The sequence below is a fragment of the Myxococcus eversor genome (assembly GCF_010894455.1).
GTDB classification, from domain to species: Bacteria; Myxococcota; Myxococcia; order Myxococcales; family Myxococcaceae; genus Myxococcus; species Myxococcus eversor.
The window spans coordinates 57136-114806 of sequence record NZ_JAAIXY010000020.1; the positions used below are offsets into that span (position 1 = coordinate 57136).

40 protein-coding genes and 1 pseudogene (1 of these 41 running past the window's edge) are annotated in these 57671 nt (G+C 69.4%); 28 read left to right on the forward strand and 13 right to left on the reverse strand.

Annotation, left to right across the window (positions count from 1 at the left end):
- A pseudogene (locus G4D83_RS33600) lies at window positions 1-282 on the forward strand (aspartate aminotransferase family protein); the annotation flags it as partial.
- Between the two features lie 93 nt (window positions 283-375).
- On the opposite strand, the gene G4D83_RS33605 reads toward G4D83_RS33600, so the two are convergent.
- The gene (locus G4D83_RS33605) at window positions 376-3123 is read right to left on the reverse strand and encodes an NACHT domain-containing protein (RefSeq protein ID WP_163868966.1); all 2748 of its coding nucleotides are present in this window, start codon (window positions 3121-3123) and stop codon (window positions 376-378) included.
- Between the two features lie 73 nt (window positions 3124-3196).
- Here G4D83_RS33605 and G4D83_RS33610 point away from each other — a divergent pair, with 73 nt between their 5' ends.
- The 7 genes from G4D83_RS33610 to G4D83_RS33640 all read left to right on the forward strand — a co-directional run bounded on the left by G4D83_RS33610 (window position 3197) and on the right by G4D83_RS33640 (window position 9127).
- Window positions 3197-3769, forward strand: coding sequence for a pyridoxal-dependent decarboxylase (locus tag G4D83_RS33610; protein WP_338041956.1), 573 nt, complete (start codon window positions 3197-3199; stop codon window positions 3767-3769).
- Between the two features lie 168 nt (window positions 3770-3937).
- Window positions 3938-5539: a serine hydrolase domain-containing protein gene (locus tag G4D83_RS33615; protein ID WP_240356891.1), complete on the forward strand. Its 1602-nt coding sequence runs from the start codon at window positions 3938-3940 to the stop codon at window positions 5537-5539.
- Between the two features lie 57 nt (window positions 5540-5596).
- Complete coding sequence (locus G4D83_RS33620) at window positions 5597-6880, forward strand: TIGR04013 family B12-binding domain/radical SAM domain-containing protein (protein WP_163869080.1); 1284 nt, start codon at window positions 5597-5599, stop codon at window positions 6878-6880.
- A 32-nt stretch (window positions 6881-6912) separates the two neighbouring features.
- Window positions 6913-7632: a SitA6 family polymorphic toxin lipoprotein gene (gene sitA6 / locus G4D83_RS33625; protein WP_163868968.1), complete on the forward strand. Its 720-nt coding sequence runs from the start codon at window positions 6913-6915 to the stop codon at window positions 7630-7632.
- Window positions 7632-8372 (forward strand): SitI6 family double-CXXCG motif immunity protein, encoded by a 741-nt coding sequence (sitI6, locus tag G4D83_RS33630; RefSeq protein WP_163868969.1) that lies wholly within the window; start codon window positions 7632-7634, stop codon window positions 8370-8372. Before sitA6 ends, sitI6 begins: the two co-directional genes overlap by 1 nt.
- Window positions 8373-8438: 66 nt before the next feature.
- Window positions 8439-8777 (forward strand): hypothetical protein, encoded by a 339-nt coding sequence (locus G4D83_RS33635; protein WP_163868970.1) that lies wholly within the window; start codon window positions 8439-8441, stop codon window positions 8775-8777.
- A 101-nt stretch (window positions 8778-8878) separates the two neighbouring features.
- The gene (locus G4D83_RS33640; RefSeq protein ID WP_163868971.1) at window positions 8879-9127 is read left to right on the forward strand and encodes a hypothetical protein; all 249 of its coding nucleotides are present in this window, start codon (window positions 8879-8881) and stop codon (window positions 9125-9127) included.
- On the opposite strand, the gene G4D83_RS33645 is transcribed toward G4D83_RS33640, so the two are convergent.
- From G4D83_RS33645 to aceB, 3 genes are all read right to left on the reverse strand, one after another.
- Window positions 9124-9555, reverse strand: coding sequence for a hypothetical protein (locus G4D83_RS33645; protein WP_163868972.1), 432 nt, complete (start codon window positions 9553-9555; stop codon window positions 9124-9126). The two genes, G4D83_RS33640 and G4D83_RS33645, sit on opposite strands and share 4 nt — an antisense overlap.
- 200 nt (window positions 9556-9755) lie before the next feature.
- A complete protein-coding gene (gene aceA / locus G4D83_RS33650) occupies window positions 9756-11042 on the reverse strand; it encodes an isocitrate lyase (protein WP_163868973.1) in 1287 nt (428 codons plus the stop codon).
- Between the two features lie 47 nt (window positions 11043-11089).
- Complete coding sequence (gene aceB / locus G4D83_RS33655) at window positions 11090-12715, reverse strand: malate synthase A (protein WP_163868974.1); 1626 nt, start codon at window positions 12713-12715, stop codon at window positions 11090-11092.
- 274 nt (window positions 12716-12989) lie between these two features.
- On the opposite strand from aceB, the gene G4D83_RS33660 reads away from it, so the two are divergent.
- The 6 genes from G4D83_RS33660 (at window position 12990) to G4D83_RS33685 (ending at window position 17984) form a co-directional block, all read left to right on the forward strand.
- Complete coding sequence (locus G4D83_RS33660; RefSeq protein WP_240356893.1) at window positions 12990-13343, forward strand: PspC domain-containing protein; 354 nt, start codon at window positions 12990-12992, stop codon at window positions 13341-13343.
- Between the two features lie 239 nt (window positions 13344-13582).
- On the forward strand, window positions 13583-14767 hold the full coding sequence (locus G4D83_RS33665; protein ID WP_163868976.1) for a cytochrome P450: 1185 nt from the start codon (window positions 13583-13585) through the stop codon (window positions 14765-14767).
- Window positions 14764-15108: an antibiotic biosynthesis monooxygenase family protein gene (locus tag G4D83_RS33670; RefSeq protein WP_163868977.1), complete on the forward strand. Its 345-nt coding sequence runs from the start codon at window positions 14764-14766 to the stop codon at window positions 15106-15108. The genes G4D83_RS33665 and G4D83_RS33670 overlap by 4 nt, the downstream gene beginning before the upstream one ends.
- A gap of 105 nt (window positions 15109-15213) precedes the next feature.
- The gene (fumC, locus tag G4D83_RS33675; protein WP_163868978.1) at window positions 15214-16608 is read left to right on the forward strand and encodes a class II fumarate hydratase; all 1395 of its coding nucleotides are present in this window, start codon (window positions 15214-15216) and stop codon (window positions 16606-16608) included.
- A 142-nt stretch (window positions 16609-16750) separates the two neighbouring features.
- Window positions 16751-17365, forward strand: coding sequence for an ATP-dependent Clp endopeptidase proteolytic subunit ClpP (clpP, locus tag G4D83_RS33680; RefSeq protein ID WP_163868979.1), 615 nt, complete (start codon window positions 16751-16753; stop codon window positions 17363-17365).
- 193 nt (window positions 17366-17558) lie between these two features.
- Window positions 17559-17984, forward strand: a complete 426-nt coding sequence (locus tag G4D83_RS33685; RefSeq protein WP_163868980.1) for a hypothetical protein — start codon at window positions 17559-17561, stop codon at window positions 17982-17984.
- Window positions 17985-18002: 18 nt separating this feature from the next.
- Here the strand turns inward: G4D83_RS33685 and G4D83_RS33690 are convergent, their stop codons facing one another.
- Together G4D83_RS33690 and G4D83_RS33695 are read right to left on the reverse strand one after the other, a co-directional pair.
- Window positions 18003-19967: a bifunctional metallophosphatase/5'-nucleotidase gene (locus tag G4D83_RS33690; protein ID WP_163868981.1), complete on the reverse strand. Its 1965-nt coding sequence runs from the start codon at window positions 19965-19967 to the stop codon at window positions 18003-18005.
- A 125-nt stretch (window positions 19968-20092) separates the two neighbouring features.
- A complete protein-coding gene (locus G4D83_RS33695) occupies window positions 20093-20551 on the reverse strand; it encodes a DUF3293 domain-containing protein (RefSeq protein WP_163868982.1) in 459 nt (152 codons plus the stop codon).
- 168 nt (window positions 20552-20719) lie between these two features.
- Between G4D83_RS33695 and G4D83_RS33700 the strand changes: the two genes are divergently transcribed.
- Both G4D83_RS33700 and G4D83_RS33705 read left to right on the forward strand, forming a co-directional pair.
- Window positions 20720-21484 (forward strand): hypothetical protein, encoded by a 765-nt coding sequence (locus G4D83_RS33700; RefSeq protein ID WP_163868983.1) that lies wholly within the window; start codon window positions 20720-20722, stop codon window positions 21482-21484.
- Window positions 21485-21567: 83 nt separating this feature from the next.
- On the forward strand, window positions 21568-22194 hold the full coding sequence (locus G4D83_RS33705) for a hypothetical protein (RefSeq protein WP_163868984.1): 627 nt from the start codon (window positions 21568-21570) through the stop codon (window positions 22192-22194).
- Between the two features lie 7 nt (window positions 22195-22201).
- Here G4D83_RS33705 and G4D83_RS33710 read toward each other — a convergent pair whose 3' ends face one another.
- Both G4D83_RS33710 and G4D83_RS33715 read right to left on the reverse strand, forming a co-directional pair.
- Entirely contained in the window at window positions 22202-22717 is a 516-nt protein-coding gene (locus G4D83_RS33710) for an ester cyclase (protein WP_163868985.1), read from the reverse strand.
- A 68-nt stretch (window positions 22718-22785) separates the two neighbouring features.
- Window positions 22786-25125, reverse strand: a complete 2340-nt coding sequence (locus G4D83_RS33715) for an acyl-CoA dehydrogenase family protein (RefSeq protein ID WP_163868986.1) — start codon at window positions 25123-25125, stop codon at window positions 22786-22788.
- 142 nt (window positions 25126-25267) lie between these two features.
- On the opposite strand from G4D83_RS33715, the gene G4D83_RS33720 reads away from it, so the two are divergent.
- Window positions 25268-26548 carry a phospholipase D-like domain-containing protein gene (locus G4D83_RS33720; protein ID WP_163868987.1) on the forward strand — a complete coding sequence of 427 codons (1281 nt, stop codon included), beginning with the start codon at window positions 25268-25270 and terminating at the stop codon, window positions 26546-26548.
- Window positions 26549-26551: 3 nt separating this feature from the next.
- Here G4D83_RS33720 and G4D83_RS33725 read toward each other — a convergent pair whose 3' ends face one another.
- Both G4D83_RS33725 and G4D83_RS33730 read right to left on the reverse strand, forming a co-directional pair.
- Window positions 26552-27322, reverse strand: a complete 771-nt coding sequence (locus G4D83_RS33725) for an endonuclease III domain-containing protein (RefSeq protein WP_163868988.1) — start codon at window positions 27320-27322, stop codon at window positions 26552-26554.
- Between the two features lie 92 nt (window positions 27323-27414).
- Window positions 27415-27921 (reverse strand): GNAT family N-acetyltransferase, encoded by a 507-nt coding sequence (locus G4D83_RS33730; RefSeq protein ID WP_163868989.1) that lies wholly within the window; start codon window positions 27919-27921, stop codon window positions 27415-27417.
- Window positions 27922-28124: 203 nt separating this feature from the next.
- On the opposite strand from G4D83_RS33730, the gene G4D83_RS33735 reads away from it, so the two are divergent.
- The 3 genes from G4D83_RS33735 (at window position 28125) to G4D83_RS33745 (ending at window position 35354) form a co-directional block, all read left to right on the forward strand.
- Window positions 28125-33845 carry a hypothetical protein gene (locus G4D83_RS33735; protein WP_240356895.1) on the forward strand — a complete coding sequence of 1907 codons (5721 nt, stop codon included), beginning with the start codon at window positions 28125-28127 and terminating at the stop codon, window positions 33843-33845.
- A 73-nt stretch (window positions 33846-33918) separates the two neighbouring features.
- Window positions 33919-34875: an NlpC/P60 family protein gene (locus G4D83_RS33740; RefSeq protein WP_163868990.1), complete on the forward strand. Its 957-nt coding sequence runs from the start codon at window positions 33919-33921 to the stop codon at window positions 34873-34875.
- Between the two features lie 68 nt (window positions 34876-34943).
- Entirely contained in the window at window positions 34944-35354 is a 411-nt protein-coding gene (locus G4D83_RS33745) for a hypothetical protein (RefSeq protein WP_240356896.1), read from the forward strand.
- Window positions 35355-35394: 40 nt separating this feature from the next.
- Here the strand turns inward: G4D83_RS33745 and G4D83_RS33750 are convergent, their stop codons facing one another.
- Complete coding sequence (locus tag G4D83_RS33750; RefSeq protein ID WP_240356898.1) at window positions 35395-37932, reverse strand: protein kinase domain-containing protein; 2538 nt, start codon at window positions 37930-37932, stop codon at window positions 35395-35397.
- A 221-nt stretch (window positions 37933-38153) separates the two neighbouring features.
- On the opposite strand from G4D83_RS33750, the gene G4D83_RS33755 reads away from it, so the two are divergent.
- The 7 genes from G4D83_RS33755 (at window position 38154) to G4D83_RS33785 (ending at window position 53791) form a co-directional block, all read left to right on the forward strand.
- Window positions 38154-47702, forward strand: coding sequence for a tetratricopeptide repeat protein (locus G4D83_RS33755; protein ID WP_163868993.1), 9549 nt, complete (start codon window positions 38154-38156; stop codon window positions 47700-47702).
- Between the two features lie 20 nt (window positions 47703-47722).
- Window positions 47723-48322, forward strand: coding sequence for a hypothetical protein (locus G4D83_RS33760; protein WP_163868994.1), 600 nt, complete (start codon window positions 47723-47725; stop codon window positions 48320-48322).
- Window positions 48322-49014, forward strand: coding sequence for a 7-cyano-7-deazaguanine synthase QueC (gene queC / locus G4D83_RS33765; RefSeq protein WP_163868995.1), 693 nt, complete (start codon window positions 48322-48324; stop codon window positions 49012-49014). Before G4D83_RS33760 ends, queC begins: the two co-directional genes overlap by 1 nt.
- A gap of 2 nt (window positions 49015-49016) precedes the next feature.
- Window positions 49017-49709: a M15 family metallopeptidase gene (locus G4D83_RS33770; protein WP_163868996.1), complete on the forward strand. Its 693-nt coding sequence runs from the start codon at window positions 49017-49019 to the stop codon at window positions 49707-49709.
- A 121-nt stretch (window positions 49710-49830) separates the two neighbouring features.
- Window positions 49831-51258: a YfbK domain-containing protein gene (locus G4D83_RS33775; protein WP_163868997.1), complete on the forward strand. Its 1428-nt coding sequence runs from the start codon at window positions 49831-49833 to the stop codon at window positions 51256-51258.
- Window positions 51259-51266: 8 nt separating this feature from the next.
- Window positions 51267-53090, forward strand: coding sequence for a sensor histidine kinase (locus G4D83_RS33780; protein ID WP_163868998.1), 1824 nt, complete (start codon window positions 51267-51269; stop codon window positions 53088-53090).
- Entirely contained in the window at window positions 53087-53791 is a 705-nt protein-coding gene (locus tag G4D83_RS33785) for a response regulator transcription factor (RefSeq protein ID WP_163868999.1), read from the forward strand. The genes G4D83_RS33780 and G4D83_RS33785 overlap by 4 nt, the downstream gene beginning before the upstream one ends.
- 7 nt (window positions 53792-53798) lie before the next feature.
- Here the strand turns inward: G4D83_RS33785 and G4D83_RS33790 are convergent, their stop codons facing one another.
- Complete coding sequence (locus G4D83_RS33790; RefSeq protein ID WP_163869000.1) at window positions 53799-54719, reverse strand: hypothetical protein; 921 nt, start codon at window positions 54717-54719, stop codon at window positions 53799-53801.
- Window positions 54716-56578 (reverse strand): protein-arginine deiminase family protein, encoded by a 1863-nt coding sequence (locus G4D83_RS33795; protein WP_240356900.1) that lies wholly within the window; start codon window positions 56576-56578, stop codon window positions 54716-54718. Before G4D83_RS33795 ends, G4D83_RS33790 begins: the two co-directional genes overlap by 4 nt.
- Window positions 56579-56822: 244 nt before the next feature.
- Between G4D83_RS33795 and G4D83_RS33800 the strand changes: the two genes are divergently transcribed.
- Window positions 56823-57671, forward strand: the 5' portion of a protein-coding gene (locus tag G4D83_RS33800) for a DUF1800 domain-containing protein (RefSeq protein WP_163869001.1). Its footprint extends 789 nt past the window's final position; the window shows 849 of its 1638 coding nt (coding positions 1-849); it begins with the start codon at window positions 56823-56825; the stop codon falls past the right edge of the window.

The following is a 57671-nucleotide window of genomic DNA, read 5'->3' on the forward strand; positions in this document are numbered from 1 at the left end:
GCGCGCTTCGAGGTGGCCGTGCCTCGTTCCTTGTCGCTGGTGTGCTTCCGCTTGAAGCCTCTTTCTGGAGAGACACCCCAGGCCACCGACGCGCGCAATCGGGAGCTGCTGGAGCGGGTGAATGCCTCGGGCCAGATGTTCCTCTCGCACACCGTGTTGCCGGCGGTGGAGGGGGCACCTGCTCGCTACGTGCTGCGGATGGCCATCGGGGCTTCGACGACGGAGGAGCGGCACGTTCGCGCCGCGTGGGAACTCCTCGCCTCTTCCGCTAAAACGCACTGAGGGGGCGCCCTCGCGAGTAGTTGCTTTTGCCGGGAGTCTCGCCCACATCTGTTGAAAGTCTGTGAGCGAGACAAAGTACGAGTGTCGCATAAACTAGAACTGCAGAATCCCTTCCAGCTTCTCTATTCGCGGTTTCCAGTAGTCGGCGACTTCTGAGAAGAGACGACCGTAGAGGCCATCCGGGTGATACATTATGCTGTCATCTGGGATGATGAAGATGTCGCCACGTAGTTCGACGATTCCTTGTTCAATGAGAAAGGTTTCGACTGCGGAAGTCTTGGCTGAAGGGACAGCGGTGCGTCCGAATAATTTATGCTTGTAGACGCCGAACTCGCCGCGTCGATCCTTCCTGACGAGTCGCATTAGTTGGTTGGCTAGTCGCTTGGCCGCGCTTTCTGATGAGTTTTGTTCTTCTTCGAAGTCCGTAATGATGATGTTGTCATGGACTATGGAGACGTTGGAGTATCTCTGGGCGAGAATCTGAAGAGCGTCCCAGGTTTCCTTGTGAATCTTGACATCCTTGAGGATGATTTTTGTCTGCACTCCAGTGGGGTACATCGCTTCTGCGAGGGCTTGTGCGCCGCGCTCGTCGTCCGATACGAGGTAGAGGTGTCCCCCATGAAACTCGACTGTTCCGCTGAGCGCGAGTGAGCGAACAGAGATATGCAGGAAATCGCAATTGCGACAAAGCGTGTTCTTGAGCTGGAGGTTGCCAAAGGTGCACAGGGAGAGGCTTAGGTCGGATAGATATCTGTTGAGGCTTTGCCCATCAAGCAGGATTAGGTCGTCGTCTTTGCCATTGTCAAAGCATAGATTTCTGAGATTCACCGGGAGTTCGCGAATGTCGCGATAGAGCCTGACGAAGACTAATGCATATGTCAGCAGGTAGCTGAACTCTTCGCCACCGATTTTGGTTGGCTGGGAGAAAAGACGCTCAAGGGCGGAGCTGAGATGTGAGATGCTTTGGTTGTCCCAGCATAGAAAGAAGAGTGCATTTGTTGCTCGCTCTTCAACCTCGGTGACGATTAGTTCTGTGACGAGGGTGACGACGATGTCTGCTAGTGCTGAGTGGGTTGTGTCCTTTTGATTTAGCTTGGAGGCGAGTTCGGAGAACCTAATGGTGAGGTACTCTTTGATGAAGTAGTCGTTGTAGGCAGGGTGTTGATAGGCAAAGTGTGAGCCGTTGAATCCGGTCTGCGTGCCTTGGGTTAGTGGGTGGTGGTTTAGGAAATTAGCTATGCACTGGAGAGCTTCGTTCTCAATCTGGTCTTTTACGCCTGGATCGAGTTCCGGATCGGCCTGTGGAATGCCGAATGATGCCTGGAGTGCGTAGTGCGTTTGGCGTTCAATGAGGATTCCCTTTATGGATTCCTCTTGCGGTGGACGTGTGTAGTATCGTTTCTCCTGGAGAATGAGTCGTGCAATCTCGGAGAAGAAGCGGCGTTGATTCTCGGGGGTAAATGGGGACTTGTGCCAGTTGTTTTTCAGGCGCCCGTACAGTTCAGTACCCCAATTGCTTTTTTCCTGGTATTCACGTTGATTTATTAGGTCAATGACTTGGTCGAAAAGGCGGGATGACTGTATGTTGGCAAAGTCTTCTGGACTTTGAACTGGCAAGGTGGTGTCGGTCCCCTTAGGCGTGATTCCGGTTATGTAGTTGCTGAATGCATGGAGGAATAGAGAGTGTCCAACGAGGTAGTCGCCGCCTGATACTCCGCCAGCTACCTGCTCCAGTGCATTGCACCAGTTGTCGACTTGTTCTGTTGACAGGACGTGTCCGACGCTGATGCCTATGAATCGGCGGCGCTGGTCTCTGTTGAAGGGCTTGAGAGTGATTTTCCGAGCAAGGCCGTCGAGTTCGTCGTTAAAGATTTTGTCCGTGGTGAGGTAGTAGTCCCTCGATGTGAGAATGATCTTTGAAGCGCGTTGCTTTTCGGGTGGCGCATAGGACGCTCGGAGTTTCTTTAGGAAGCGGACCGCGTCGCTTCGATTTGAGAACTTTAGGTGCTCATCGAAGGCGTCGAGAAAAACGGTGAGTAATCCGGATGCTATGAGCTCTTCTACGGCTGCTGCTGTTGTTCTGCTTTTGAAGAGGGGGAATGAATTGATGTGTGCTGCGAGATCGATGTCGGCTCCTGCTGGAATCCCTCGCATGGGGACATACACGGGTATGGTCGAGTGCTGGTAGTCTAGGAATCCTTGCCAGAGCTTCGCGCCGGCGAGTTTTAGCAGGGTCGACTTACCTATGCCTCCGATTCCAAAAATGGTCAAAAAGGGTGGCGCCTCGACTGCGATTGACCAGTCTGCAATTGCCTGGGTGGCGCTTGGCGGGGCGAGGTGGGAAGTTGGCGGCGCCGTTTCTGTGAATTCCGGATCTATGAAGTTGGATGGTTTTATGGTCGTTAATTCGCCTATTGGGCTGGGTAGTGGTTGAGACTTTATGTGTTGGGGGATTTGCGAGAGACGTAAGTTAAGGATTTGCTCAGAGAGCAGGTCGTTGAGGTGGAGGGCTTGCCAGTCTGGGTTGGTCTCGTCGTCGAGTGTGATTGTGTTGACGGGGCCGGGTGAGGTTTTGATGATGATTGTTTTGTGAATGTGGCTATCGAGGACTGAACCAGGAATTTCGGTGTTTGCGGCGCGGGCAAGGGCGCGCGATGTTCTGCGATTGATTTTGCTGAGTTCTTCGGTGATTCGACTGGTGAGGTTTTCTGTGTTTGTTAGGATGATGAGGTAGCGCCGCCGATCGATTCCGAAAGTGTCGCCGTATAGCCAGTCTTCTCCGTGTTGGAGGGTTCGATCTATATGGAGTAGCCTCGCGACTGCATCTATGGGGGTGTGCATTGTGTTATTTTGGAGTCTGTGTGTCCTGGCGTCAATGGAGCGCCCTGGGGTTGAGTGAACCCAGGGGTGATGTGTGTGCTGGCGGTGTGTTGAATTAGGGAGGCTGCGTAGCGGGTGTGTGGCCCTCGACAAGCGGGATAGGGAGGCGCTGCTGGATGCGCTCAGCGTGACGCCGGAGTACCTGCGCAACGCCGCGAGCGCGAGCGGCGCCGTCGTCGACTACCGAGACTGGCAGGTGCCGCTGGGACGCCGCTTCCGCGCGCTGAAGCTGTGGTTCGTGCTGCGCCACTATGGCGCGCGAGGACTGCGGGCCCACATCCGTGAGCACGTGCGGCTGGGCGAGTGCTTCGAGTCCTGGGTGTCCGAGGAGGCGCGCTTCGAGGTGGCCGTGCCTCGTTCCTTGTCGCTGGTGTGCTTCCGCTTGAAGCCTCTTTCTGGAGAGACACCCCAGGCCACCGACGCGCGCAATCGGGAGCTGCTGGAGCGGGTGAATGCCTCGGGCCAGATGTTCCTCTCGCACACCGTGTTGCCGGCGGTGGAGGGGGCACCTGCTCGCTACGTGCTGCGGATGGCCATCGGAGCTTCGACGACGCAGGAGCGGCACGTTCGCGCCGCGTGGGAACTCCTCGCCTCCTCTGTCGGCTGACGTCCGCGGGACACAGGGCCAGGGGGTCATCGCGCCAGAGGAGGCACGTCCGCGTGTCTCTTTACACGGCGTAATGAAATGAGGGGGGAGGCGAGTCGTTCTCTCGCCAATCCGACGCTGATTGTCTCGGTACCCCTCACCCCAAGTTGGGTTCCTCTGGAGTCTCCCGTGTCACGACGTGCCCTGTTCCTGCCGCTCTGCGCGCTGCTGGCCTGCGCCCATTCCCAGCCGACCTCGCCTCCACCGACTCCTGCCTCGGTGGTGATTTCTCCCGAGGCCACCGCCGCCATGACGCGTGCCTGGATGGCCCAGAACGAGGGGGACGCGGCGAAGGGGCATGCCGAGCTGCGACAGGTCTGGGATGCGGGACACCAGTTCGAGGAGGTGGCTCGCGGCGCCGCAGACATGGCGGCGGCTTCGGGCGACACGGTCATGGCCATGACCTGGTTGGAGCGGGCCCTCGACAAGGGACTGTCCAACCCAGGGGGCTTGCTGCACGCCGAGGCGCTGGCCCCGCTGCGCACGTTGCCGGGCTACGACGCGTTGGTGGTGCGCGCTCGGAAGAATGCGCTGGAGGCCCGGCGCACCTGGGGCGTGGGTGCTGGACTGGAGCGGAGTTCTCCCAAGGAGGCGGGACTGTCCGAGCCCGCGCTGGAGGAGCTGTTGAAGGCCGCCGAGAAGTCGGGCTCCGCGGGCCTGGTGCTGCTGCGCCACGGCAAGCTGGTGGGGGAGTGGTACTTCGGCGGAGAGACGCATCGCATCGAGGCGATGTCTGCCACCAAGGGCATGGTGGCGCTGGCCATCGGCCTGCTCATCGACGAGGGGAAGATTCCGTCCGTGGACACCCCGGTCTCCGCCTTCTTCCCCGAGTGGAAGGACGGCCTCAAGGGCAAGGTGACGCTGAAGCACCTGCTCAATCACACGTCGGGGCTGGCAGCGAAACGCACCGCCTTCGACATCTACGAGTCCAAGGACTTCGTGCGCTACGCACTGGACTCGGAGGTGGTGGACGAGCCCGGCAGCAAGCACGCGTACAACAACAAGGCGACCAATCTCATCGCGGGAATCGTCGAGCGCGCGTCGGGCGAGAAGATGGATGTGTATCTCGCGCGGAAGCTCTTCACGCCGCTCGGCATCCGTGACTTCCGCTGGGACAAGGACCCGTCCGGCAACCCCGTGGGCATGGCGGGCTTGCAACTCCATCCGGTGGACTTCGCCAAGGTGGGGCAGATGTTGCTGCAAGGAGGCACGTGGCAGGGGAAGCGCATCCTGAGCGCGTCGTATATCCAGGCGCTCGGCGGTGCTCCCTCTCAGCCGCACACGCCCACGGCGGGGCTGCTCTGGTGGCTCATCTACGAGGAGGGCATGTCCGTCACGCTCGGCACCGATGCGCTGGAGCAGGCCCGCCGCAATGGCTTCCCCGAGGCGCCTCTGGCCCGACTGCGTGAAATCGCGGACCGACCCATTCCGCAGGGCGCGTTCTTCGCCACCTTCGTGGAGAAGCTGGGAGATGCCTCGCTGCTCACTGCCTTCATGGAGAAGTCCGCTCCCCACAACTTCAAGCAGCACGTGGAGGGGCCGCCGAGCGGCTTCGCGGCGATTGGCCAGGGTGGGCAGCGCGTGCTGGTGCTGCCGAAGTATGACCTCGTGGCCGTGCGCATGTCGGACTCCGACGGGCGCGTCCCCGAGGACGTCCTGGAGTTCTCCGAGTTCACCGGCAAGGTGCTCGGCCTCGTCCGGCCCGCACCCGCCGCGCCCACCGCCCGCTGAGGCGCCTGCTCTCCTGCGTCCTCGCGGCCCGGACCATGTGGCATCATGCATTCGCTCATGGTGCCGCACCGTCCCGTCTCACTCGTCCTCAGCTATCAGTACCCGGGCAAGTACGCCTTCACCGTGCTCGCGGGCGCCGTCGAGTCGGACCCGGCGCTCGCGGAGGTGAAGCTCTTCTTCCCCCGCGACAGGGAGACGCTGCTCTCCACCGTGAAGGAGCGCGCCGACGCCGGTGACACCGTGGTGGCCGCGTGGTCCTTCTACTCGGCCAGCTTCGCCGTCTCGGCGGAGGAGCTCGCGTGGGTGCGCGAGCGGCTGGAAGGGCGCTCCGTCCTCTGCATCGCGGGTGGGGTGCACGCGACGGCCGAGCCCGTTCAGACGCTTCAGGCCGGCTTCGACCTCATCGCGATTGGGGAAGGGGAGTACTCGCTGCGCGAGCTGCTCGGCCGCGTGCAGCGTGGGGAGGACCCGCGTGACACGCACGGCGTGGCCCACCTGAAGGACGGCAAGCTGGTGCAGCATGGCCGGGGCGAGGGTGTGAAGCTCGACGACTTCCCTCCCTTCGCAGCCCGCAACGCCATGTACGGCGCCATCGAGATTACTCGCGGCTGCATCTATGCGTGCCGGTTCTGCCAGACGCCCTTCATGAGCAAGGCGCGCTTCCGTCACCGCTCCGTGCCCAACATCGCGCACTGGGCCCGGGAGCTGCGCCGCTCGGGACGGCGGGACATCCGCTTCATCACGCCCACGTCCATGTCCTACGGCACTGGCGACGAGACGATGAACCTGGCCGCAGTGGAGGAGTTGCTCGCCGCCGTGCGCGAGGCCATGGCTCCCGACGGGCGCGTGTACTACGGCACCTTCCCCTCGGAGGTCCGACCCGAGCACGTCACGCCCGAGGCGCTCGCGGTCCTCAAGCGCTACGTCCACAACGACAACCTCATCATCGGCGGCCAGTCCGGCTCCGAGCGCATCCTCCAGGCCACGCGCCGGGGGCATGACGTGGAGACGGTGGTGCGCGCCACGCGGCTCGCCGTGGAGGGCGGCTTCATCCCCAACGTGGACTTCATCCTCGGCCTGCCGGGCGAGGCGCCCGAGGACGTGGAGGCCACCGTCGCCCTCATGGAGCGGCTGGCGGAGCTGGGCGCGCGCGTCCACGGGCACACCTTCATGCCGCTGCCCGGCACGCCCTATCGCGACGCCGCACCCGGGCGGGTGGATGAGGAGACGCAGCGCAAGCTGGACAAGCTCGCCTCCCAGGGGCGGCTGTATGGCCACTGGAAGCAGCAGGTGGCGCTGGCGGAGGGCATCGCCTCGCGACGCAGGCCCCGGGCGGGCTGAGTCATCCAAACCAAGTGTTCGGGGAGCAATGCATGCGAGTGAAGACCTGGGCGCTCTGCCTTGGGGCTCTGCTGTGGGCGTGCGCGACACCATCGAACGTGGCGCACAGCGACTTCGCGCCGTTGCCGGCCTACGACGTGTCGGCCGAGGAGTGTGCCGCGTCGGCTGAGGACGGTGGGTGTGTCGCCCTGTCGTGCGCGAGCGGCGAATGCGGGCTGTACCGATGCGAGGACCTCGCGTCGGCGCCGGTGGCATTCCGTGGGCCGATGCCGGCGGTGCCAGTCGCGTCCTCACAGCAGCGCCTGTGGGGAGCAGCCCAACCGCTCCCGGGCCGGGGTCCCGTGCTCGTCATCCCGTGGAATCGCGCGGAGGAGCTGCCGAGCCAGGCGCGCCTCCGGAAGGCCTATGCCGAGTGGGCCACCGTGCCGAAGGAGAAGCACCACATCTTCCCCCGAGCGCTGGAGGAGTACTTCACCGAGCGTGGCATCAACATCCATGAGTTCGCCCTGGCTATCGACGTGCGGCGTCATCGGGAAATACATGACGGCAAGGACGGTGGGCCATGGAACAAGGATTGGCGCGCCTTCATCCGGATGAAGGAACAGAAGGGCCGGAGGGCGATGAAATGGGAGCTGATGGAATACGCGGGCGTAATGATTCAGCGTTACAACCTGGTCGGGATGCCCATGTCGTATTGGACGAAGCTCGATGAGCTGTTCGCCGTGCCGGTTCGAGGAGCGGGAGGAAAGTGATGCGCTTCTTCGAACTGGATGAGGCCTTGGCGAGTCGCGACCCGATGTACCCAGGGGGATATGAGGCCCGCCGGACCTGGAAGCTGCCAGGGGCCGTGTGTCCCACTTGCCATGGCGAGTGGGCCACGCTGGGCCTCGACTATCCCACGGTCGACTTGACTGCACTGCCAAGCGAGCGGGAGTACCGCAAGGCTCGGCAGACGATGTGGGAAGAGTATGCGCGGCTCCGCGATGGAGTGGTGCCGTTGCTACCGGCGGGTGCGCTGGTGGAGCCAGCGCTGGGGCTTGGGCCTCTGGTGGGAAGGGCCCGAGGCAACCTGCCGCCACTCGTGCTCCAGGAATCGTGGCGACTGCTCGTTCACGGTGACGTTCTCCAGACGCTTGAAGACGCGCGGCTTACGGGCATCACGCCGGTGGAGGCGCGCATCAGCGGGAGCAAGCGTGGCCCGCTGTACGAACTCGAAATCATGCCGACAGGTCGGCTGGCACCTGAGTGCCAGCCGCGATTCTACGGCAAGGGGCCCTGCACCACGTGTGGCCTGCAGGAGTACGAGCTGCCCGAGCGGTGGTGGTTGGACGCGACGCACCTCCCATCCCTGGATCTTTTCCGCTTTGCCGTGACGCCGTGCCGCATCATGGCGAGTGAGCGATTCGTGGAGGTCCTCGGCGAGGTGCTGACCCGCAGTGGCGTGAGCACCGTGGAGGTCGCGACGAAGCCGCCGGAGACGTCTGCCCCCTGAACGGACTTGCTGGCTCCTTCACTTCGTCGGGCCCGCGAGCGCCCAGGCGCTTAGGATGGAAACGCGATGTCCTCCGACGAGACCCCTCCCTACTGGTTGCTCATCTCCGTCCTCTTCAGCTCCCAGCCGCTGACGCCCTCGCTCGCCATGACGCTGCACCAGACGGCGTACGAACTGCACGAGCGGGGAGAGGGCGCCAGGGACGTCGCCGGAGACATGCTGAGCGGCAAGGTGCGCAACCTGCGCAAGGACGTGGCGCTCGGCGGAATCGCCGGCCCAGCCTTCGAGGCGGATATCGAAACGGAGCGCGGCTCCGGCGTGGTGCGCTTCATCCTCACGCGCCAGGGCCTGGCGATGATGCGTCAGCAGCCCGCGACGCCGCCTCGCCCGAAGTACCTCAACTGAGGTGACGGGGGCCTGCTCGCCGGGCCCCTCGCTGCGCGAAGTGTCCGGTCATCCCCACCTTCGAGTCACGGGCGGAAGCCACCCTCGAAGGAGCGACACCCATGGACCCGAAGGAATATCTCCAGAAGTCACTCGGCATTCCGCTGGACCCCGAGAAGCAGAAGGACCCGGAGGCGGACGGCGACAAGGTCCCCGCGGAGGGACGCGCCGGATTCCTCAACGACATCACGGAGCAGGACGGAGGTCAGCGCACGGACGCGGGGCCCCCGTATGACGGCTCCGGGGACCTCCAGCAGGGCCAGCGCGCCGAGTACCTCAAGCGCGCCGAGAAGAAGACGAAGAAGCGCTAGCTCTCCAGCGACACCTTCGTGCGGTTGCCCATGTGGAAGATGGAGTTGCTCAGCGTCGCGGCGGACAGCTCCGCCAGCTCCATCATCACCTTCTGCTCCTCCGCCTCCTTGGAGCCCGCCGCCGGCGTGGACGCGTCCTGCGCGCCGTTCGCGGAGCCGGCGTCCTTGGCGACGGGGGGACGGCCCACGGCCGACAGGTAGGAGTTCAGCAGCCCGCCGTGTGAGGAGCCCCCCACGGAGTTGAGGGCCGACTGCACCACCAGGCCGCCCGTGGACATCGACGGGTCACCCGGGCGGTTCGCCGCCGACATCATGTTGTTGTTGTGCTGCTGCACCAGGGAGCCGAAGCCCGCGCGCGAGGACGCGGCGCTGGCCTGCGGCGTGGGGACCTGGACCCGAGGACCGGTGAGGTTGTTGATGCGGCTCATGGTGCGCTCCTTGGCGGTCCGAGGGCGCACGAAGCGCGATTCTCGGAGGTCTGCCCACATTATCGCCCGAAGGCCCCGGAAGTTGCGTCCCGGCGCGCGGAGCCTGCCTGCCCGGCGGAAAAACGACCGAAGGCCGCGGACTTACGGGCAGGTGCCCCCAGTCCACGGCCCTCGGATGGATCAGCGGAAAAAGGCGCCGACTAGAACTGGTGGGCCTCGGTGGACTCGTGCAGGGCCAGGGTGCTGGCGGAGCCGCCGGAGATGACCTCGGCGACCTGGTCGAAGTAGCCGGTGCCGACCTCGCGCTGGTGACGCGTGGCGGTGTAGCCGTCCTTCTCCGAGCCGAACTCGCCCTGCTGGAACTCGCTGTAGGCCGCCATGCCGCGGTCCTTGTACTTGCGGGCCAGCTCGTACATCGAGTGGTTCAGCGCGTGGAAGCCGGCCAGCGTGACGAACTGGAACTTGTAGCCCATGGCGCCCAGCTCCCGCTGGAACCTGGCGATGGTGGCGTCGTCCAGGTTCTTCTTCCAGTTGAAGGAAGGCGAGCAGTTGTAGGCCAGCATCTTGTTGGGGAACTTCTCGCGGACGGACTCGGCGAACTTCTTCGCCTGGGCCAGGTCCGGGGTGCTGGTCTCGCACCACACCAGGTCCGCGTAGGGCGCGTACGCGAGGCCGCGGGCGATGGCGCAGTCGATGCCGCCGTTGAGGCGGTAGAAGCCCTCGGAGGTGCGGCCATTCTTCCGGTCGATGAAGGCGTGGTCGTACTCGTCCGAGTCGCTCATCAGCAGCTTGGCGCTGTCGGCGTCCGTGCGGGCGACGAGCAGGGTGGGCACGCCCATGACGTCGGCGGCGAGGCGCGCGGCGGTGAGGGTGCGGATGAAGTGGTTGGTGGGCACCAGCACCTTGCCGCCCATGTGGCCGCACTTCTTCTCGCTGGCGAGCTGGTCCTCGAAGTGGACGCCCGCGGCGCCGGACTCAATCATGCTCTTCATCAGCTCGAAGGCGTTGAGCGGGCCACCGAAGCCGGCCTCGGCGTCGGCGATGATGGGCGCGAACCAGTAGCGGTCGTTGCGGCCCTCGGCGTGGTCAATCTGGTCCGCGCGGCGCAAGGCGTTGTTGATCTTCTTCACCACGGCGGGGACGCTGTCCACCGGGTAGAGGCTCTGGTCCGGGTACATCTGCCCGGCGGAGTTGGCGTCCGCGGCGACCTGCCAGCCGGAGAGGTAGATGGCCTTCAGGCCCGCGCGGACCATCTGCACGGCCTGGTTGCCGGTGAGCGAGCCGAGCGCGTTGATGTATTCCTCGGTGTGGAGCAGCTCCCACAGCCGCTTCGCGCCGACTTCCGCCAGCGTGTAGCTGATGGGCAGGGTGCCGCGCAGCTTCAGCACGTCCTTGTCGGTGTAGTTGCGGGTGATGCCCTCGAAGCGTCGAGCGTGGAGCTTGGCGTGGGGAGAGGCATCCGGGGTCGTCGTGGTGGCGTCGTACATCGCAGGCTCCTCGGTGCGGCAGTGAAGGGTTGAAGAAGAACGAAGGTTCAGCGAGTGGAATCCAGCGCCGCGTAGGCGGGCAGGGTGAGGAAGTCCTCGAAGGTGGAAGCGGTGGACAGGCGCTCGAAAAGCTCACGGGCGCGCGTGACATGCTCGGCGCCGTAGCGCTGCTGGACGCCTTCGCGCTCCAGCTCGGCCATCTCTTCACCCAGCAGCGTCTGGAACAGCTCGGGCGTCACCTTGCGGCCGTCGTCGAGCGAGGCGCCGTGGTGGATCCACTGCCAGACCTGGGCACGGGAGATTTCGGCGGTGGCCGCGTCCTCCATCAGGTTGTAGAGGGGCACGCAGCCCAGGCCGCCCAGCCACGCGGCGGTGTATTGAATCCCGACGCGGAGGTTGTGGCGCAGGCCCTCTTCGGTGCGCGTGCCGGAGGGGACCTTGAGCAGGTCGGCCTCGGTGATGCGGACGTCCTCGCGCTTGTTGGAGAGCTGATTGGGGCCCTTCATGTTCGCGTCGAAGATGTCGCGAGCGAGGGAGACGAGGCCGGGGTGGGCGACCCACGTCCCGTCGTGGCCGTTCTTCACCTCGCGCAGCTTGTCGGCGCGGACCTTCTCCAGGACGGCCTCGTTGGCGGCGGCGTCACCCTTGATGGGGATGAACGCGGCCATGCCGCCCATGGCGTGGACGTCGCGGCGATGGCAGGTCTGGATGAGCAGCTGCGAGTAGGCGTTGAGGAACGCCTTGTCCATGGTGACCTGGCCGCGGTCCGGAAGGACGACGCTGGTGTCGGACTGGAGCGTCTTGATGAAGCTGAAGATGTAGTCCCAGCGGCCGCAGTTGAGGCCGGCGGAGTGCTCGCGCAACTCGTGGAGGATTTCGTCCATCTCGAAGGCGGCGGGGAGCGTCTCGATGAGGACGGTGGCCTTGATGGTGCCGCGCGGGATTCCGAGCGTGTCCTGGGCGAGCAGGAACACGTCGTTCCAGAGGCGGGCCTCCAGGTGGCTCTGCATCTTCGGCAGGTAGAAGTAGGGGCCGGTGCCGCGGGAGAGCTGCTCGCGGACGTTGTGGAAGAAGAAGAGGCCGAAGTCGAAGAGGGAGCCGGAGATGGGCTTGCCGTCGATTTCGACATGGCGCTCGGGCAGGTGCCAGCCGCGAGGACGCACGAAGAGGACGGCGGGCTTGTCGTTGAGGGCGTAGTGCTTGCCGCCATCGGCGGTGAAGGAGATGCGGCGGCGGACGGCGTCGCGGAGGTTGAGCTGGCCGCGGACGACGTTGTCCCAGGTGGGGCTGTTGGCGTCCTCGAAGTCCGCCATGAAGACGTTGGCGCCCGAGTTGAGGGCGTTGATGATCATCTTCCGGTCCACGGGGCCGGTGATTTCGACGCGGCGGTCCTGGAGGTCCGGGGGCAGGGGAGCCACCGTCCACTGGCCGTCCCGGATGGCCTTCGTTTCGGGGAGGAAGTGGGGACGCTCGCCCTTGCGCCAGGACGCTTGGACTGTCTTGCGGCGCTCCAGGAGCGCCTCACGGCGTTCGCCGAAGGAGCGCGCGAGGCGGGCGACGAAGTCGAGGGCGGCCGGGGTGAGGACCTCGGCGTAATCGGGGTGCCACGGACCCTTCACGGCCACGCCAGCGCTGAAGGCCGGGGTCTTCGAAGAGGGGGCATCCGAGGTCATCAAAAACTCCTTGGCATGCTGCGTTGTAAATCACTTCCAACGGGTCGGAAAATGGATCTTCCGAGGGAGGAAGGGAAGTGTCGGTCAATTTGTGCCTGCTCGGCTGTAATGCTGTCAACACCCGGCGGATTAAATCTGTAAATCAACAGACGTGGCGCGGGTTTGGAGGGGAGGGGGCGACGGCCAGGCGGCAGGCAATCAGCGACGCCAGATTGCGTAGGTAGGGATGCGGGCGCCAGGCGCCAAGGGGTTGCCCGCTCCGGGGAGGCAGGACATGGAAGCGATGAAGCGGTGCTCGGGATGCGCGGAGGAGATGAGGGCGGAGGCCGCGAAGTGCCCCCGCTGTGGGACTCGGGTGGAGCGGCTTCATCGGGGCGTGGAGGGGCGGGCGCTGACGGGCGTGTGCGCGATGCTGGCTCGGGAGCTGGGCATCGACGTGGCGTGGATCCGCGTGGCGCTCGTCGTCGCCACCTTGTTCTCTGGTGGCACGCTGCCCCTGGTGTACCTGCTCCTTTGGGGCTTCACTCCTTCGTCCCCCGTGGCGCGGGCTCCGCTGCAGCGCTCCATGGAGTGGCTGTCGGGACTCGGTCAGTCCTCTGACGCTCCTCGCATGGAACGCCGGGTCTGAGGCACGGGGCCACGGACATGGTGAGCACGGCTCGCGGGCCCCTCGGCTCGGCGCGGGTCCCCCCGTCAGCGGACGGGGCCCCCCACGCCGGCCGTCCCGCTCCCTTGCGTCACTTGGCCTCCGTGCACACCGTCTTGCTCATTTCGGTGAGCACCGAAACGTTCGTCCTCGGGGACCCGTAGAAGCACCTCACCGCCTCGCACTCCATCCTGGTGTGCACGGCGGCTCGAGGACTCCGGATGCCTCCCCCACTGGACCCCGTCGCCGCCGCCACCCACCCGGACCCGTACCCCTTCTACGCGGACCTCGTCTCCCAACGGCCCCTGTACTGGGATGACTCGCTTCGGTTGTGGGTTGCCTCCAGCGCGGAGGCCGTCCAGGCCGTGCTGACCCATCCCTCCTGCCGCGTCCGCCCTCCCTCCGAGCCCGTGCCGCGCCCCCTCCGCGGGTCGCCTCCCTCCGAGGTCTTTCGACTCCTCGCTCGCATGAACGACGGCCCTTTTCATGCGCTCGCGCGACGCGCACTCGTTGGCCTCCTGGCCACTTTTGATTCGCCTCGGGTCGTCGAGGTCTCCCGGCGGTGGACCCTCCGACTCGCGCTTCCGGAGTCGGCCCATTCACTCCCCTTCCTGCTCCCGGTTCATGTCCTCGGTGAGCTGCTGGGGCTTCCTTCCGAGTCACTTCCACGGGTCGCCTCCTGGACGCGGGACTTCGTTCGCTGCATCGCTCCGGGGGCACACCCGGACAGCCTGACGGCCGCGGTGGAGGCCACGCGGTCGCTGTGCTCACTGTTCCGCTCCTCTCTGGAGGCGCAGTGCTCCTCGGGTGACGGGGCTCTTGCCTTGCTGGTTCGGGAGTCGATGGCGCTGGGGCTCCAGGACTCTTCGGACGTGGTGGTCGCTAATGCCATAGGACTGCTCTTGCAGGCGAATGACGCGACGGCGGGACTGCTGGGGCAGGCTCTTCGCGTCCTGCTTCTGGACTTCTCCCTGCTGACGGAGCTGCGGGTGGAGGTGTCGCTGCTTCCCTCGTTTCTCGACGAGGTGCTCCGGTTCGAATCTCCGGTCCAGAACACCCGGCGGTTTCTGGCCACGGACGCCGTCATCGCCGGACAGTCCATGGCCTCTGGTGACGCGGCGCTCGTCGTCCTCGCCGCCGCCAACCGGGACCCCTCCCTTCATCTGGAGCCGTGGCGGTTCGACCTCCATCGGACGCAGCCTCGGGGACTTGCGTTCGGCGCGGGCGCTCACGCGTGCCCTGGCGCGGCGCTGGCGAAGGCCATCTCCCAGGGCGCTCTCCTCGCGCTGCTGCCCACGGACCTTCGCTCGCTTCGCTCGGCCTGCCTCGGCGCTTCGTGGATGCCCTCGCTCAATGCTCGCGTCCCTGTGTTCTCCGCTCCCTCTTCCCTGGAGGCTCACTCATGATCGCCGTCATCTTCGAAGCCCGGCTCAGCGCGGATGGACAGCGCGAGTACCTGGACCTCGCCGCCGAGCTGCGTCCCCTGCTGGCTCGCATCGATGGCTTCATCTCCATCGAGCGGTTCCAGAGCCTGTCCTCTCCGGACCGGCTGCTCTCCTTGTCGTTCTGGCGCGACGAGGCCGCCGTCCAGCAATGGCGTCAGCTGGAGGCCCACCGCGCCGCCCAGGCCCGGGGCCGGGACTCCGTCTTCGCCGACTACCGCCTGCGCGTCGCCACGGTCCTTCGCGACTATGGACCCCACGAGCGCGAGCAGGCCCCCGACGACAGCCGACGGGTGCACGGCTGACTCCTGGACTGCTCACGGACCGACGGTCCGCGCTCCTTCCAGGTGCCGAAGGCTCCAGCCTGTTATTCGTGGGCTCACGGACACTTTCCACCAGGAGCCCCGCGCGTGAGCACCCAGAACGTTCGCATCGAGAAGGACACCTTCGGCCCCATCGAAGTCCCCGCCGACCGCCTCTGGGGCGCGCAGACCCAGCGCAGCCTCCAGAACTTCGCCATCTCCACCGAGCGCATGCCCCCCGCCCTCATCCGCGCGCTCGTCCTCGTCAAGAAGGCCGCGGCCCTCGTCAACGTGGAGAACGGCAGTCTGCCTCGCGAGAAGGGCGACGCCATCGTCCGCGCCGCCGATGAAGTCCTCGCCGGAAAACACGACGCCGAGTTCCCCCTGTCCGTCTGGCAGACCGGCAGCGGCACCCAGACGAACATGAACACCAACGAGGTGCTCGCCAACCGCGCCTCGGAGCTGCTCGGCGGAGAGCGCGGCGAGGGCCGCAAGGTCCACGCGAACGATGACGTCAACAAGGGCCAGAGCTCCAACGACGTCTTCCCCACCGCCATGAGCGTGGCCGCCGCCACCGCCCTCATCGAGCACGTCATCCCCGAGGTGAAGGCCCTTCGCGACGTCCTCGCCGACAAGTCCCGCGCCTTCATGGACGTGGTGAAGATTGGCCGCACCCACCTTCAGGACGCCACGCCCATCACCCTGGGCCAGGAGCTGAGCGGCTACGTCGCGCAGCTGGACCTCGCGCGCTCCCACCTGGAGCGGACCCTCCCGCACCTGCATGAGCTCGCGCTCGGTGGCACCGCCGTCGGCACCGGCCTCAATGCTCCCAAGGGCTACGCCGAGCGCGTCGCGAAGGAGATTGCCCGCCTCACCGGCCTCGCCTTCGTCACCGCCCCCAACAAGTTCGAGGCGCTGGCCGCCAACGACGCGCTCGTCCAGGCCCACGGCGCCCTCAAGGGCCTGGCCGCCGTGCTCTTCAAGGTCGCCAACGACATCCGCTGGCTGTCCTCCGGCCCCCGCTCGGGTCTGGGCGAAATCACCATCCCCGAGAACGAGCCCGGCAGCTCCATCATGCCGGGCAAGGTGAACCCCACCCAGAGCGAGGCCCTCACCATGCTCTGCGCCCAGGTCATGGGCAACGACGTCGCCGTCTCCATCGGCGGAGCCTCCGGCAACTTCGAGCTCAACGTCTTCAAGCCCCTCATCATCCACAACCTCCTGCAGAGCTGCCGCCTCCTCGCGGACGGCATGCGCAGCTTCCGGCTCAACTGCGCCGTCGGCATCGAACCCAACCGCGCCCGCATCCAGGAGAACCTGGAGCGCAGCCTCATGCTCGTCACCGCCCTCAACCCCCACATCGGCTACGACAACGCGGCGAAAATCGCGAAGCTGGCCCACAAGGAGGGCAAGACGCTCAAGGAGGTCGCCGTGGCGCTGGGCCTGCTCACCTCCGAGCAGTTCGACCAGTGGGTCCGCCCGGAGAAGATGACCGGCCTGTAGGCACCCCCTGTCCTACACCTCGCCCGGACGCCCCACCGAGGGGCATCCGGGGGGCCTTCCCCCGTCCCAACCGTGGGCCAGCGCACGCTGCGGCAAGAACGAGCGGGCGCGAGCGCCACAGGACGATTAGGGTAGGGGAGCCATGAACGTCCCCTTCGTCATTGAGACCACGCACCGCGGCGAGCGGGCGTATGACCTGTACAGCCGGCTCCTCAAGGACCGCATCATCATGCTGGGCACGCCCGTCAACGACGACGTGGCCAACATCATCGTCGCCCAGCTGCTGTTCCTCGAGTCCGAGGACCCCGACAAGGGCATCAACCTCTACATCAACTCGCCCGGCGGCTCCGTCACGGCCGGCCTCGCCATCTACGACACCATGCAGTACGTGAAGTGTCCGGTGTCCACCATCTGCGTGGGACAGGCCGCCTCCATGGGCGCCCTCCTCCTGCTGGCCGGTGCGAAGGGCAAGCGCTACGCCCTGCCCAACAGCCGCATCATGATTCACCAGCCGCTCGGCGGCGCCCAGGGCCAGGCCACGGACATCGACATCCAGGCCAAGGAAATCCTCCGCCTGCGCAGCTACATCAACGGCCTCATCGTCAAGCACACGGGCCACACCGTCGAGCGCATCGAGAAGGACACCGAGCGCGACTACTTCATGAGCGCCGAGGATGCCCGGCAGTACGGCCTCATCGACGAAGTGGTGGAGAAGCAGCGCCTCATCTCGCCGCCGTCGTCCACCCCCAACAAGTAACACCCCGTCACACCGCCCCCGCTCTCGTGGCGGAGCGGGGGCCCCGGGTGGGTGCTTCGAGCCCGCCCGTTGATTCCCGCCACCCGCCGCGCGCAGCTCTTGCGCTGGTGCACCGAGCAGGCGCGAATCCCGCGCGCCGCCGTGCCCGCTCCCTCGGCTGCGAGTGGCACGGCCGATGCTCAAACTTGGACACATGTCCTGGCTCCGCTCGCGCACCCTCCGTCGCCTCCTGCTGCCCTCCGCCCTGCTGGTTGGAGCAGGCTGCGTGGGGCCCACAGGCCGCCCGCCCGTTCCCCCTTCCTCGGCCGACGTGCAGGCGGAGCTGGGCGAGCGCGACGTCATCCAGGCCGGCGAGGAATACGCCCGCAACAACAGCTTCGTCCTGGCGCAGGCCGGCGAGGCCGTGGAGGTCCGCCCCAACCTCTGGCGCATCCGCTTCGGCTTGAAGGACAAGCCCGGCCGGGGCGTGGAGCTGGAGTTCGACTCGCTTGCCCGCAGGGTGACGCGCGCCCAGGAGATTGAAATCGTCCCGGGCTCCACCACCCCCCCCGAAAAAGTCCCCGGACGCGGGGGCGAGGATGTGCCCTCCGGCGGTCAGGGGCGTGGACCCATCCCCTGACGTGGCCGGAGCCCGCCGCTACGGCAGCACGGTGACGCGATTGAGCGCGGGGGCGGGCAAGGGGCTCGCCTGACTGCTGTGCGCCTTCAGGTAGGCCTCCAGCGCGTCGCTGTCCACGGCGCCACCCAGCCGGTTCGTCCCCTCGGCGAGCACCGGGAAGCCATCACCCCCACCCGCGAGGAAGTTGTTCGCGGTGACGCGGTACTCCGCCGTCAGGTTCACTGGCACGCCGTTGATCCGGATGGACGCCGGGTCGACGCGGCTTCCGATGGGCGCCGACGCGCTGAACGCATAGGTGAAGCCCGCCGACGGAAGCAGCATGAGGGTGGCTCCCGACGGCCGCCACTGCCGCTCCAGCAGTTGCTCGATTTGCGCGCCCGTCAGCGTCAGGGTGACCAGGCTGTTGCCGAACGGCTGCGTGGTGAAGGCCTCGCCGTAGGTGACCTCGCCCTGGGCGATGTCCGCGCGCACGCCGCCCGGGTTCATGAAGGCCACCTGCGCCCCACCCAGGTTCGCGGGCTTCGTCGCCTCCAACTGCGAGTCCGCGATGACGAAGCCCAGGGTGGACTGGCCCGCGGAGTCCGTCTGTGTCCTGAGCGTCTGCGCCACCCAGCCGATGACCCGGTTGGCCCGCTGCGTGACGAGCTCCTGGTACTTCGTCACCAGCTCCTTCACCGCGCCGACCTCCTGCACGTCGCGAGTGACGATGACGTTGTTCGCTCGCGCCTGCACGACGTCGCCCGTCGCCTTGCTCAACGTCAGGTCGATGTCCGTGACGAGCTGCCCCATCGACGAGGCGCTCGTGACGACCTTGCCATCGATGACGCAGTTGTAGGCCTGATGGGTGTGGCCGCTGACGATGACGTCCACCGCGTCATCGAGGCCCTTGGCCATGCCCACGATGGCACCTGCGATGAGGCCGTCCGCACCCTCGCCCTTGCATTCGTTCACCAGCGAGCCCGAGGTCGGAATTCCACCCTGGTGCACCACCACGATGATGGCTTCGATGCCCTGCCGCCGCAGCTCCGGCACCAGCGCGTTCACCGTCTGCACTTCGTCCTTGAAGGTGAGCCCCGCCACGCCCGTGGGCGTGACGATTTCCGGCGTGTCCTCCAACGTCATGCCGATGAAGGCCACCTTCACGCCCTCGAACTCGCGCACGTCGTAGCGGGGGAACAGCGTGCGGTCCACGCCCGTGGCCACGTTGGCCGCCAGGAACTTGAACTTCGCGCCCGGGAAGCCATCCCCGTCCAGGCAGCCATCCACCGAGTGGCAGCCACCCGACTGCATGCGCAACAGCTCCGTGCTGCCCTCGTCGAACTCGTGGTTGCCTACCGCGACCAGGTCCAGGCCAATCAGGTTCATCGCCTCGACGGTGGGCTCGTCGTGGAAGAGCGCCGACAGCAGCGGCGAGGCGCCGATGAGGTCTCCCGCCGCCACCACCACTGTGTTCGGATTGGTGGCCCGCAGGGCCGCGATGTGCCGGGCGAAGTACGTCACGCCGCCCGCGCTCACCCGCACCGGCCCACCGTCGGGGGCCACGCCCGTCAGAATCTGGCCCGCGGGGGCCTCGAGCTGCCCGTGGAAGTCATTGAACGCCAGCACCTGCACGCTCACCGTGGTGGGACCCGAGTCGGACGTCCCCGAGTCGGACATCCCCGAGTCGGACATCCCCGAGTCGGACATCCCCGAGTCGGGCGTCCCCGAGTCGGGCGTCCCCGAGTCGGGCATCCCCGCGTCCGAGCCCGCATCCAGGGGCGGCTGCTGGGCGGGATGCTGCTCGCAGCGCTTGTCCTCGCAGACCCACTCCTTGCCCTCGGCCGGTGCGCTGTTGTCGAAGCGGCAGTCGGCGGCGTCCTGGCACTCGTCACCTCCGCAGCCACCATGGGCGAAGAGGAACATGCCGGTGACGAACGCTCCGGCGAGCAGGAAGACGCTGGGGCGCGCTCCCAGAAGAGACGAGCGCGGTGTGGCTTGAGGCATCGACGGAACTCCAGCGAACAGGGAGGGGGAACCTACTCAAGTTCGTGGACGATGGCGCGACTTCATGGCGGCGCGGTGAAGCTCGCGCCCCGACTTCGTTTCGACAGGGGGACTGTCGCCCGGACTCATGGTGCGGCTGGCGGCGCTTCGTTGCCACACAGCAGCAACTCCGCGGGACCTCCGGTGCGACCCACCAGGACGGCCACCTGACCGTGCGCGCGACCGAAGCGCTCCGCCTCCGCGCGGGGCAGGCCCGGGACGAAGAGGCTCTGCTCGGACCAGCTCCCGTCCTCCGCCTCGCCAATGGCGGGCGCCACCACCCAGCCACCCGCGATGAGCTGGGAGACCAGTCGCTCCTGTGCGCGCTGGTTCTCGTCCTTGCCTCGAGGGCGGGAGCCCGGGTTCCACGCCGTCATGAAGGCCCACTCCCGGTGGCCTCGTGCCGCCAGGGCGGCGTCGAGGGCGGGGTGCAGTCTTCCGACTCGCAGCACCTGCTCCACGCCATCCGTGGAGCCATGCGGGCGAATGACATACCGCGTCGTCCGGTAGGCTCCCAGCAACCGCTCCTGGTCGAGCTGTCTCATTCGCGCATTCTCGCGTTGCCGACACCCCGCTGTCAGCCCCCGGGGGCCGCGAGTCCTGACGAAAAGGTGTCTGGATTGGATATTCCCGGTGAATGTTCAGAACCCCCCAACGTCTGGAGCCCTCGCAACGTTCCAATGAGGGGGCGTTTGGACGTGGGGCGAATCCAGATGATGCGTCGTGCCGTGGTGGCTTTCGCGCTGTGCGCGGGCTTTGCGGGAACGGGCTGTGTTTCGGTGAGTCATGTGCAGACGGCGGACACGCTGGGCGCGGGCAAGTTCCAGTTCGCCATCGAACCGGGTGTCGGAGGCGCCGCAGTCATCGGCGACAGCGAGACGGGTTCGGGGGGCATCTACTATCCACACATCGACCTCGCTGCGCGCTTCGGTGTGACGGAACGCGTGGACCTGGGCGTGCGCTTCGGTTCGTCGCTGGCCGAGCTCCAGTCGAAGTTCCTGCTCACCAGCCCCGAGAACCCGGACCTGGCCATCTCCGTGGCGCCCTCGGTGATGGGTGTCTTCCTGGGGAGCGACGACGACACGGTGGGCAGCTACGTCAACGTGGCGCTGCCCGTGCTGGTGGGCTTCAAGACGGCGGGTGGCTCGGAGCTGGTGCTGGGTCCTCGGGTGTCCGCGACGCGAATCTCGGGGGGCAGCTCCACGGAGAGCGCGGCCGTGAATCTGCTGAGCGTGGGCGCCTCCGTGGGCTATGCGCTGCGTGTCACGGAGGGTTTCCGGCTGATGCCCGAGGTGGGCATCTCCGTCCCTGTCATTGGCGAGTTCAACACCACGGACTCCGAGTCGGAGCTGGGTGCGGGTTTCAACGGCGGCTTCATCCAGTTCAAGCTGGGCTTCCTCTTCGGCCGCGGTCGTCCCATCAACCGAGACACGCGGGACTACGTCAACAACGCCGACTCGAACGACGTCGACATCTGACGTCACCGGTGGACGGTCCATCCGAGCCTTTTCCGCTAGGCTGTGGGGGTCCAGGGGCCGTTGGCCCTGGCGGGAGGCTCGAGATGGATTCGGTGGATGCGCGGCTGGAGCGACTGGAGCGCCGCTGTCGGCGGTTGCAGGGACTCACCTTCTCGGCGCTCGCGCTGGCGGGGGTGGGGCTGGGCACCGCGGCGCTGAAGCCCGCGCCGATGCTGGGTGGGGAGCTGGTGGCCTCGCGCCTGGTGCTCAACGACGCGCAGGGGCAACGTCGGGCTTCGCTGGGGCTGGATGACTCGGGCGCCGCGGGGTTGGTGTTGCATGACGGCACGGGCCGTCCGCGCGCCTTGCTGGGCGTGGCGGTGGATGGCTCACCCCGGCTGCGCTTCTCCACGGCCGGGGGCGAGTCCCTGGCCGAGCTCACCGTGTACTCGGATGAAGCCCCACGCCTGACGTTGTCCAAGCCGGGTGGCGTGGACCTGTTCTCGGTGGGCCTCCAGGTGGATGGCTCCTCGCGGCTGGAACTGGCGGACGCGGATGGCCGGCCCCGCGCGATTCTGGGCGCGGACGAGCACGGCTCTCCGGGACTGCTGCTGGTGGACCGCCGGGGTCAGGCCCGCGTGGAGCTGAGGGTGGGCCCGTCCGACGGGGCCAGCCTTCGCGTGGAGGGTCTCGACGGCGAGGTCTTCCAGGCGCCCGCCGTCCTCCAGTGACACCGCGTCACTGCTGGGGCGGGACGATTTTGTAACCACGTTGCAGCAGCGGGGCGAGGCGGTCGGAGATGTCCCACGACTCCACCACCTTGCCGTCGCGCATCCGGTAGAGCGAGTGGCCGTTGAGCGCGAGTTGACGGGGCTTGCCCGCCTCGTCCGTGTGCTGCGCGTCCGTGCCCTGGGCCTTCCAATGCACCAGCACCATGTCTCCGTCCGCCACCACGTGGAGGACGTCGAAGCGCAGGTCCGGGAAGGCCTGGAACGTGGCCTCGGCCTGCTGGCGCACGGCGGCCGGACCCACCACGTCCGTGGGCGCGCCCTGCGAGTGGTCGACGTAGTCCTCGGAGAACAGCTCCGCGACGCGGTCCAGCTTGCGCAGGTTGTAGAGTTCCTCGGTGAGCACCCGCGCCTGCTGGCGGTTCTGCTCCTCCAGCGCGGCGGCGCGCTCCACCGGAGATACGGACGCACACGCGGACAGCAGTCCGAGCATGCAGAGCCACATCGTCGTCGCGAGGCTTTTCATGGCCTGGGAAGCTGCGCAGCCCCACCCAGGCCGTCAGCCCCCCAGGGCCCGCGAGTGTTCACCTCACGTCACGCCGACAGGTGGCCCAGTCCGATGGGCGAGGCGAGGCAGGCGTCCGGAATGCCAAACGCATCCACCAGCGCCACCGCGTCCGGCCGCAGCTCCGTGCAGAGCTTCACGACCTCCTTGCGGATGGCCAGGGCCTTGTTGCCTTCCATCAGCCCGTTCTCCTGGAACCAGCCGCTCGAGGACTCCAGGCACGACAGGCCATAGAGGTCGCACAGCCGGCCCAGCACCACCTTGAGGCCCTCGTCCTTCACCGTCGCCACGCCGTGGAGGAACTGCTCCAGCACCACGCGTTCGATGTGCGCGTGCGCCACCGCCACCAGGTGCGCCTGGACCTGGTTGAAGGCGGTGAAGGCCTCCATGCCCGCGGACATCCGCTTGCGCAGCCGCTTCGCCACCGAGGCCAGCAGGTCCTCCTCGCGGTAGCGCAGGAGCCGGAGCTGGTATTCGCTGTCGCGCAGGTGCTCGCTGCCGGTGCGCCGCGCCGCGATGGGGTTGCGGTCCGCCACCGCGGTGGCCCTTTCGGCGATGAGCTTGAGCACCGCGAAGACGCGGTCGTCCTCGAAGCGCTGCCGGTAGTCCGTCAGCAGGCTCTTGGCGACCAACTGCATCAGCACCGTGTTGTCGCCCTCGAAGGTCGTGAAGATGTCCGTGTCCGCCTTCAGCCCCGACAGCCGGTTGGCCTCCAGGTAGCCCTGGCCTCCACACGCCTCGCGCGCCTCCTGGAGCACCGACGTCACGTTCCACGAGGCATACGCCTTGAGGCCCGCCGCCAGCGCCTCCACCTCCATGGCGTCCTCCTCGGTGCGCTTCACGTAGCGCTCCACCAGGTACTCCAGCGCGAAGTCGAGCGCGTACGTCTTCGCCAGCGGCCGGAGCAGGCGCAATTGGTGCGTCTGGTGGTCCAGGAGCCGCACCTCCGGCGCGCCCGGAGGACCGAACTGCCGGCGCATGTCTCCGTAGCGCACGGCGATGGTCAGCCCGCTCTTGGCCCCGCTCAAGGACGCGCACGCCACGCTCACCCGGCCCGCCACCAGCGTGCCCAGCATGGTGAAGAAGCGCCGGCCGTCGCTGGGGATGGAGCTGGTGTACTCGCCCTCGGCGTTCACCTGGCCGAAGCGGTCAAGCAGGTTCTCCCGAGGCACCCGCACGTGGTCGAACCAGATGCGGCCGTTGTCCACGCCGTTGAGCCCCATCTTCCGGCCGCAGTCCTCGATGCGCACCCCGGGCATCAGCTGGCCCCGCGCGTCGCGCAGCGGCACCAGGATGGCGTGCACGCCCAGGCCCTTGCCGCCGACCTCCAGTTGCGCGAACACCGTGGCGATGCGGCCGTGGACCGCGGCGTTGCCAATCCACTCCTTGCGCGCGGACTCCGTCGGCGTGTGGACCAGGAAGTTCCCGGCCTCCGCGTCGTAGCGCGCCACCGTCTCCACGTCGCGCACGTTGGAGCCGTGGCCCAGCTCGCTCATCGCGAAGCAGCCGGGCAGCTCCAGCGTGGCGACCTTCGGCAGGTACTCGCGGTGGTGCCGCTCCGTGCCGAGGAAGAGGATGCTCGCGCCGAACAGGCCGAAGTGGACGCCCGCCTTCACCACGAGGCTCATGTCGAAGAGCGCCAGCGTCTCGAACGCGGCGATGAAGGCGCCCAGGTCCGCGCCCGCCTCGTCACCCTCGGGAAAGGCGATGTGGCCCAGGCCCTCGTCCGCGAGCTGCTTGAGCCAGGTGAAGGTCTGCTCGCGCTGCTTCGCCGTGTCCAGCGTGGGCTGCTGGCGGAAGGCCGGGTCTTCCAGCCACGTGCGCACCTTCGCGCGGACGTCCGGGTACTTGCGGTCCAGCACCGCGCGCAGCGCCTCGGGCGCGAAGGAGGTGGGCTCGGTGGGGCCGATGCGGCGCGGCTCGTGCCCGGCGGAGGGGACGAGGGCGCGCACCGCATCCCGGCTGGAGACGCCCAGCACCGCCTCGACTGATGCCAGCGCGCGCACCAGCTCGGGGACGGAGGGGGGGAGCTCCGTGGTACCGGAGACCAGTTCGGCCAGCTTCGCGCCCAGCTCCGCGAGGCTGTCCTGGGCGCTGAGCGACAGGCGCGCGGCGGCGGAGCGGATGTGCTCGCGCACCAGGGCCAGCTCGTTCGACGTGGGCGGCAGCAGCGGGTCCAACCAGCGCGCGAGCACGGTGGTGGAGCGCAGGTCCAACCAGGGCTGGGCGCGGGCGGCGGCGCCGAGCATCCGAATCTCCGCGTGTGTCAGCTCTCCGTCCGTCCAGGCCACGTACAGCATGGGCACCAGGGGCGCGAGGCGCGGCAGCGACAGCAGCTCCTTCGCGGTTGGACGAATCTCTTCCACCATGGTCGGTACTCCATCAGGCGAGGGAACGGGCGCAGTGTGGCCAGCATGGCGCCGGGCGGCAATGGAAGAGAGCGCTCGGCTGTCGGGCAGGCGGGCAGGCCCTGCATGCCGGGGCGAGGAAGTGTTCCTAGCTTGCCACGTCATGGACGAGTCCCAGGACCTGTCGGAGATCGAGATTCTTCCCCAGCCCGGAGCCCACGGCTTCGACGGCGCGCGGGAGCGCAGCGAGCACGAGATGCATGGCCCGTATGTGCTGCCTCCCGGGCCCCAGGGCTTCTCGTTCTCTCTTTATCAGTCCACGGGCGCCGCGCTGATGCCGGGGCACAAGCTGGAGCTCTTGGACAACGGCGCGGTCTTCGACCGGATGTTGGAGGACATCCGCTCGGCGCGGGAGAGCGTCCACATCATGGTCTACATCTGGCGACCGTGTGACGTGTCGGACCGAATCGTGGCGGCGCTGGTGGAGCGCGCCCGCGCGGGAGTGGCGTGCCGCGTGGTGGTGGACCCGGTGGGCAGTGAGGAGCTTCGCGGCGACAAGGACTTCGACCAGAAGGTCGAGAAGGTCCTCTGTGAGGCCGGCGTGGAGGTGCACTACTACCGGCTGCTCGCGGGCAAGGTGATGGGGCGGCTGTTGGGACGCACGCACCAGAAGCTGGTCGTCGTCGACGGGCGCATCGCCTACACGGGCGGCTTCGGCTTCTGGAAGGTCTGGGAGGGCAACGGTCAGGCCCCCGAGGAGTGGCGCGACACGAGCGTCCGCGTCGAGGGCCCCTCCGCGCGTGAGATGCAGCTCACCTTCTCGCGGTACTGGCAGGAGGCGGGCGGAGGGCTGCTGCCGCCGAGCACCTTCCCGGAGCCTATGTTGGTGGGCGATGCCGAGGCGTGCTTCGTGGAGAGCTCGGGCAAGCTGGGCATCACCGACGCGGAGCGCATGGTGCGCATGGTCATCGCCGCCGCTCGCGAGCGGCTCTGGATTGCCAACGCGTATTTCTCTCCACCCAACGAGATTCTGGAGCAGTTGGAGGAGAAGTGCCGGCAGGGCGTGGAGATTCGCGTCCTGGGGCCCGGGCCCATCCACGACGTGAAGGTCATCCGCGCCTCGCAGCGCTCCACGTATGAGCGCCTGTTGGATGCGGGCGTGCGCATCTACGAGTACCAGCCGTCGATGATGCACGCGAAGACGATGCTCGTGGATGACTGGCTCGCGGTGGTGGGCTCCACCAACCTGGACTCGCTGTCGCTCAACAAGCTGGGTGAGGGCTCGCTCGTCATCAACGACGCGGAGTTCGTGCGGAAGATGGAGCGCTGCTGGGCCAAGGACCTGCGTGTCTCCAAGGAGATCTCCCTGGAGAACGGCGGCCGCACCAACCCGTGGCGACGACTGGCTCGCAGGGCGACCCAGTTGGTGGGCCATGACCGCTGACGGTCAGCGCGGGTTCGTCACGCCGACCTGACGACAGGCGTCGCGCACGGGGCACGTGGAGCACTTGGGCCGCGAGCCCGTGCACACGTGCTTGCCGAAGGGCACCAGCAGGCGATTCAGCTCCACCCAGTACTTGCGCGGGAGCTGCGTCTCCAGGGCGGCCATCGTCGCCTCGGGGGAGCGGGCCTTCACGTAGCCCCAGCGGTTCGTCACGCGGTGCACGTGGATGTCCACGCTGATGGCCTCGTGGCCGCACGCGATGCCGAGCGCCAGGTGCGCGCACTTGGGGCCCACGCCCTTGAAGGACTGGAGCACCTGGGCGTCGCAGGGCAGGGTGCCTCCGAGCTCGTCCCGGGTGCGCACGGCGATGGCGTGGAGTTGGTGCGCCTTGGCCTCGTGGAACGTGACGGGGCGGATGAGGGCGTCGATGTCGTCGGAGCTCATGCGCGCGAGTGCCTCCGGAGTGGAGGCGCGCTGGAGCAACGCGAGCGCCGCGGGCAGGCTCACTTCATCGAGGGTCCGGATGGAGAGGATGCAGGCGACGAGCTGCTCGAAGAGGCTGTCGTGGCCTCGTGCGGAGAGCGCGAACATCGCCGCGTCCGCGAAGTCGCGCACCGACTCGCGCACGCGCGCCAGCACGTCGTCGATGTCGAAGGGGACCTTGTCGGGCCGCGGCTCGGGCTCCGTGACGACGCCTGGGGTGGGTTTCGCGCGCGCGGTCCGCGGGCTCGTGCTGGACGGGGCCCTGCGATTTCTTCGAGGTGCCGTCGACATCCCTCGCCTCCCTGGGTTTCGAGGGAAGGTGAGGGCCTGTTGATGCGGGGGCTCGTGGGTGCTTCCTGCCCGGTGGTGGGGCAGGGGGCGCGTCAGGCGCTCGGCTTCGTCAGGTCCAGCGCGTACCAGTGGTCGCAGCCGAAGTGCCCGGTGCTTCCCATGGGGGCGCAGAGCTTTTCGAAGCCCAGGCGTCGGTAGAGCTTCTGGGCCTGGGTCATCGAAGCGAAGGTCTCCAGGTAGCAGCGCTGGAAGCCCGCCTCCCGGGCGAAGTCGAGGCAGCGGCGCACCATGCGCTCGCCGGCTCCCAATCCTCGGACCTCGGGCAGGAAGTACATCTTGCGCAGCTCGCACACGCTGGGGTCGCCCCCTTGCAGTGGCGCGATGCCTCCGCCGCCCAGCACCTTGCCCGCGCGCTCCACCACGAAATAGGCGTGGCGAGGATGCGCGTAGGCGGCGGTCATGGTGTCGACCTCGGCGTCATGCAGCGCGAAGCCGGGGCCATCCGCGCCGAACTCCGGCATCACCGCGCGGATGATGGCGGCGACGTGAGGGTTGTCTTCAACCTGGATGGGACGCAGTCGCAGCTCGTCTGTGCTCATGCGGGGATGACGTTTTCATGGAAGGGGGCCGAGGGCCAGCGGGACCCAGGGGCCTGACGGGTGCGTCGGGGTGCACGCACCTGTTGTGCACCCGGCTGCACAGGTGGCACACGACCGACGCACCTGGAGTCGATGGTCCGGTTTCCTCCCGTGGGAGAACCCGGGCATTCTGCGTGGCATGTCCGTTGTAGAGGGGGAACCCCATGTACTGCCCTGACTGCCGACAGGAGCGCCTGGGTCATTTCAGCCAGTGCGCCATGTGTGGCACGGCGATGACCTCGCGCCCCCGTTCCGAGCTGGAAGCGGAGCTTGCTCACGTCCACTTCCTCCTGTCCGAGCTGACCCGCTGGGATACCTCGGAGGTTCCCTCCAACGTCCGGCGCTTCCTCTCGGAGCGCTACGAGCGTCAGTCTCGAATCCTCCTGTCCGTGCTCGCCGAGTCTCCCGCGCCTGTCGCGATGGCTTCGCCGGAGATGGCGGGCTCGGCCGAGGCGGGCGTGGGGCATCACGCGGTCGCGGACGCTTCGGACGTGGAAGCGGTGCACTCGAATGTGACGGGCTTCTCGGCTTCGGGCGAGGAAGTGGCTCGGGCGGATGCGGCGCATCTCTCAGTCTCGGGGCTCTCGGATGAGGAGCTGGCGCGCGCGGGTGTGACGAACTTCGCGGCTTCGGATGTCGTGGAGCCTTCCGTCGCCTCGCAGCAGGACGCTGGCCTGCAGGGTCTGGTGGTTTCGCGGGATGAGGCGGCGCGGGAAGCCGCCGCGGCGCGGGCGGCGTCGGGCGCTTCGGTGGTCAAGGGCGAGGAAGCGGCGCGACTGCTGGCGGCCTCCGTGGAGGCGGCGCGGTCCTCGCGACATGGTGCCGCGTCGGGACCTCATGGTCCGGCCTCCGACTCGCAGACAGGGGCTGAATCCCAAGAGGCCCGTTCGGGTGCCCAGAGTCGGGTGCGTCCTCCGACGCGGCCTGGGGCGGATGCGCATCCGCTGCCGGAGAATCCCTCGCAGCCTTCGTTCGAGGCGCCTCCGCCCCGGAGCGCGACGGCGCGACTCGTCGAGGAAGTCTCCACGTGGAGCACGGTGTGGAAGCCGTTCCTCTACGAGCGCATTCCGTGGTTCATCGGCGCCTTCCTCATCCTTTCGAGCACCGTCTATCTGGTCTTCGAGAGCTGGGCGGGCATCTCCTCCGTCCACCGCTCGCTCATCGTCTTCCTCATGACGACGGTCTCCTCCGCCGGCTTCTCCCTCCTGGGCGGCTACCTCGCCCGCAAGGAGGAGCTGCGCGGTGCCGGGCGCATGCTGGGAATCATCGGCTCCGCGTCCGCGCCGCTCGTCGGCATCGCGCTGGGGCCCTTGGAGTTCGGAGATGCGCTGAACCTCGGGGGCGTCAACACGATGACGCTCATCCCGCTGCTGCTCGGCTGGTCCGTGGGCGCGGCCTTCCTCGTGCGCAAGCCCGCGGATGCGTACGACGCGCCTTCCCGTCCCTTCGTCCAGGTGGCCCTCATCGCGAGCACGCTGATGATGGGGCTGGCGCCGCTGGCCGCGAAGCTCGGGAGCGCCGCGCTGTGGCTGAACATCCTGCCGTGCGTCCTCTTCTTCCTCCTGTCCTCCCGGCCCGTGCCGAAGCCGCGCGAGGGCACCGCGCTCACCTTCGCCCTGGGCGCGTCGCTCTACCTGCTCGTCATCTACGCCGTTCGCCTCCACGTGGCGCTCGCCGCGGCCGGAACCCCGCCGGAGGTGAGCGTCTACGCGCCCTTCATCGCGTTCGTCCTCGCCGCCGCGCAGCGCTTCCGCTCGCTTCCTCCCGAGCGCGCGGCGGACCCGCTGGCCCTGGGTGTGGCCTCGCTTCAGGTGATGTGTCTGGTGGCCGCAATCGGTGCGCCGCCGCCGACCTTCTTCATCACCGCCGCCATCCTCACCTGGACGCTGGTGTCCCTGGCGCGCGGAGCCATCGGTCGCCTCCCGTGGGTGTACCCCGCCTATGCGGCGTCCTACTTCGCCTATGCCACCAGCGGGCAGCTCGTTCCCGGGCCCCTGAGGCGCCTGCTTGAGGCGTTCAAGGCCTCGCTGGGCTATCCCGTCGCGGACAAGCTGCCCGTGCAGTACGGCGCCCTGACGGCGCTTCCGTTCGTGCTCGCGGGCGTCGTGCTCGCGGTGTCGCGCCTGTGGCGCGGTGAGCGCACGGGCAATGCACGGGACATCGCCTTCGCGGAGGTGCTGTTCCGCTCCACCGCCGTGGCCAGCGTCGTCTTCACCTTCTACGGCATGGCGGGGCCCGACATGCGCCCGGCCTTCTGGAGCGCGCTCGGGCTGTCCATCGTGTGTCTGGCCACCGGCCTGCTGGTGGACCGCTTCAACCTGAAGGTGGTCGGAGCGCTGCTGTCGCTGCTGGTGCCGGTGTTGGGCGTCAGCGTGCTCTCGAATCCAGCCACCTCCGTCGTGTCCGGACTGCTGGTGCTCGCGCTCGCGGGTGTCTGCACGGTGTGCACGGCGCGGACGCGCGCGTTGCTTTCGCCCATCGTGGGCCTCGTGGCCACCGGGGGCTTCTGCCTGGGGCTCTTCAGCGACTTCAGCTTCCTGGGCATGACGGGCGCGGTGCTGTGCGCCGTGAGCATGCTCATCGTCGCGTGGACGCTCCGGAACGAGTACGCCCTGGCCTATGCCGCCCTGCTGGTGGCGGCCCTCGTTCCGAAGTTCGCGGTCCAGGTGTCCTCCACCGCGATGTCGTTCTCGCTGGTCTTCGTGGCGCTGGCCCTGGCGGTGCTCGCCGAGCGCGGAAGGGTGCTGCGTCTGCTGGGCGTGGTCGCCGTCTTCTACGCGGTGTTCGGTTTCGCGTCCGGCGTCATCGGCGAGGTGAGCGGACTGGGCATGGTGGTGCTCCTCTCCTCGGCGGCCGTCGCCGTGTCGTCGCGCATACTGCGTGGCGTCCGGCCCCTGGCGGTGGTGCTCGGCGCCTTCGCGCTGCTCCCCGACATCTCGAACTTCTACGCGCCCTGGCACGGAATGATGAAGCCGGGGATGTCCCTGGGGTTGTTCATCCTCTGGGGCCTGGGCGCCTCACTCTGCGCTGCGCGCTGGGGTCGCAGCGCGAGCACCATCACCGCCGCCGTGGTGACGTGGATCTTCCCGCTGGTCGCCGTGGAGCAGGCGCGGAACTCCCAGGAGGGCTTGTTCCTGGTCGGCGCGGCGTTCGCGGCCCTGCTCACCGCTCGGGCGATACCGGCCGGGTTCAGCGTCGCGGTGGCCGCGCTGTACGCGACGATGGGATTGTATTCGGAGGGGCCGCTGGCGCTGCTGGGGTTGTCCGCCGTGCTGGCGGTGCTGGCCGTGGCGGAGGAGGTTCCAGCGGTGCTGGCCGTGGGCACGGGCGGAAAGCGCTTCGCGGGGGTGGCCACGCTGGCGTCGGCCCTGGTGCTGGCCCTCGTGGTGGTGGGCTGGGACGACGCGCATCCCGCGTGGATGGTAGCGGGCGCCATGCTGCTTCCGCTGTTGTGGACGCGCGCCAACCGGCAGCCCTTCTTGGCCAGCCTCTCGGTGCCGTACGCCTTCGCCGGCTTCCTGGCGATGGGCGGTGCTCCGCCGACCTGGGCGTACGCGCTGCCGCTGGTGTCGCTGGCCGTGGCGCGGGCCGCCGCGCACCTGCCCGCGTTCAGCTCCCTGCTGATGCGCTCCCGGGAGCAGGTGGACAGTGACACGCTGTCCATGTGGATGCAGGTGAGCCTCGCCGGCCTCACCTCGATGATGCTGATGTCGCCGTGGATGGAGCCCGTGTCCGTGTACTTCCTCACGGCGTCACTGGCGCTGATGCCAGGGCCTCGCCCGTTCATGCGCGTGTGTGGCGCCGCGCTCCTGCTGCTCGTCATTCCGGAGGCACGGCCTGTCGTCACCGTCCTGCTGCTCGCCGTGGCGCTGGCCGAGCACCATGCGCCGTCCTCGCTGTGGGCCTTCTTCCGAAGCCCGGCGGATGTCTACCTGCGGCGCGCCGCGGTCATCACCGCGCTGGCCGTCGCGGTGGTGCCGGTGCTGGATGTGCCTTCGCAGCCACGGCTCGTGGGACTGGCGGCCGTGGTGGCGGCGTCCGCGTTCCTGCTGTCTCGCCGGTGGCTGCTGGTGCCCGCCGTCTGGGTGCTCGCGCTAGCAACCGTGGGCCAGACGGAGACTCATCGCTTCCTGGAGTGGAGGCCGGAGACGGGGCTCGCCTTCGTCGCGGTGGCGCTGGGCGTGGGCCTGTTGTCCGCCGTCTGTCAGGCGGGTGGCGTGCAGCGTGCGCTCAGCGCGGTGGCGTCGAAGCTGACGCCCGGGCTGGAGGGCACCTGGAGCGAGCCCTTGTGGGTGGGAAGCGCCGGAGCGCTGGCGCTGCTGCTCCTGGGCCGACTGGTGGATGCGGGGCCGGGCGCGCTCTCGGCGCCCATGGCGGCGGGCGCGGTCCTCACGTCGCTGGTGTTGATGTTCGCCCGCGAGCGGTGGATGGCGAACGTGGCCATCGGATTGCTCGCGGCCTCGTTGGTCGCCGCGGTGCCGTGGTTGTGGCTGCCCGCCGTCATCAGCGGCGCGGGCCTGGTGCTGTGCGTGAGTGGCATGGTGCTCGACGAGCGAGGGGTTCGCGTCGGGGCCTCGCTGCACCATGGTGGCTGGGTGCTGGCCCTGTTGTCGCTGGCCACGCTGAATGACCTGAAGCACGTGGCGACGCTGCTGTGCTTCCTCTTCGGTCTCGCCTCCGCGTGGACGGTGGTGTGGCGTCGGCGCGAGCGCGAGGTGGTGGGCTGGCTGGCGTCGCTCGCGGCGGCGCACGGCGCGCTGATGCACCTGGGCGCGGTGTTCTCATCCGGGCGCGGCTCGGAGTTCATCCTCCCGCACTTCGGCGCGGCCAGCGCCGTGCTCGCCGCGCTGGCGTTGTTCGTGGCGGGCGCGAAGGTGCGTCGGGGCGTGGGGCTGGGCTTCACCGTCGTCGCGCTCAGCGAGGTCCTGCTCGGCCTGACGATGCTGGGGGCGACGGGAGGCGCGCTGCGCGAGGCGCTGGTGGCCTGCACGGCGCTGGCGGTGCTGTTCGTCGCGCTGGTTCGCCACGCCGCCGTGGAGAAGGACGAGCCGGCGGCGTTCCTCGCCCAGGCCGTGCTCGTGCTGGGCTACCTCTCCGTGCGCCTGTTGGGCATGGGGGCCAACCCGAGCACCGGGGACAGCCTCGCGGCGCTCGTGGGCGGCGCCCTCTTCACGGGCCTCTACTTCTTCGTGCAGCGCGAGGGCTCCAGCCTCGTTGTCTTCCGCGGGCCCGCGCTGTGGGGCGCGTTCCTCTTCCCGCTGGCGGGGTTGTTCTCCGCGCCGTGGAGCGAGCCGCTCCAGGTGGCCGCGCTGCTCGTGGGCCATGCCGCGCACTTCGCCGCGCTCGCGTCGCACCCGACGCGCAGAGGGGTGGCCTCGCTCGCGTCGGTGGTGGCCTTCAACGTGGCGCTCTACCTCGTGTGGCAGGGCACCGGAAACGGTGAGCCGCAGTTCTACGTCATCCCCGCGGGGCTCTCGCTGCTCGCGCTGCTGCGCGTGTTCCGAGGCGCCGTCGACGAGGACACCTACGCACGGCTGCGCGCGCTGGCCGTCACCGTCATCTACGTGGCGGGGGCGTGGAAGCCGCTGATGTTCAACGACGGCGGCGCCATGCTGCTGTGCGTGTTCCTCTGCGTGGTGGGCGTGGGCTTCGGCATCGCCCTGCGCATCCGCTCCTACGTGTACCTGGGCACCGCGTTCATGGTGACGTGCATCGTGGCGAACCTGGTGCGCTTCGGCATGAGGGACCACCGCATCGCCGCCGCGTCGCTGTTCGTCCTGGGCCTCGTCGTCATCGGCTCCATGGTGCTGCTCAGCGCCCACCGCGCCGCACTCCTCCAGAGGTACGCGCGGGTCCGCGCACTGCTGTCCACCTGGGAGGGCTGACACTTCGAGTTCTTGGCGGGACCCCCAAAAACGTGGGATTGAATGCGGCGCCAACTTTCGGAAGGGCCTCCGGTTGTCCCGTCTTCGCCTGCTCGCCACCGTTCCGCTGTGTGCCCTCATCGGCTGCGCCACCGTGCAGTCCCGCGACGTCGGGGCCGCCCTGGAGGTGGCGCCACTCGCGGCGGTGGCACCCACCGAGCAGGTCGTGGCGGCGCCCTCCACCGAGCCGTCCAGCATGGTCCACGCCGAGGATGTGGGCTCGGTGGCACCGGGTGAGGTCGGGACTTCGGCGAACGTACAGACGCCCCCGGTGAAGTCCGACGCGCCAGCGGCGCCGAAGGCCGAGGTGGCTCCGCGCGTCGTGGCCACCGTCGTCTCCGAGGAGAAGGAGCGACCGCTGGTGACGGGCGTCATCGCGGCCGCGCTGGAGGCCGTCGCGCTCGTCGTCCCTCCGTCCACGGACCTGGCGGCGGGCTTCTGGGATGCGTACCGCACGCCGATGCAACTGGCGCGGCTCATCGTGACGCGCTCCATGCAACTCGTCGGTGAGCGCAACCTCGCGAAGGTCAGCCGGGGCATGCCCAATGACTGCTCCGGCTTCGTGCGCCTGGCCTATCTCTCCGCCGGCATCGACCTGGTGGCGCATGGCTTCCAGGCCGGTGAGAACGCCGTGTCCGCCATCTTCCGTCGCGCCACGGAGGGCAAGCGGCTGCATCACCGCGCGCCGCGCCCCGGGGACCTCGTGTTCTTCCGCGAGACGTATGACCGCAATCGCGATGGCCGCCGCAATGACGGGATGACCCACATCGGCGTGGTGGAGGGTGTGGCCGATGACGGCACCGTCACCTTCATCCACCGGGGCAGCAAGGGCGTGGCCCGCAGCCGGATGAACCTGTCGTATCCGGAGAAGCACCAGCTCGCGCAGGGCGGACCCGTGGTGAATGACTTCCTGCGGCCCGCGACGAAGGGCGGACGCGCGTATCTCACGGGCGAGCTGTTCGTGGCCTTCGCCTCTCCCGACGGACTGTAGATTTCCAGTCGGTGCCTCGCACCCCGCGTGGCTTTGAAGCATCGCGCGGTTGGTGCGTCATGGCGGGCATGAGAATCGCCCTGCTTGTCGGTGGTTTGCTGCTCGCGTCGGGCTGTGTCGTCCACTCGCGCTCACCGCCCCGCCCCGCGCCTTCACGTCCTCCTCCTCGTCCGTCCGCCATGTCCTACAAGGAGGCGGTGGACCGGGGCTTCGGCGAGTGTCGCGCGCGCCGGTTCGACTGCCGGCTCAAGGAAGCGCACCGGACGGGCAACGACGTCTGGAAGGTGAAGTTCTTCGCCTCGGCGCCCGGGGCACAAGGCCATCTGCATCTGGATTACGACGCCTTCTCTCGCAACCTGCTCAAGGTGGACGAGAAGGTGAAGGCCCGGCGTGGCGACCGGGATGATGACGACTGGGATGACGACGACCACCACCATGGCCGTGGCAAGAAGAAGGGCCACGCCCGGCACGACGACTGAGCACGTCCGGAGGCTCGGGCGGTGACTCACCGCCCGGGCTTCAGCCGCCCTTCCTGTTCAGCGCCTTGATGGCTTTGTTCGCTTCGCCCTGGCCGCAGTCGCCCTTGGTCTCCTTCAGCTCGGCGAGCCGGATGAGGGCGGGGACCGCGTCCATGTTGCCCAGCGCGCCCAGCCGACTGGCGGCGAGTCTGCGCACGTTGCACTCCTTCGCCTCCAGGGCCTTCGAGTAGGCCAATACCAGGTCCACTCCCTCCGTCAGCTTGGCGGACTCCAGGTAGCGGAGTGCGCCCCACTGCTTCGGTGAGTACTCGCCCTGGATGAGCTTTTCGAAGTACGGGCGAACCCGCTCCTTCGGGAGGTTGCTCAGCAGCCTGCGCAGGTCGCTGGTGCTGCCCTTGGAGTTGTCGTTGTCGCCGCCGCCGAAGTCCTCCGCGAGCCCATCCAGCAGCGAGTCCTCCACCGAGGCGCGGCCGTCCGGGTCCAGCGAGGTGAGCAGTACCCGCTCCTTGTCGTGGTTGCCCAGGGCGTGGTGGGTGGCCGCGAGGGCGCGCCGCACCGGAGCCTGCTTCTGCTCCTCGTTCGACGTCTCGTTCAGCAGCGCCAGCGCTTCGTCCTTCTTGCCTTCCTGGAGCAGCGACATGGCGCGCACGGCGGGGCTGTTCAGATGCAGCACGACGGCCACTCCGCCGCTCAGGAGCACCACGGCTCCGAGCACGGCCATCGTCGCGCGCGGCTGCGCACGCGCCAGCAGCACCGCCTTGTTCACGCCCTCCTTCACCTTGGGCGGCACCGTCAGGAACGCGTTGAGGCGGGTCAGGCCCGTGCCCAGTCGCGCCTTGCCCGAGCGCAGCGCACTGGAGACGGCCTGTATCCCCCGGGAGATGGGCGCCAGCGCCGCGCGAGTCCGTTGGACCGCCGGCGCCAGGTGCACCGCGAGGGCGTTCTGCTTCTCGAAGCGACTGCCGAAGGGAGGTCCCTCCTCCACCTGCTGGCAGCGGTAGAGCTGGAGCTGTTCCTCGCGGCCGGGGAGGGTGATGGAGCCGCAGGGTTCGACCTCCGCCTCGGCGCGGTTGCGCGCCAGGTTCACCGCCTCCGTGAAGGTCACCTGGCCCGCGGCGGCGACGTGCTCCACCGTCTCGAGCACCTCCATGGGCTCGCCCAGCACGGTGTCGGAGGTCAGCAGCACCTCGCCCGCGTGCAGGCACACGCGCACGTGCAGCCGCTCCTCGGGGGACAGCGCCTGGTTGTGCCGCCACAGCCGGTCCTGCATGGCCATGCCGCACAACACGCCCGACGTCGGCGAACGGAACACCACCAGCAGCGCGTCTCCGCGCTTCTGCACGAGCCGTCCCTCGTGCTCCCTCACCAGCGGCATCAACAGCCGGTCATGCGTCTCCAGCATCCGCGCGTTCTCTTCGTGCGTCTGCCGGCTGGTGCGCTCGGTGAAGCCCTGGATGTCGGTGAGCATCACCGTCAGGTTCTGCGGCTTCACCGTCGACGTGCTGCCGGACAGCGTGGGCTTCGTCCCGAACGCCGCCGTGCCCGTGCGCATCGCCGAGGGCGAGGGGGACGCGCTGTCCGTGCCCGGCGAGGACTCCAGGCCAAAGGCGGCGGTGCGCTGGCTATTACGGCTCGGAAGCGGCGCGGGTGCCGCGTCTCCCGCGCCGAAGACGGACGTCCCGCTGGGGCCACCGGTGCTCGTCGCTTCTCCCGCGCCGAAGACGGACGTGCCGGAGGGCGTGGTGGTGGTGGGCGCGCCAACGTAGGCGGGAGTCCCCAGTCCAGGCGTGAAGGCGGACAGCGACGAGTGCGCGGCGGCCAGCGCATCCGCCAGCTCGTGCGCGCTCTGGGGTCGCTTCGCCGGGTTCTTCTCCAACAGGCGCATCACCAGCGACAACAGGCCGATGTAGCGCGTCAGCGAGGGCGCCGCCCGGTCCAGTGGGAGTGGGGCGTGGGAGGCGTGCTGCGCGAGGAAGTGCCGCGCCTGCGGGCCCTCGAAGGGGAGCCGCCCCGACAGCACGCGGTAGATGAGCACGCCGAAGGTGTAGAGGTCGCTGCGCGTGTCCACCTTCGCGCCCACCGCCTGCTCCGGCGACAGGTACTCCGGGGTGCCGAGCACCACGCCCACCTGGCTGACGTTGCTCTGCGCGTCCGGTTCCACCAGCCGGGCGATGCCGAAGTCCAACAGCCGGGCCTGCTCGCCGCGCGCGCCGGGGGAGATGAAGACGTTCTCCGGCTTCAAGTCGCGGTGGATGATGCCCTTGTCGTGGATGGCGGCCAGGCCCTCCGCGAGTTGATGGAGCAGCGGCAGCGCGCGGCCCGGCGGCATGGCGCCCCGGGTGAGCACGTCGTACAGGCTCTCGCCCTCCACGAACTCCATCACCAGGCAGGCGTGGTCGCCGGACTCACCGAAGTCGACGATGTGCACCACGGAGGGGTGCTCGACAGCGGAGAGGAGGCGGGCTTCGCGCTTGAAGCGCTCGGCCATGCCGGGCTGCGCGTTGAGGTCGTGGTGAAGGACCTTGATGGCCACCTTGCGGCCCAAGGAGACCTGTTCACCCAGGTACACTTCGCCCATTCCGCCCGAACCCAATGGACGGAGTACACGGAAGCGACCGTCGAGGACGAGGGAGTCGGGAGCCAGCACGCCGGGCGCATATTGTCCGACTTCGCCCCGGCGCGCATGACGAACAACGCATGCGGCCCTGGGGTCGCCAAGCCCCTCCGGCTGCCCCCCGGGCGGGGGATTGTCATAAATTTCGGGCGCTTGGAGGCCGTGGTAGTTTCCAGGCTCCCGCGATGGCCAACGAGAGCGACTCCCTAAAGCCCACCGCGGCGCCCGACGCGCGCGCCGCTACGCCCGAGCTGCGCCTGCTGGACCGCAGGGCGTTCGTGGGCTTCCCGGCGCTCGAAGTCGTTCCGGGCCTGCGCATCTCCGACTTCGCGCTCCAGATTCCGGACGTCAGCTTCCCCTTCAACGTCAGCGCCGGGGCCACGCGTTATCAGCGCAAGAAGCTGCACTTCGGCTTCCTGGAGCTGTCCGTCGACGCGGATCTGGTGACGCGGCGGGTGGCGGAGCTGGCGGGGCGGCTCGCGGGCCTGGAGGAGCTGCGGCTGCACTTCCGTCCCGGGTACCTGGAAGGGCAGGGCCGACTGCCCGCGCCGGAGCGCACGCCCTTCACGTTCAAGGTGGCCTTCGACGCGGATGGCGAGAAGCTCGCCGTCTATCTCTACGACGTGCGCCTGTACGGCTTCTCTTCCACGCCGTCGGTGCAGGTGCCGGGGCTTCTGTCCGCCGCCGTGGGCGCGCTGGCGCTGGTGCCGGACGTGGAGGTGCGCGGCGCCTCCGGCTTCTCCACGCGGGTGCTGCCCGCGCTGTGTCAGCTCGCGGCGGTGAGCCGTGGCTACAAGATGCCGTCGCTGGACACCGCGCGTCTGTCCGCCGCCGAGGTGTCGAGCACGGGCTTGAAGCTGCGCTTCGCGGCGGGCGGTCTGCCTCCTCCAGCCACGCCGGACGAGGAGCTGCTCCTGACGTTGGAGGGCGCGCGGGCCTTCGCGGACGCGGAGGGACTCATCGCCCAGGGGCGGCTGGCCGAGGCGCGGCAGCAATACCTCCAGGCCGGAGACGCGCAGGAGGCTCACCCCTTCGCCGCCGAGCGGCTCTTGTCTCTGCTGGTGGCCGACCCGCAGGCGCACGAACTGGCCCTGGACGTGGCCGCCACGCTCCAGCGTCGTCGGGACCGCAGCCCCGCCGCGCTGTGGGGCGAGGCCGTGGTGCGCGAGCGCCGGGGCGAGGGTGCCCGCGCCGCCGAGCGCTACCTGGCGCTGTGTGCGCTGGCGCGTCGCACCTCGGAGGAGGCCGCGGCCTTCTTCTCCGCGGAGGCCGCGGCCCGCTGCTCTCGCGATACCGCGCCCCAGGTGGCGGTGAAGGCGCTGCATGAGTTGCTGGGCCTGAAGCCGGACCACCTGCCTTCGCTGAAGGCGCTGGCGCGCGCGTCGGACCAGGCGCGTGACAGGGCGGGCGCTGTGCGGGCCTACCGCCGGTTGGCGGCGCTCGCGAGAGACCCGCATGAGGCCGCCGACGCACACGTGCACCTGGCCCGGCTGTGCGCGCAGACGGAGGACGACATCGCCGGAGCGCGCCTGCACTGCGAGGCCGCGCTGCGTCTGTCTCCGGACCAGTCGGATGCGCTGTTGCTGCTGGGTGAGCTGTGCCACCGGGGCGGCGAGCACCTGCGCGCGCTGAAGGCGTTGGACCGGCTGCGCGAAGTGTCCATGGCCCGGCACGAGCTGGACCGCGTGGGCCACGCCGACCTGATGGCCGGCCGGGTGTGGGAAGAGGGCCTGAAGCAGCCGGAGAACGCGCTCCTGCGCTACCGCGAGGCGGTGTCCCTGCTGCCCGGCGAGGCGGAGCCGCTGTTCGCCGCCGCGCGCGTCGCGGAGGGACTGGGCCGGTTGCAGGAGGCGCTCGCGGGCTACCAGCAGGCGCTGGAGCTGGCGGGTCCCGCGCCTCGCTCCGAGGGCGTCCGCCATGCCGCGCACGCCAGCCATCATGCGCTGGCGCGGCTGTACCGCTCTCGCCTGGGAGACCCGGCGCGAGCGCGTGAGCACCTCGAGTCCGCGCTGGCGCTGGACCCTCGCGACGGGGTGGCGCTCGAGGAGCTGATTCCGTACTTCCGCATCACCGGGAAGTCGCTGGAGCTGGCCGACGCGCTGGAGAAGTCCGCCGCGCTCCTGGACGAGCCGGCGAAGCGCGCCGCGTCCTGGGCCGAGGCGGGTGAGCTGTATCGCGGTCGACTCCAGCAGCCGGAGAAGGCGGAGCGGCTGTTGCTGCTCGCGCTGGAGGCGGACGCGGACCACCGGCCCGCGCTGGAGTCGTTGCTGGCCCTGGCCGAGGCGCGGCGTGATGGACCGCTGCTGACGCGGTGCCTGTCCGCGCTGGCTCGACTGGCGCCGGACGTGAAGGAGCGCGCGCAGAAGTACCGCCGCCTCGCGGTGGCCGCGCGCGACCTGGCCTTCGATTTGGACCTCGCGGTGCACTCCCTCCAGGAAGTGCTGCGCGCGGAGCCGGATGACCTGCCGGCGCTGGGCGAATTGTGCGCCCTGCAGCGCAAGCGCGCGGACATGGCCGGGCTGGCCGTGGCGCTGGAGGAGCGCGCGCGGGTGGCGGAGGCGCAGGGTGACAAGCGCCTCGCGGCGGCGGCGCTGCGGGAGCTGGCCGGGGTGCTGGAGGCCCGCCTGGGCCGCGTGGGTGACGCGCTGGTGTCGCTGGAGAAGGCGGCGCGGCTGGCCCCGGACTCCGCCGTGCTGCTGGACCTGGCGGACCTGTCGCTGCGCTGCGAGCGCCCCGAGCACGCCCGACGCGCGCTGGAGTCGCTCCTGTCCACGCTGCCGCGCACCGCCGCGCCGGAGAAGCTGGCGGACGTGCGCGCCCGGCTCGGTCGCGCGTGCGAGATGTTGGGCGACCGCGAGGGCGCCATCGCCGCGTATGCGCAGGCGCTGCCGCTGCGCCGGCTGGACGACACGCTGGCCGTGCGGCTGGAGTCGCTCTACACGGAGGCGGGCGAGACGCAGGCCCTGGCCGAACTGTGGGCCGGCCGTGCCCAGGCGCTGATGGGCGCCGACCGCGCCGAGGAGGCCGCGCCCCTGTTCCTCCAGAGCGCTCGCGCCCTGCTGGAGCGGGGCGAGAAGGCCGCCGCGCTGCTGCGCCTGACGGCCGCGCTGGAGGCGAGTCCCCAGGGCCCGCTGGCGGCCGAGGTGCTGGAGTCGCTGGCCGAGCTGGAGCTGGAGCGCGGCGAGAAGCTGGAGGCCGCCCGGCTGTACGCGCGTCGCGCCGTGCTGGTGCCGGAGGCCCGCTCCGGCGCGAAGCTGCTCTACCGCGCCTCGCTGCTGGCTGCGGGTACCAGTCGCGAGGAGGCGTTCCTCGCCGAGGCCCTGGAGCGCGATTCGACCTTCGCGCCCGCGCGTCAGCGTCGCGGTGAGCTGAAGCTGCCCACCGATGCACGCGCCGCGCTGGAGGACTTCGAGGCGGTGCTGGCGCTGCCTCCGGTGGACGCGGATGCGCCGCGCGAGGCGGAGCGGGTGGCGCTCACGCGCAAGGCCGCCAGTGCCGCCGTGCGCGCGGGCAAGACGGACTCCGCGCGTCGCCTGCTGGCTGAGTACTGCATCCGGGCTCCCGAGGACCTCGACGCCCGCGTGGAGTTGGTCAACCTGCACCGCAAGGCGGGCGCTCGCGAGGCACTGGCTGACCTGCTGGTGGAGTTGTGGCCTCGCCTGTCTGGTGAGCCTCGGCGCGCGGCCCGTCGTGAGCTGGCGGAGCTGTCCCTCGTCCTCGGCCGTGCTGGCGCCGCGGTGGACTCGCTGCGAAGCCTTCGCCTGGAGGAGCCGCAGGACACCTGGGCGGCGCAGGCGCTGCTCGACCTGCTGCCTCCGCCGGGCACCGGCTCGTCGGACGAGGAGGCCGAGCGCCTGGAGTTGCTGGGCGCGCTGGTGTCGTCGGCGACGGGCGAGGACCGCGCCGAGCTGCTCGCGCGTCGCGCCGTACTCCACCGCGCCACCGGTCGAATCACCGCCGCGCGCGAGGACTTCTCCGAGGCCGCGAAGCTGGCCCGTCGTCCCGCGGCGCTGTTGCTCGCGTTGGCGGAGCTGGCACGCGAGTCGGGTGACGAGGCGGGAGAGCTGGAAGTGTGGCGCCGCGCCGTGGTCGCCGATGCCCAACTGGGCACGCGCGCTCGGGAGCGGCTGCTCGCCCTGGCCGTCGTGCTGTCGGAGAAGGATGAGCGGGGGCTCGCGCGCGAGGCGCTGGTGTCCGCCGTGGCGCTGTCCCCGTCGGATGCCGAGCGCTGCGACGCCTACTTCGCCCTGGCCGACCTGGCCCACCGCGACGAGCGTCCGGACGAGGAGGTCGCCGCGCTCGCCGAGGCCGCGCGTCAGGGCCCCACGGCTCGCCGGGTCGAGGCCCTGCTCGCTCGCGCCACGTTGCTCGAAGCTCGCGGACAGCTCGCGGACGCTCGGGAGAGCCTCAAGGCCGCGCTCGCGCTGGCACCGCGTCATGCGCAGGCCACCGTCTCCCTGCAGCGCGCGCTGCGAGCCCTGGAGGACTGGGCCGCGCTGGCGGAGCTGCTCTCGGCCGAGGCGCCTCATGCTCCTCCGTCCGAGGCGGCGGCGATGTACTCGGAGCTGGCGTCGCTCTACCTGGAGCGCCTGGAGCAGCCGGCTCCCGCCGAAGCGGCGCTGCGCCAGTCGCTGCGGTTCGCTCCCGGCGATGCGGACGTGCGACGCCGGCTGGTGTCGTTGGTGGCCGGGCGCGGTGAGCTGCGCGAGGCCGCGGCCCTGCTGGAGACGGCCGCCGAGAGCGCCACGACGTCCGAGGCCGCCTCGCTGCTTCGCGAGGGCGCCGCGTACGCGCGAGAGGCCCAGGACCTGGACCGCGCGCTGAAGCTGGCGCGCAAGGCACACTCGCTGGTGCCGGCGCGGGGCGCGGAGCTGGCGTCGCTGGCGGAGTTGCTCTACCTGCGCGGCGCGGTGCTGGAGGCCCTGCCGCTCCAGGAGACGCTGGCCTCGACGGCGGACTTCGCCGCGAACCCCGACGCGGCCGAGTCCACCTGGCTGCGGCTGGCGGAGCTGGCGGAGAGCGCGGGCGAGACGAAGCGCGCGGTGGCGGCGTACCGGAAGCTGCTGCTGGAGCGGCCGTTGTGCGAGCCCGCGGTGCAGCGTCTCTCCTCGCTGTTGGAGAAGGACGACCCGCGCGGCGCGTTCGAGGTGCTCGTCACCCACGCGCGGGCTCTGGCGCCCTCCGAGGACACAGTGCGGCGGCTCGTGGTGCTCGCGGAGAAGGCGCGCGCCGCCCTCGCCGACGCGGGTGTGGCGGCGTCGCTCCTGGCGCGCGCGGCGGAGATGGCGCAGACGCCGCTGCCGCTCCGCCTCCAGCTCGCGTCGTTGTATCGCGACACGGGGCGTTCGCTGGAGCTGCTCGCGGAGCTGCGCCACGTGGCCGCGCTCAGCCTCCAGGTGGGCGACGTGGCCGCGACGCTCGCGGCGTACGACGAAGAGGCGCGACTCGCGGAGTCCACGGGCCGCGCGGACGAGGCGCTTCGGGCGCTGGCGGATGCGCGAGACCTGTTGGAGGCGCGGGGTCGCGCACCCGAGGCCGCCGCGTGCGAGCGTCGGCGCGCGGAGCTGCTGCGCGACGTGAAGCTGGACCTGTCCGCCGCGGAGAGCGCGTTGGACCGCGCCTTCTCGCTGGCGGAGGACCTGGGCACGGCGCGACTGGGCGCGGCGCTGGCGGAGCGCCGGGACGATGCCGACGCCGAGGCCCTCTGGCTGGAGCGCGCGCTGCCCCTGCTGGACGACGCCAAGGAAGCGGCGGCGCTGCGGTTGCGGCTGGCGAAGCTGCACCTGGGCGTGCTCTCGGACACGGAGGAAGCGGAGCGCTTCCTGCGCGGAGCGCTGCGGCAGGACCGCTCGCTGGACGAGGCCGAGACGCTGCTGGCACGACTGCTGGAGCGGGACGGACGGCTGGCGGAGCTGGCCGCCTGGTACGAGGAGTGCGCCGAGGGCGAGGCGGACTCGGAGCGTCGCGCGGCGTTGCTCCAGCGCGCGGCCGTGCTGTACCGCGACAGGGCGGGGCGTCCGGATGCCGCCGCCGCCGCCTTCATCGCCGCGCGGTCCGCCCGACCGGATGACCTGGACCTCACCGCGCAGGCCGCGGAGCTGCTGCACGAGGTGAATCGTCACGCGGACGCGGCCGAGTTCGATGCCGTGCTGCTGGAGGCCGACCCCTTCCGCGAGCCCGTCTTCTCGCGGCACCGCGCCTTCCTGGAGGAGACGCAGGACCCGCAGTCGCTCGCGGAGTTGATGCTGCGCCGGGCCCAGCGCCAGTCGGATGCCGATGCCGCGGACAGCTACCTCGCCGCCGCCCGGTCCTTCCGCGCGGTCGGTGCTCGCGAGCGCGCGCTGCTGTGCGAGGACCGGGCCTTCGAGCTGAGCCCCGCGAGCGCGGAGGCCTTCGAGCGTGTGCGTGAGCGCGCAGCCGGAGACGTGCGCCGGCTGTCGGAGTTGCTGGCCCTGCGCGCCGCGGCCCTGCCTCCCGAGGAATCGCTGCCGCTGCTGCGCGAGCGCGCCACCCGGTTGCTGGACGCGGGCGAGGCGTTGCTGGCCGCCGAGGCCTTCGACGTATACCTGTCCAGCTCCGGCGACGACGTGGAGGCGCTGTCCGCGCGCGCCGAGCTCGCCGCCCAGAGTGGAGGCCCCGCCGCCGCGCGCCCGTATGACCGGCGCCTGCTGTCGGCTGGGGGCGAGACGCTGCCCGTGACGGTGCGCGCGCGGACGTGGCTGCGGCTGGGCCATGCCTCGCTGGGCGCGAACGCGTACCACGACGCGGCGGATGCCTTCGAGTCGGTGGTGTCGCTGGAGCCAGAGGGCGAGCGCGGCCGTGAGGCGCTGTCGCTGCTGGCGGAAGTGCACTCGCGCACGGGCAACGCGCCAGGCCTGTACCGGGCCTCGTTGCAGCTCGCGCGGTATGCGGAAGACACGGCGACGGCGGAGGTGCTGTACCGCCGCGCGGCGGACCTCTTCGATGACCCGAGGGACGCCATCGACGCGCTGTTGCCGCTCGCTCGGCTGCGTCCGGCGGATGCGTCCATCATCGACCGGGCGGTGGCGGGCCTGCGCGCGCTGGGTCGTCACGGTGACCTGCTGGCGGTGTACGAGTCCGGCGCCGAGGCCGCGGGTGGCGTCCGCGCCGCCGAGCTGCTCCTGGCCGCCGCCACCGTGGCCGCCGAGTCGCTCGCGGATGTGGACGCGGCCTGGGAGCTGACCCAGCGCGCGGCCGACGCCGCTCCCGAGGACGTCACCGCGCTGCGTGCGCTGGTGGCGGGCCTGCGTGAGCGGCGGGAGACGACGCGACTCCTGGAGGCGCTGGAGCGGCTGGTGCCGCGCCTGGAGGACGCGGATGAGGCGTCCGTCCTGCGTCTGGAGCTGGCCTCACTGCTCCGTGACGCGGACCAGGTGCCGAAGGCCCGCGAGGCGCTCGAGGCCGTCGTCGAGCGCGGTGCCTCGGGTGCTGGCTACGCCATCGCGCTGGAGGAGCTGGAGAAGCTGCTGGGCGATGTGCCCGCGCGTCGGGCCGAGGTACAGGTGGCGCGCGCGGAGCTGGTCTCCGGTCGCGAGCGACTGGTGCTCCTGCTGTCCGCGTCTCGGGGCTTCGAGGGCGCGGGCCGGTTGCAGGATGCGCTGAAGGCGGCGAAGGCCGCCGTGGCGACCGAGCCGGACGTGGACGCGGCGATGCGCATCGCCCACCTGCATCGCGCCCTGGGCGAGGCCCCTCGCGCCGCGAAGGCGTTGCTCCAGGCCGCGCGACTCGCCTCGCCGGAGGAGCGTCCGCCGCTGCTGCTGGAGGCCGCCGACCTCTGGGAGAAGGCGGGCGAGCACGGGGAGGCGCTGGAGGTCATCGAGCGCATCGCCACCGAGGCGCCAGACATCCTCGAGCCCGCGGAATTGGCGGAGCGCTTCGGTCGGCTGGGCGCCTTCACGCGCGCGCTCCAGGTGGGCTTCGCGCCCGCCATGGCCGCCGGCGAGCTGACGGATGCGCTGGCCATGGCCGCGCAGGCCGGAGACACCGCGCGGACACGCGAAGCGCTGTGGGCCCTCGTCGCTCAGCCGGATACGGACGCGGCCCATGCCTCCGCGCTCGCGGACGGCCTGCGCGCCGAGCGCGACGCGGAAGGGCTTCTGGAGCTGGCGGCCCTCTCCCTCTCTCGCGACGAGGCCTTCGCGGTGACACTGCGCGACGAAGTCCTCCGCGCGGCGGATGCCCCGGTGCTCCAGCGCCTGCGGGCCCTGGACGAGCTGTCATCCGACGCGAACTTCGGCACCCGGCTCACGCTGTTGTTGCCGGGGCTGGAGAAGCACCCGGTGGCGCTCTCGGAAGCGGTGCTCGGCCGGGTGCGCGTGCTGTCGGATTCGGCGCGAGTGGAAGCGCTGTTGATGGCCGCCGAGGGGTGGACGTCGCGTCGCAAGCCGTTGCTGCGCGAGCGTCATGCGCTGGAGCTCAGGCTGGGCCGCTTCGACGCCGCCGCGCGCACGCTGGCGCGGCTCATCGAGGTAGAGGAGGACTCCCGCGCCCGGGCCACGCTGCACCTGGAGCACGGCGAGCTGCTGCTCAGTCCGCTGGACCAGCCCGCCGAGGCTCGCGCGGCCTTCGAGCTCGCGCTGGACGCGGATGGCACCAGCCTGCCCGCGTTGCGCAACCTGCTGGCGCTGGTGGACGAGTCGAAGGAGCCCGCCGTCTTCGTGTCGCTCGCGGAGCGGTTGATGGTGGAGGAGGGGCCCGACGCGGCCACGCCTCATCGCGAGCGCCTGGCGGATGCCTACGAGGCCGTGGGCCAGGTGGCGGACGCCGTCGCACAGCTGGAGGCGCTGCCGGAGACCGAGGAGCGGCTGGCCCGCCGCGCGAGGCTCGCGGAGCAGCGCGGCCTCACGGGCGAGGCGCTGCGGCTGCGCGAGCGGCTCACCGACGAGCCCGGGATGTTGGAGTCCATCCTCCGGGGCTACCTGGAAGAGCAGCTCATCGCGCCCGCCGCGCGGCTCGCCGAGCGCCTCTTCGACGCGGGAGTCCTGTCCGCCGAGGTCCTCCGCCTCGCATGCGAGCGGCTCTCTCCGGTGATTGAGGGCGCGCCGTTCGCGGTGCGCGTCTGGCCGGAGCTCTTGCGCGCCACTCCGCTGGACGTGGATGGCTGGACGCTCTTCGCGGAGGCGCTGCGACTGCTGGAGCGTCGGGACGCCGCCGAGCGCGCGGATGGTGTCGGCGCGGCCTTGTCTTCCAGCACGGCGACGGTGCCCGCCGCGACGGTGTCCGCGCTGCCAGTGCCCACGGGCTTCGAGCATCCGCTGCCCCCGAACGCGCTGCCGGTGACGGCCGAGCGCTTCCCGCGACTCTTCTCCGCGCTGCGCCCCATGCTGTCGTCGCTGGGCGGAAGCCACCTGCGGGTGAGCGTGGACCCGTCGGGTGGCGTGGAGGCGTACCTGCTCAACGCGGAGGAGCTGGTGCTGGGCGCGGGTGCGCTCTCGTGCTTCGGCACGGTGGAGCTGGGCTACCTGTGCGCGCTGGCGCTCGCGCTGGGCGCGGACGGCGTGAAGCTGTCGCGTCCCGGCGAGGTGCCCGGCTTCGAGGCGGCGGCGGTGACGGCCTTCCGAGCGGTCCCCGCCTCGCTCGCCGCGGGGCGCGTCCTGGCGCGGCTGGAGGCCGAGGTGCGAGGGAGTGACCCGGCGCGGGTGGATGTGGGCGCGGTGCTCGCACGTGGGGGCGCCTTCCGGGCCGTGGCCCTTTCCGTGCTCGACGTCGGGTAGCCGTGTAGCCTCCGCGCCGTATGCGCCTGAAGCACTTCGCTTTCTCCGTCCTCCCCGCCGCCGCGCTCGTGACGGCCATGGCTTGTTTCTCGGACCCCGTGTACCCGGGCAATCAGCTCCTGGGCACCTTCCAGTTCGAGGCACGGTTGGACCCGGCCAACACCACCTGCGACGCGGCGATGCCGGAGTTCGCGCAGCTCGACGACGGCGGCGTATTCCGCTTCGAGGGCACGTTCTCCAAGAACGACGACGGAGGCGCCGGCTGGTTCACCGTGCAGGGCTTCGACCGCGAGGCGAAGTACGAGGGGCAGCTCGTCGACTCCCAGCTCAAGGCGACGGCGCCGCGCTCCTCCTGTGGCACCGGCTGCAAGGACTCGCAGATTGAGGAGTCGCTCAACGTCACCCTCTTCAGCGACAGCCAGGCGGGCCTGCTCAACCGCAACTGCGCCGCGTTCGATGGAGGCATCCCCGACGCCAGCCCGCCGGCCCCCACGGAGAATGGCTACGACGTGTCCCTGGCGTGTGGTTCGCTGACAGATGTCTTCCTGCCGGGCTCCTGTACGTGTACTCCCACGACGTGCAAGACGGCGTACAAGGTGCAGGGAGTCCGGAGGGACTGATGGCGAAGCGTGCGGTGGTGTTGATTTCGGGTGGCCTGGACTCGACGACGTGCGTGGCCATGGCGAAGGCGAAGGGCTTCGAGCCGGTGTGTCTGGCCGTGGCGTATGGCCAGCGGCACGCGGTGGAGCTGGAGCGGGCCCGTGACGTCGCGGCCGCCATGGGCGTGAAGGACTTCCGGGTGGTGAGCATCGACCTGCGCCAGATTGGCGGCTCGGCGCTCACCGCGGACATCGACGTGCCCAAGGACCGGCCGGCCGACGAGATGAGCCACGGCATCCCGGTGACGTACGTGCCGGCGCGCAACGCGCTGTTCCTCTCGCTGGCGTTGGGACTCGCGGAGGTGGTGGGCTCCACGGACATCTACATCGGCGTCAACGCGGTGGACTACAGCGGCTATCCCGACTGCCGGCCGGAGTTCATCCGCTCCTTCGAGCAGATGGCGAACCTGGCCACCAAGGCGGGCGTCGAGGGCGCGAGCTTCACGGTGCACGCGCCGCTGTCTGGGATGACGAAGGCGGACATCATCCGCGAGGGCACGCGCCTGGGCGTGGACTACGGGATGACGCACTCCTGCTACGACCCGGACGCGCAGGGGCTCGGCTGTGGGCGCTGTGACAGCTGCGTGCTGCGCAAGAAGGGCTTCGAGGAGGCCGGAGTCCCGGACCCGACGCGCTACACGGTGGGGGCATGAGCATGACGACGCGGTTGGGCTGGGCGGTGGTGCTGGGGCTGTGCGTGGGCGGCGAGGCGCTGGCCCAGGATGCCGGGGCACAGAAGCCTCCCGCGACGGCGAAGTCGAGTTCCACGTCGGGCAAGGGCGCGAAGCCCGGTGACATCGCGCCGCTCGTGGACGCCACGACGGTGGTGGAGGACCTGGCGCTCGACTTGAAGTACGCGACGGCGGACAACTTCCTGAAGAAGCAGGTGTACCCGGACACGGCGCGCTGCCTGCTGCTGCCCGAGTCCGCCCGCAAGTTGAAGGCGGCGGCGGACGCGCTGCGGCCCAAGGGCTACCGGCTCAAGGTCTACGACTGCTATCGGCCCCGCGCGGTGCAGTACGAGATGTGGAAGATCATGCCCGTCCCTGGCTACGTGGCGGACCCGAAGAAGGGCTCCAACCACAACCGGGGTGGGGCGGTGGACCTGACGATGGTGACGCTGGAGGGCAAGGAAGTGGAGATGCCCACGCCCTTCGACACCTTCACGCCGGCGGCGCACCACGGCTACGCGGGTGGCACCGAGGTGTCCCGTCAGCACCGCGAGGTGTTGCGCGAGGCGATGGAGGGCGCGGGCTTCGCTCCCAACCGCATGGAGTGGTGGCACTACGACCTGCCCGACGCGAAGTCCCGGCCGGTGCTGGACGTGCCCTTCGCTCCGGTGAAGTAGCGCCGAGCGTCCAAGACGCCCTGGCTCCATGATGGAACGGTGATGAAGCCGGGCGCCACCTGCGGCACGCTGGGCTGAATCCGAAGGGAAGGCTCCGCCCGGTGTCCGCGTTGGTCCCACGATGAAGACCGCTCTCCTGCGCTCCCTGCTCGGCGTCCTCCTGTGCCTCGCCATGTCGGCGTGGGCCCAGGGCGGCTCGGGCACGGTGTCGGGCTCGGTCCTCCAGGCGCGCGGCCAGCAACCTCTCGCGGGGGTGAAGGTCTCCGCCGCGTCCTCGGCCCTCGCGTCGCCGCGCACCACGCTGACGGACGCGCGGGGCCACTACCAGCTCCCCTCGCTCCCGGCGGGCCTCTACTCGCTGCGCTTCGAGAAGGAGTCCTTCCAGGCCTCCACGCGCGTGGATGTGAAGGTGGAGGCGGGCCAGACGCTCACCGTGTCGGTGGAGTTGTCCCCCCTCGCTTCGCCCTTTCCTCCCGCCGTGGCGAGTGGTACCGCGTCCCACTCCTTCTCGCCGCTGGCGCCGTTCGCCCCGCCGCTGCGGCTGGAGTCGGATGGTGTCGCGTGGATGGTCGTCCCCCGTGCTGGAGACATTCGAGACAGGGCACCGCCCTGGGCGCTGCCCCAGGCGTCGACGCTCGCGCCGGAGGGGGCGGGGCAGAGTCTCTTCTTCACTCCGGGGAGCAGGCCCCTGCGCGACTCGGACACGCGCGGCCATGGCGTCAATCCGACCATCGACACGGAGGAGGAGCGCGTCTCCACGTACACGTTGCAGGTGAGCACGGCGTCGTACGCGCTGACGCGAGGCTACCTGGCGCGCGACTCCCTGCCGGCGGAGGAGGCCGTGCGGGTGGAGGACTTCGTCAACAGCTTCGAGCCGGGCGAGGACGGCGACGTGGTGGGCCCGTTCGCCATCCACGTGGAGGGCTTCCCGTCGCCCAGCCGCAAGGGCTACCACGTCGTGCGCGTGAGCGTGCGGGCCCGCGAGGCCTTCACCGACGTGGGCGTGCAGTTGGAGTTCGACCGGAAGGCCGTGGCCCGCTATCGCCTGGTGGGGTACGAGAACCAGTCCGCCACGCCGGAGCCGTTCGACGATGACGCGGAGCCCGTGGCCGTGCCGCTGGCGGCGGGCACTTCGGTGACGGCTGTCTACGAAGTGAAGCTGATGGGCCCCGCCATCGCCTTCGGCACGCTGCGTGTCCTCTACGAAGAGGGCGAGAACACCATGTGGCGCCGCGTGCAGAAGCTGCTGCCCTCCAGTGTCCTGCGCTCCTCCGCCACCCGCGTCGCTCCCTCCACGCGGCTGACGTACGTGGCCGCCGCCTTCGCGGAGAAGCTGCGGGGCTCCTACTGGACGCGCACGCTCGATTGGGCGCGGCTCCATGCGCTCTGGCAGGAAATCGGCGAGCCGCTGGCGAGTCGTCCGGACGTGGTGGAGCTGGGTGCGCTCATCAAGAAGGCAGGCGCGCTGGACCAGCGCAGGGACCGCTTCGGCCCTCCAGGCTCGCTGTCCAACATGGACCCCGACAACCTCCCGGCCTCCGGAAGGTAGCCGCGAGCATGCTCCGCAGGTTGCTTCCCATGCTCGTCGCCCTCGTGCTCGGCCTCGCCGGGCTCGGCTGGGGACTGGGCTACCTCCATCGCATCTTCGCCAACGAGCGGGAGGACGCGCGCCTCTCGCTCGACTCGCGACGCGAGGCGCTGGAGCAGTACGCCCGCGCGTCGCTGACGCAGTCACTGCACGACAAACTGGAGACGGCGAAGCCCGCCCTGGAGGCCGCGGTGGCGGACCCGCTCGCGCCCGCCACGGGCCTGTACCTGCGCGAGCGCGGCACCCAGGTGCTGCCCCGCCTGGCGCTTCACGACACCGGTGACGTGTCGCCCGCCCGCGAACGCTACGCACGGTTGCGCGCGGGCACGGAGGTGGCGGAGGACCTGGACGACCCGTGGGCGGAGCGGCTCGCGCGGACGCGGGCGGTCGAGCTGGCGCTCACGCGCGGAGACCGTCGGGCCTCCACGGTGGCGCTGATGGCGTTGCTTCAACATCGCTCGCAATACGTGCTCGCCTCCACGCGGGACGTGCCGGGCCTGCTGGTGGTGCTGGAGTCGCTCGCGGAGCGCGGCGACCCGGTGCCGCAGCTCATGCAGGCGCTGGTGCGTGACGGACTGGCGGATGGAAAGGGGGGCCGGTTGGATGGCCTCCAGCGGTTGCTGCTGTCACGCCGCTCGCGCTTCACCCCAGCGGACTTCCAGTTCCTGATGGAGCGGGTGGCCGCGCTGTCCACGAAGGTGGGCGCGCCAGTGGACGACTTCGCGTCGCGCGCCCGAGAGCTGACGGCGAGCCCGCTGCCCCTGCCGGCCTTGCTCCCGGGCCCAGCCCTGGTGCGTGCCGGGTGGTACCTGGAGCCCCGCGGTGGCAACCAGGTGCGCGGCGTGGCGGTGGACGCCACGGAGTTGCTGGCGTCACTCACTCGCGAGATGCGCGAGCGCGGGTTGCTGGACGCGGAGGGCAGCGTGCGATTGCTCGGAGACGCGCCAGTGTTGTCGCTGGAAGCGCTGCCGCTGGCGGTGGCCACGCCCGAGTGGGCCCGGGCGGAGACCGCGCTGGAGCGCCGCTACCGCTTGAAGACGGGCATGGTGGTGCTGTGCGCGGGGCTGGCCCTGGGCATCGCCGCGCTGGCCTTCCTCGCGCAGCACCGCAAGTACCGCTTCCTGGAGCTGAAGAGCGACTTCGTGGCCACCGTGTCGCATGAACTTCGCACGCCGCTGGCCTCCATCCGCCTGCTCGCGGAGACGCTGGAGTGGCGACTCGCCGAGGGCACCGACGCCCGCGACTATCCGGCGCGCATCGTCCGCGAGGCGGACGGGCTGGGCTTCCTGGTGGAGAACCTCTTGTCCTTCAACCGCATCGACAAGGGCCGCTGGGTGCCCAGGTTGGAGCCGGTGCGCCTGGACGAAATCGTGTCGCTCCTGCGCCGGGACTTGGAGTCCTGGTCGAAGGTCCCCGTGGAGCTGGAGGCGGAAGCAGGGGAGCTCACGCTGCGCGCCGACGCCCAGCTCCTGCGCCTGCTGCTCTCCAACCTCGCGCGCAACGCCTGCGCCTACAACACGCGCAACCCCGTGCGCCTGCGCGTGGAGACACTGCCCGGTGGACGCGTGCGCTTCTCCGACAACGGCGTGGGAATTCCCCCAGCGGACTGGGAGCGCGTCTTCGGGGAGTTCGTCCGCCTGCCAGGACAGGGCAGGGAAGTGGCTGGCAGTGGCCTGGGCCTGGCGCTGTGTCGCCGCATCATGCGTCTGCACTCCGGTACCCTTCACGTGGTGGCCTCCAGTCCCGAGGGCACCACCTTCGAGCTCTCCTTTCCCCCGAACGCGACGCCATGAACCCCACCCAGCCCACCATCCTGCTCGTGGAGGATGACCCGAACCTGCGGCTCGCGCTGCGCGACAGCCTGGAGCACCAGGGCGGCTACGCCGTGGAAGAGGCGGCCACCGTGCGCGAGGCTCGCGAGCACCTGGCGCGCCGCGCCTTCCAGCTCCTCCTCCTGGACGTCATGTTGCCGGACGGAGATGGCTACACGCTGTGCCGGACGCTGCGCGAGGAGGGCGTCACGTCGCCCGTGTTGATGCTCACCGCGCGCACGCTGGAGGACGACGTCGTGCGCGGCTTCGAGGCGGGCGCGCAGGACTACCTGGGCAAGCCCTACCGCCTGCGCGAGCTGCTGGCCCGGGTGGGCGCGCTGGTGCGCCGCGCGGGTGGCGGTGCTCCGGCGAAGCAGGTGCGCTTCGGCGGCTACCGGATGGACCTGGACCGCCGCAAGGTGGAGACGCCCGAGGGCACCAACGTGGAGCTGACGCGCACGGAGTTCGACCTGCTCGCCTTCCTGGTGCGCGAGCGTGAGCGCGTGCTGCGCCGCGACGACATCCTGGACGCGGTGTGGGGCCGCGACGTCGTCGTGGACCCGCATACCGTGGACAACTTCGTCTCCAGCCTGAAGAAGAAGCTTGGCTGGAACAGCGCCTCGCGCTTCGCCATCCAGACGGTGCGCGGCGTGGGCTACCGCATGGAAATCGAGGCGCCCTGACGCCGCTTCAGCGCAGCGGGTTGTGCAGCATCCGCTGCTCCAGGTCCTCCAGCGCGGCGCGGCGCGGCTCCTCTGTCCGGGTCCGCATCGCCTGGATGAGCGACACCGTCTCCGGTGCATCCACGCGCAACAGGGCCTGGGTGATGGCCTGCTGGATGTCGCCGGTCTGTTTCATCCAGGCGCCGACCAGGGCCTCGGCGGCCACGCGGCGCACGGCGCCTTCCTCCTCGCGGGACTTCGATTGCGAGGTCTTCCACGCCCAGAAGGAGCCGACGTCGCCCAGCGCCACGGCGAGCCGACGCGTCTCCGAGGGCGCCGGATTGAGCGCGAGGGCCTCCGCCAGCGCCTGCGCCATCACCAGCCTGCGACACCGGCCCATGGCCTCTCGCACCGTCTCTCCTCGCGAGCCTTCCTGATGGGAGAGGGCGATGAGCAGTGCCGCGGCCTCCGGGGACTCCAGCTTCGCCAGGGCCGTCGCGGCGGCACGGCGCGCGGGACGCCGGGTCTCCGAGCCTTCCAGCAGGCTCTTCCACAGCGGCAGGAGCCGCGCGTCGCGCAAGTCACCGGTGGCCTCCACCATGCCCACCTGGAGGGCCAGCTTCGCGGAGTCGCGCACGGGCTGCGGCGCCTGCCCCGCGTCGTCGAAGGCGAGCCGCTCCACCATGGGCCACAGCGCCTGCGCGCCCAAATCCCGGAACAGCGCGGCGGCGGCGGCCAGCGTGCCCCGCTTCCTCGCGTCCAGGACCGTCACCTGCGGGATGACCGCCTCCAGGCGCACGAAGGCCTCGGGAGTCTCCTTGCGCGCGCGCGCCACTTCCTCCCGGAGCGCGCCCAGCCCGTCGTCGGTGCCCGTCTGTGCGCGGGCGGAAGAAGCGGACAGTGTCAACAGCAGCGCGGCTCCCATGCTCCAGGTCAGTGCGCGAATCATCGGCCGCTCTCCCACCACTTCGCTGAAGGCACGTCGCGCGCGCTGTTCGTCGCGCAGTGAATCTCGCCGCCGCCCACGTGGTAGAGGTCCCAGGTGTCCGTCCAGTGCACGCGGATGCCGTGCGGCGCCAGGGCCTCCTCGAGTTGAGCCTTGAAGATGTCCTTCCCGTCGATGACGAGCCCATGCGGGTCCGGCGCGATGACCATCGAGCGCGACACCGACAGGAGATTCACCGTCCCGGGTTGCAGCGCCGTGGCGCCGTTGGGCGCGCTCTGGAAGAGGAAGGGCACGCGGACAATCTCGTCGTCGGTGAGGCCCGTCTCCGCGCGGAGGATGCGCAGTTGCTCGTCGATTTCGAGCGCCGCCCTCGCGCTGGTGTCCATCACCCCGGCATGGTCCAGCAGCGCCGACACCGTCACCTCCGCGGGGCGGTCGTACAGCCAGCGCCTGTCCTCGAAGAGCTTGGACTCGCCGTGTCCTTCCTCCAGGGCCTTCATCAACATGCGCCGCGCCTGGGCGGGGTCGGCCACCAGCGCAATCCAACCGCGCGGTGTGTTCGCGGGCAGGAAGCTGATGGTCTCATCCACGTGCGCCACCGCGAGCCAGGACGTGTCCAGGTACACCACCGGCTGGACGGCCTGCGCGTCCAACATCTTCGTGAAGCTGGGGTCGGGCTGGAAGTCGGGCTCGGAGCTGGGGCCCCGGCCGCGCAACAGGCGCCCCAGGGGATACTTCACGCCGTCCTTCTCATAGGGAGGAATGACCTCCGTGTTGCCCAGGGAGTTGAGCGTCTGGGATTCGGCGGACAGGCCTGGCTGGTATTGCGACACCGCCGCCTGGTCCCTGCCTCGGAGCCAGTAGACGATGCGGCCCGCCTCGCGCAGCGGAATCCGGGACGAGTTCCAGTTCGCGTTGGCCGCGCGGTAGTTGACCTGGATGACGTGCTGGGCGCCTCGGCCACCCAACCTGGGCATCGACATGTACGCGGGCTCGAAATAGTCCTGCGCCCACAGGTCATCCACCGCGAACTCGGAGAAGGCCGTCGGCTCACCGGACTCGGCGAGCGCCCCGCCCAGCTCCTGCCGGAAGCGCGACGAATCCTCGTCATCCAGCCGCGATACGTAGACGTTCCGCACCGGCGTCAGGTGGTGGAACATCACCACCGGCGCGACGCGCAGGCGCACCGTGTCCTGGAAGCGCTCCGTCGGCCGGTCCACGTGGTAGATGGTCAGCACCACGTCCGCGTACCCGTCCCACAGGTCCGGGTCCCTCACGATGTCCTTCGCCTCGAGGGCGATGCTCACGCCCTCCCTCAAGTCCTTCGCGGACAAGGGCAGGAGGTTGGGGATGCGGAACGAGAAGAACTCGTCGCCAATCTGCTTGAACAGGCGCACCTTCTCGCTCGCGGGGCCTCCCACGGAGACGGTGCCCACCGCGTAGTCCGGGGCCTCCGCCCAGCGCTCCACGCGCAGCCGCGCCAGGTCCCACAGGTCCTCGTCTCCGTTGATCTCCGAGTCCGCCGCGTCGTTGCAGGCCTCCAGCGCGTCATCGCTCATGGCGGACGGAGACATGCTGAAGGCACACCGCTTCTGGTCATCGTCGATGTTGGCCAGGAAGATGGCGCCCCGCTCGGCGGTCCACAGCTCCTCGTCCGTTTCGTCGGCCGCGTTCACCGTGCCGTCGCGATTCACGTCCGCGAGCAGGTTCACATGGGGCTCGAAGGGCGCGGTGAGGCGGTCCGAGGTGCCGCTCGTGTCGCTGTTCCAGTCGAAGGCGTCGCAGCCGCTGAGCAGCATCAGCGAGAGCAGCACGCCCAGGGACGCTCTCGCGGGGACGCGCATGTCGGGTGGAGGGCTCATGTAGGTCCGGGTCGATGGTTGACCGGCCTGGTGCCGGGGGGCACCCATCCATCGTTGGAATCCATACGAAAGGTATCCTGGCCCCAGGTTCAAGCAACGATTGGTGTGGTCTGGGGCGGACCTCGCGCGGCAAGTGATGGTTGACATCGCGAGTGCTTTCGTCGAGGCGGCCCGAGGGGAGGGCAGACGAGTGCCGATGAACGCGCTGTAACTTCGGGCGCCTCCGCGTGTTCAAGGCTTCGTCATGCGCCTTCTGTCCCTCTGCTCCCTGGCGGTGGTGCTGCTCTCATGTGCGAGCACCCCGCACCCTGTCGTTCGCAGTGAAGCGCCACCGGACCAAGGCCCCGGGGCGGAGGTGCACCTGCTTCAGCGGTGGGCCTTCGGGCCATCGGAGAGAGACTTAGCGGAGGTCCGCCGGCTGGGCGTGCGGGGCTGGGTGGAGGAGCGGCTCGCGCGGAAGGACGCCCCGGTGTCTGCGGCGTTGGAGGCGAAGCTCCAGGAGTTTCCGACCCTGACGATGTCGATGACCCAGCTCGCCAGCGACTATCCGGGCAAGAAGGAGCGGGAGCAGGCGCTGCTGGATGGCCGCGAGCTGATGCGGCCCGTGCGGATTGGCTTGGAGCTGTCCGCCGCCAAGGTGCTCCGGGCGGTGGAGGGGCCCAATCCGCTCGAGGAGGTGCTGGTGGACTTCTGGTTCAACCACTTCAACGTGTCCGCGGACAAAGGCGCGGTGAGGTGGATGGTGACGTCCTACGAGCGCGACGCCATTCGCCCGCATGTCTTCGGACGCTTCAGGGATTTGCTCGAGGCGACGGCGCGCCACCCGGCGATGCTCTTCTACCTGGACAACTGGAGGAGCACTCGCGACGGGATGCCGAAGCTGGGGCAGCGTCTGACGAGGCGCGGCGTGGCGCCGATGATGATGGAGGATGACGGGGACGGCGACGACGAGGACCCCGCCGAGTCCGAGCCGAAGCCGGGCCTCAACGAGAACTACGCGCGCGAGCTGCTGGAGTTGCACACGCTGGGCGTGGACGGCGGCTATTCGCAGCAGGACGTGCGGGAGGTGGCGCGCAGCTTCACGGGGTGGAGC

What these genes read in the sequence shown, in the direction of transcription:
- G4D83_RS33605 (WP_163868966.1), bottom strand. Translation starts at nt 3,123, where the DNA reads ATGCACACCCCCATAGATGCAGTCGCGAGGCTACTCCATATAGATCGA.
- G4D83_RS33620 (WP_163869080.1), top strand. Translation starts at nt 5,597, where the DNA reads ATGGTGCCGCACCGTCCCGTCTCACTCGTCCTCAGCTATCAGTACCCG.
- sitA6 (WP_163868968.1), top strand. Translation starts at nt 6,913, where the DNA reads ATGCGAGTGAAGACCTGGGCGCTCTGCCTTGGGGCTCTGCTGTGGGCG.
- sitI6 (WP_163868969.1), top strand. Translation starts at nt 7,632, where the DNA reads ATGCGCTTCTTCGAACTGGATGAGGCCTTGGCGAGTCGCGACCCGATG.
- G4D83_RS33635 (WP_163868970.1), top strand. Translation starts at nt 8,439, where the DNA reads ATGTCCTCCGACGAGACCCCTCCCTACTGGTTGCTCATCTCCGTCCTC.
- G4D83_RS33640 (WP_163868971.1), top strand. Translation starts at nt 8,879, where the DNA reads ATGGACCCGAAGGAATATCTCCAGAAGTCACTCGGCATTCCGCTGGAC.
- G4D83_RS33645 (WP_163868972.1), bottom strand. Translation starts at nt 9,555, where the DNA reads ATGAGCCGCATCAACAACCTCACCGGTCCTCGGGTCCAGGTCCCCACG.
- aceA (WP_163868973.1), bottom strand. Translation starts at nt 11,042, where the DNA reads ATGTACGACGCCACCACGACGACCCCGGATGCCTCTCCCCACGCCAAG.
- aceB (WP_163868974.1), bottom strand. Translation starts at nt 12,715, where the DNA reads ATGACCTCGGATGCCCCCTCTTCGAAGACCCCGGCCTTCAGCGCTGGC.
- G4D83_RS33660 (WP_240356893.1), top strand. Translation starts at nt 12,990, where the DNA reads ATGGAAGCGATGAAGCGGTGCTCGGGATGCGCGGAGGAGATGAGGGCG.
- G4D83_RS33665 (WP_163868976.1), top strand. Translation starts at nt 13,583, where the DNA reads ATGCCTCCCCCACTGGACCCCGTCGCCGCCGCCACCCACCCGGACCCG.
- G4D83_RS33670 (WP_163868977.1), top strand. Translation starts at nt 14,764, where the DNA reads ATGATCGCCGTCATCTTCGAAGCCCGGCTCAGCGCGGATGGACAGCGC.
- clpP (WP_163868979.1), top strand. Translation starts at nt 16,751, where the DNA reads ATGAACGTCCCCTTCGTCATTGAGACCACGCACCGCGGCGAGCGGGCG.
- G4D83_RS33685 (WP_163868980.1), top strand. Translation starts at nt 17,559, where the DNA reads ATGTCCTGGCTCCGCTCGCGCACCCTCCGTCGCCTCCTGCTGCCCTCC.
- G4D83_RS33690 (WP_163868981.1), bottom strand. Translation starts at nt 19,967, where the DNA reads ATGCCTCAAGCCACACCGCGCTCGTCTCTTCTGGGAGCGCGCCCCAGC.
- G4D83_RS33695 (WP_163868982.1), bottom strand. Translation starts at nt 20,551, where the DNA reads ATGAGACAGCTCGACCAGGAGCGGTTGCTGGGAGCCTACCGGACGACG.
- G4D83_RS33700 (WP_163868983.1), top strand. Translation starts at nt 20,720, where the DNA reads ATGATGCGTCGTGCCGTGGTGGCTTTCGCGCTGTGCGCGGGCTTTGCG.
- G4D83_RS33705 (WP_163868984.1), top strand. Translation starts at nt 21,568, where the DNA reads ATGGATTCGGTGGATGCGCGGCTGGAGCGACTGGAGCGCCGCTGTCGG.
- G4D83_RS33710 (WP_163868985.1), bottom strand. Translation starts at nt 22,717, where the DNA reads ATGAAAAGCCTCGCGACGACGATGTGGCTCTGCATGCTCGGACTGCTG.
- G4D83_RS33715 (WP_163868986.1), bottom strand. Translation starts at nt 25,125, where the DNA reads ATGGTGGAAGAGATTCGTCCAACCGCGAAGGAGCTGCTGTCGCTGCCG.
- G4D83_RS33720 (WP_163868987.1), top strand. Translation starts at nt 25,268, where the DNA reads ATGGACGAGTCCCAGGACCTGTCGGAGATCGAGATTCTTCCCCAGCCC.
- G4D83_RS33725 (WP_163868988.1), bottom strand. Translation starts at nt 27,322, where the DNA reads ATGTCGACGGCACCTCGAAGAAATCGCAGGGCCCCGTCCAGCACGAGC.
- G4D83_RS33730 (WP_163868989.1), bottom strand. Translation starts at nt 27,921, where the DNA reads ATGAGCACAGACGAGCTGCGACTGCGTCCCATCCAGGTTGAAGACAAC.
- G4D83_RS33735 (WP_240356895.1), top strand. Translation starts at nt 28,125, where the DNA reads ATGTACTGCCCTGACTGCCGACAGGAGCGCCTGGGTCATTTCAGCCAG.
- G4D83_RS33745 (WP_240356896.1), top strand. Translation starts at nt 34,944, where the DNA reads ATGAGAATCGCCCTGCTTGTCGGTGGTTTGCTGCTCGCGTCGGGCTGT.
- G4D83_RS33750 (WP_240356898.1), bottom strand. Translation starts at nt 37,932, where the DNA reads ATGGGCGAAGTGTACCTGGGTGAACAGGTCTCCTTGGGCCGCAAGGTG.
- G4D83_RS33755 (WP_163868993.1), top strand. Translation starts at nt 38,154, where the DNA reads ATGGCCAACGAGAGCGACTCCCTAAAGCCCACCGCGGCGCCCGACGCG.
- G4D83_RS33760 (WP_163868994.1), top strand. Translation starts at nt 47,723, where the DNA reads ATGCGCCTGAAGCACTTCGCTTTCTCCGTCCTCCCCGCCGCCGCGCTC.
- queC (WP_163868995.1), top strand. Translation starts at nt 48,322, where the DNA reads ATGGCGAAGCGTGCGGTGGTGTTGATTTCGGGTGGCCTGGACTCGACG.
- G4D83_RS33770 (WP_163868996.1), top strand. Translation starts at nt 49,017, where the DNA reads ATGACGACGCGGTTGGGCTGGGCGGTGGTGCTGGGGCTGTGCGTGGGC.
- G4D83_RS33775 (WP_163868997.1), top strand. Translation starts at nt 49,831, where the DNA reads ATGAAGACCGCTCTCCTGCGCTCCCTGCTCGGCGTCCTCCTGTGCCTC.
- G4D83_RS33780 (WP_163868998.1), top strand. Translation starts at nt 51,267, where the DNA reads ATGCTCCGCAGGTTGCTTCCCATGCTCGTCGCCCTCGTGCTCGGCCTC.
- G4D83_RS33785 (WP_163868999.1), top strand. Translation starts at nt 53,087, where the DNA reads ATGAACCCCACCCAGCCCACCATCCTGCTCGTGGAGGATGACCCGAAC.
- G4D83_RS33790 (WP_163869000.1), bottom strand. Translation starts at nt 54,719, where the DNA reads ATGATTCGCGCACTGACCTGGAGCATGGGAGCCGCGCTGCTGTTGACA.
- G4D83_RS33795 (WP_240356900.1), bottom strand. Translation starts at nt 56,578, where the DNA reads ATGAGCCCTCCACCCGACATGCGCGTCCCCGCGAGAGCGTCCCTGGGC.